This is a genomic window from Labrenzia sp. 5N, assembly GCF_012395805.1.
In the GTDB taxonomy this organism is placed as follows: domain Bacteria; phylum Pseudomonadota; class Alphaproteobacteria; order Rhizobiales; family Stappiaceae; genus Roseibium; species Roseibium algicola.
This window is the reverse complement of the sequence record NZ_JAAZTM010000004.1, coordinates 341,138-397,908: the sequence shown is the minus strand read 5'-3', so window position 1 is coordinate 397,908 and position 56,771 is coordinate 341,138. Positions and strand designations below refer to the sequence as shown.

Below are 56,771 nucleotides of genomic sequence, written 5' to 3'. Positions count from 1 at the left end.
TCCTTGATGCCGTGCAGCAGGGGGCGGTTGGTGAGGACGTTCCAGACAGTCTGGTAGATACCGCCCGACACCAGCCAGGCATCAGGAAGGGCAAGGTTGCGGACGGTGGTCAGGATTTCCATCACATGAGGCACGGTCCTGAGGATCTGCTCAAGACCTGCCAGCCGCGTCTCCTCACTGGCGGCATAGGGATCGCCCAGCCTTGCGTCGCGTACATCCATCTGCAAATCGGCGGTCATTTCCGGATCCTCTTTTCGCGAAGGGGCAACCTATCCGATTCTCAACGTATCGCGCGCCGTGCATGATGAGGACCATGCACGCGAATGTGTCCTTCGCAGATAAGTGCCGCCAGCGGATGAGAGGGGCACCGTCTTGACATGAAGCGGGTAGGCGCCATCTCCTTCGGAGACGTTTGGTCTTTTCAGGAATTGCCGATGTACCTCTTGCCACGCACACAAATGATCGCCGCACTGGCCGCTTGCGGGGCGGTGCTTGTCACCGCTCTGCCATCCGCGGCCCAATCCGGACGGCCGAATTCTACCGCCATGTCCTGCGGACAGGTTCAGTCCATGATCAATCAGCGTGGGGCTGTCGTGCTCAGCACCGGGCGCTATACGTTCGACCGGTATGTGGCCAACCGGAGCTACTGCCAGCATGGCGAGGTCACGCGCCGGGACTACATTCCAACGAAGGACAATGCGAAATGCTACGTGCTTCGCTGTATCAATCCCCAACCCTGGCGGTATGACTGAGCCGTATCCGGGCCGGTTGCCCTCCCGGACTTCAACAGGAGACGTCATGTGAACCGACTTTCCAGAAGCGCATGTTTCGGCTTCCTGGCGTTTACCTGGCTCGGGGGCACTGCCGCCGTAGAACCGGCCATGGCCCAGGCCGGGCGTCCGGACACGCGTTCAATGACATGTGCCCAGGCTCAGGAACTGGTCAGGAAAAGTGGCAGCATCGTCCTGACGACCGGCCAGTCGACCTTTGACCGCTTCGTTGCAAACGGTAGCTATTGCCGGCCGCAAACGGGGCAGGTCCGTGCGAAATTTGCTCCCACGCGCGACAATCCGCAGTGCTCCGTCGGCTACAGGTGTTTCCAGAACCGGACGCAGCGGTAAACGGGATCCTTCTGCAAAAACAGGATAAAGAGGCACAAGTCTTAACCGCCTTGCAGGCTTTTCTTGCTATTTCATGCGCGGACGGGGCAACGCTGTGTTGCATTTGGAAACCGTTTCACAAATATGAAATACGGATTGCCTACTGCTGGAAATCATAGCCATTTAATACATGACTTCGCCTGAATACTCAGGAAAGGCCTTGCGATGAACGAGAATAATACAAGAAAACAACTGTTAATTGCGAAGTCCGCACTTCAGGCAGGCCTGTTTATGTGTGCGGCTCTTGTCCCTGTGCTGCAGGCGGAAGCGCAAACCCGGCGTCAGCCCGATACCACGCAACTGACCTGTGACCAGACGCAGGACCTGATCAAGAGATTCGGGGGCATCAATCTGAAATCAGGCCCTTACAAGTTCGACCGGTTTGTCGTCGGTCGGAACCAGTGTTTCTCGGGCCAGACGGTGCGGCCGACATTCGTGCCGACCAAGGACAACCCGAAATGTTCCGTCCTTGTCTGTGCAGAGATGGGGCAGGCCCGCCAGTAAAAAAGGCCGCGCGATGGTGTTCGCGCAGCCCCTTTTCCAGTCTTGTGAAACGCCGGTTCAGCCTCTCAGCGTGCCGCCGGTTGCCTTCTCGACATTGGCAATGATCTTCTTTGCCACAGCGTCGATTTCCTCGTCCGTAAGGGTCTTCTGACGCGGCTGCAGTGTCACGTCGATCGCGACTGACTTCTGGCCTTCCGGCACACCCTGACCTTCGTAAATGTCGAATAGCGTGACATCGCTGATCAGCGTCTTTTCCGCGCCACGAGCCGCTTTGAGCAAGGCCTCGGCCGAAATGTCCTTGCCGACAAGGAACGCGAAGTCGCGTTGAACCGGCATAAGGCCACTGACATTGAGGGCACCCTTGGAACGGCCACCCTTGCCCTTGGGTTCAGGCAGCGCATCAAGGAAGATCTCGAATGCGACCAGCGGTCCTTCGATGTCGAGCAGCTGCAGCGTGCGCGGATGAACTTCACCAAACACCGCCAGAACGTTTTTCGGGCCAAGCTTGAGACAGCCGGACCGGCCCGGGTGGAACGTTGCCGGGGCATCTGCAGACGCCATCAGTTTGTCTACCGGTGCGCCGATGGCCGCCAGCGCTGCTTCGGCGTCCGCCTTGGCGTCGAACACGTCAACGGCCTGGGAAACACCCGACCAGTGCCGGCCTGAACCCTGAAGCTTCGCGGACCCGCGGCGCACGCCGGTTGCGACCATCTTCTGGCCTTCCGGAGTATCGTTCTCGAACACCTGACCGACTTCGAACAGGGCGACGTTGCCATAGCCCCGGTCGGCATTGCGCTGTGCCGCCAGCAAAAGGCCCGGAAGCAGGCTCGGGCGCATGTCGGACATCTCGCTGGAAATCGGATTGGCCAGTGCAAGCGCAGCGCTGCCGCCACCGAAGAGTTCAGCGTGATCCTTGGCAATGAACGACCAGGTAACCGCTTCATTGAAGCCACGGGCGGCCAGTGCCCGGCGCGCCTTGTTGCGGCGGATCTGTCCGGTGGTCAGCACCTTCTGGCCGACGGTACCGGTGCGCGGCAGTGGTGTGAACGGAACACGCTCCAGACCGATGATGCGCACAACCTCTTCCACGAGGTCGGCCTTGCCTTCGATGTCCGGTCGCCAGCTTGGCGCGGCCACCTTGACCGTGTCACCGGCGCCTGAGATCCAGAATCCGAGCGACTTCAGGGTGACGTTTGCTTCAGCAGGCAGAACATCGACGCCGGACAGGCGCCTGATTTCCGAATAGGGGAAATCGATGATGTTGCTGGTATCCGGCACGGAGCCGGCCTGCACCGTTTCGGACGGCTCGCCGCCGCACAGGTCCATGACCATGCGCGTGGCATATTCCAGACCCGGCATCATGTAGTTGGGATCGACACCACGTTCGAAGCGATAGCGTGCATCCGTATTGACGCCGAGCTTGCGCCCTGTGGCGGCAATGTCGTCCTCGTCCCAAAGGGCGGATTCGATCAGCACGTTGACAGTCTCTTCCGTGCAGCCGGAAGGCTCGCCACCCAGGATGCCACCGAGACTTTCAACGCCGTTGTCGTCGGAAATAACGCAGATCGTGTCATCGAGCTCGTAGCTCTTGCCGTTGAGGCCGTCGATCTTCTCGCCCTGCTTGCCACGGCGGACAACAAGATTACCGTGAACCTTGTCGGCGTCGAACACGTGCAGCGGCCGGCCCTGATCAAAGGTGATGTAGTTGGTCATATCGACGAGGGCGTTGATCGGGCGCAAGCCGATGGCGGTCAGGCGGTCCTGCAGCCATTTCGGCGAGGGGCCGTTCTTCACGCCCTTGACCAGGCGCAGGCCGAAGGCCTTGCACATCGGCTTGGTGTCGCCGAAATCGAGCGTCACGTCGACCGGGCAGGGGAAGCTGCCGCGAACCTGTTCGTTGCTGCGTTCCTTCAGCCTGCCGAGGCCGGCTGCGGCAAGATCACGGGCAATGCCGTATACACCGGTACAGTCCGGGCGGTTCGGCGTCAGGCCGATTTCGATGACCGGCTCATCCAGGCCGGCCCATTCGGCATAGGCCATGCCAACCGGCGCATCCGCCGGCAGATCGATGATGCCGTCATGTTCGTTGGAAAGTTCCAGCTCGCGCTCCGAGCACATCATGCCGAAGCTTTCCACGTCGCGGATCTTGCCGACGGAAAGCGTGACATCAAGGCCGGGAACATAGTCGCCCGGCTTGCCGAGCACGCCGACAAGTCCGGCGCGGGCGTTCGGCGCACCGCACACAACCTGCACCGGGTCGCCTTCGCCGGTGTCAACTTTCAGGACGCGCAGCCGGTCGGCATTCGGGTGCTGTTCGGCTTCCAGAACCTTTGCGATTCTGAACGGCTTCAGGCGGTCAGCGCGGTTGGTGACTTCCTCGACTTCCAGGCCGATCAGGGTGAGACGTTCAACGATCTCTTCCAGGCTGGCGTCGGTTTCCAGATGCTCCTTGAGCCAGGAAAGGGTGAATTTCATCTTTCGATCTCTTCAAACTTGGTGCGGTCTCAGGACCGCGAAACGGGACGTGGAGGCCTCAGTTGCCGAGCCGGTCCACTTCGGGAATGATGGTCGCTGCGCCGTAGTTTTCGGCAAAGCGGCGGCCGATGTCGGAAAAGTCGCGGGTCCAGCCGCGCACGATCTCCGGCGTGATCTGCTGTTTGGTGGCAATCGCCTGGGCAGCTTCCGTCTCGATCCGGTCCCGCAGGATGCCGAGTTCGACCTGGGCCGCATATTCGGCCCGGTACTTGCCGAGCCAGCCCATGGCGACAATCAACACCATCACCAGAAGGGCCGCGGTGCTGGTCAAGCCGGCCCACTTGGCGGTACCGCCGATCCGCCGGTCGCTGGCGATCAGAACGATCGAAGCAATGGTCAGGAACGCCACGATATAGATTGCCTGCAGGAAGCTCTGGTACTTTTCGGCCGAGCTTGCCTCGTGGCCGGCACGCAGACGCGTGATCCGGTCACGGAGATAAAGCAACGCGTCGGCTTCGGTGCCCAGCTTCTCCCGGAAGTAGGTATCGCAGAACCGCAGCCGGCCCCGGTTCTCGATCTTGTCCGCGCAGGCCTCGAGGAACGAGGTCGGCGTCGCGACGCGTGTTTCCTGGTCGCTGGTCTGCGCGGCTGCCGGCAACAGGGCGGCAACGGTCAGCATGGCGGCAAGAACGATGCGGATCAGCAATGACATGATGGCGCCCCCAAATTCAGGCGGTTAACTGGACAGACCGCCGAACAGTGTCGGCAGGTCGAGTGGGCGGAAGCCGTAATGCTGGATCCAGCGGACGTCGGCGTCGAAGAAGGCGCGCAGGTCCGGCATGCCGTATTTCAGCATCGCGATGCGGTCGATCCCCATGCCCCAGGCAAAACCCTGGTAGACATCCGGGTCGAGGCCGCAGTTGCGGATGACGTTCGGATGAACCATGCCGCAGCCGAGAATTTCCAGCCAGTCTTCGCCCTGGCCGATCTTCACTTCGCCGCCGGACCGGTCACACTGGATGTCGACTTCCATGGACGGTTCGGTGAACGGGAAGAAGCTCGGGCGGAAGCGCATCTTGATGTCGTCGACTTCGAAGAAGGCCTTGCAGAATTCCCGCAGCACCCATTTCAGATGACCGAAATGGCTGTCCTTGTCGATCACGAGGCCTTCCACCTGGTGGAACATCGGCGTGTGGGTCTGGTCACTGTCGCAGCGATAAGTCCGGCCCGGAATGATGACGCGGATCGGTGGTTCCTGATTGCGCATGGTGCGGATCTGCACCGGCGAGGTGTGCGTGCGCAGCAGCAGCCGTTCGCCGTCTTCTTTCGGATTGAAGAAGAACGTGTCGTGCATCTCGCGCGCCGGGTGGCCTTCTGGAAAGTTCAGCGCGGTGAAGTTCAGCTCGTCGGTCTCGATGTCCGGGCCTTCCGCAATGGAAAAGCCCATGTCGGCGAAGATCGCCGTCAGTTCGTCGATGACCTGGCTGACCGGGTGAATACGGCCGGTCTCCGCCGGTGTTGCGCGCAGCGGAAGGGTGATATCCACCTTCTCGCTGGCCAGCCGTGCTTCCAGGGCCGCTTCCGCCAGCACATCCTTGCGGGCGGCGATGGCGTCGGTGACCTTCGCCTTGAGGCCGTTGAGGGCAGGGCCCATCACCTGGCGCTCTTCAGGCGTCATCTTGCCGAGCGTTTTCATCTGCTCGGAAATTGAGCCCTTCTTGCCAAGGGCGGCAACGCGGATGTCTTCCAGGGCGGCTTCGGTCCCGGCGCCTTCGATGGCGGCCAGAAGATCGGATTCAAGTGTGTCGAGGTTGGACATGCGTACTCGGTCGTCGGTTCGCGCGGTGCGCGCGGAGGTGTCGAAACAGAAAGTCGGGGTCTTTTAGCGAATAATGGCGGTGATTGCCACGGCCTCATGCGCATTATTGCGTGAGTTCCCGAAGAGAAGAAAAGCGCCGGAATTAAAGCGCGTTAGCGCGTAAATCGACCGCAGGCGGGGCCCTGCAGCTCGATGAGGCGCACGTCGATCCCGGAAAGAGGCTGAGAGCCACTGCAAAGGCCGGAACGGCGGATATGTGCGGTAAGGTCGCTCATGGGGCGTCAATGTAGCGAAAGGCGAGGCGTTGGCAAGCGGAAAAGGAGAGGCAGCCACGCGCCTCAATCCGGCCAACGCGTAGTGGCGAGCCCCAGGCACCGGAACTCAATCCCCACCCGGGCGTTTACCTTTGAACTCCCTGCTGTTTGCCAACGTCCGTGGACAGAAGGGCGTGGGCAGGCAACTGAGGGGGTAACATGGCACGTGGAAGAGATGCGGGCAGTCCGGAAAAGATCCCGCCAATGGGCTGGCTGGATATCAGCTACCGGGTGTGGAACGCGGTCCAGCGCGACCACATCGACCTGATCGCCGCCGGCGTTGCCTTCTACGGTCTTCTTGCGATCTTCCCGACCATAACTGCGTTCACGGCGCTGTCAGGGCTTGTGGTTGAACCTGTCGAGGTCAGCCGTCAGCTTGAAATGATCGAGAACTTTCTGCCGAAGGAGGCGTCGCAAATCATTCTGGCGCAGGCCGCAGATGTAGCGGGCAGCGAGAATGCGGGGCTCGGCTTCGCCTTCGTTATCGGTCTGGGCATCGCGCTCTATTCCACCTCCAAGGGCATGGCCAGCCTCATGGAAGGACTTAATATCGCCTATGACGAGGTTGAGAAGCGGGGGTTCATTGCGCTGAAAGCCCGAACCTTCGTGATGACGATCCTGCTTGTTTTCGCTTTGGTCTTGGGGTTGGTGTCCGCCCTTCTGCTGCCGGTTGTCTTCAGTTATCTCGCCTTGCCGGACTGGTTGGAGAAGGTCCTGTCATCGGCCCGCTGGATCATCCTGGGATTTCTGACCGTCACCGGTCTTTCCTTCGTTTACAGGTTCGGGCCGTCTCGAACCGATGCCAAATGGAAATGGATCACGCCCGGGGCAGTCATCGCCTGCCTCTTGTGGCTTGCCGCATCCTACGGATTTTCGGTCTATGTGGCGAACTTTGCCAGCTACAACAAAACGTTCGGCAGCCTTGCCGGCGTCATCATCCTGCTGATGTGGCTCTGGATTTCGGCGTATATCATCTTGCTCGGGGCCGAGTTGAATGGCGAGATGGAAGCGCAGACCCGCCGCGACAGCACCGTCGGTCCGGACCGGCCAATGGGCACACGCGGTGCCGTGAAGGCCGACATACTGGGCAAATCCATTGCAAGTGCTGAGTAGAGGTGCGCGATGAGCGAAAAACGCTCACGCCTCCACCATATCGGCTCCTTTCGGTCTGCCGATGGAGCCTTGCAACTCCTCCCGCAGCCAGTCGCCGAAAGCCTTCTTGGCCTTTGTCTGAGGGGCGTTTTTACCGCTGACCAGCCAGTAGGCGCTGCCCGTGGCGGGGCGCTCGGGGAAGGGGGCAATCACCTGGCCGGACTTCACTGCATAAACCGCAAGCGTTTCCCAGGCCAGAAACACCCCGTGGCCGGCAATTGCCGCATCCAGGCACAGCGAACCGTCTGAAAAGGTCGGTCCGTCCTGCAGGATGCTCTCATCGAGGCCGAAGAGATCAAGCCAGGTTTTCCAGGTAAACATTTGTCCGGGGTCACGGATGATCGGCAGCTTGCCGATGTCCTTCGGCTCCTTGATCTGTCTGGCCAACGCCGGGCTGCAGACGGGAAACACCCGCTGGTGCAGCAACTGCTCTGCCTTGACGCCCGGATAGGGTCCCTTGCCGACACGGATACACAAATCGACATCGCTCATGTCCGGATCGACCAGGTCCACCGTCGCTTCCACCCGAACCCGGATCCCCGGATGCATCTTGTTGAAGTTCTTGAGATGCCAAACCAGCCATTTTCCGGCGAAGACCGGGGCAACCGAAATCGTCAGCGCATCTTCCCGTCCGCGCTGGGTGGTGGCGATCGCGGTCGAAAGCGAGGACATGGCGCTGGTCAGATGTGGCTGCATTGCAAGCACATGTGCGGTTGGCAACAGCAAACGGTTCTGCCGCTCGAACAGTTGCACGCCAAGCTGGGCCTCGGTCTTGTGAACCTGCTGGCTGACGGCGCCGACGGTTACGCCGAGTTCGTCCGCGGCCGCCTTGACAGAGCCCAACCGGGCGACGGCTTCCACGGCGCGAAGACCGGAGAGGTGAATGCGATTGAGGTTTTTCATTTTAGAAAAGCTAAACTGAAAATCAGAATAAGTCGATTTTTTTAGCGAGTAGTGGCGTCTATATAAGGAGCATAGCTAAATTCAAAGAAGGAATTTGGCCATGCAAACAACAATAATAAGGAGAATGAAACTCATGATGAAACTGTTTATGCGCCGACACCTGACGGCTCGTCCGGCTTCCGCATATGACCGCACCGACCCGATGTCCCATCCGGCAATCGTGCGCATGTCCCAGCGTGAACTGGCCGACCTTCCGCTCAACCGGCGCTAAGGCTGAAGACCGGCTGAAAGGCCGGTCCCCAAACCTTCCGATCGACCCTCTGCAAGGACAGGCCGGTTGGACAAGACTTCCAAACCAGAAAACGGCGCCTGGGCGGCAAGCCCGGCGCCGTTTCTGTCTTTGGGAGGCAATCCCGCATTTTAGTGCGTTCGCTATTTTGCCTGGTGATCAGGTCGACCGGCTTCCTGTCCGGTTCGGATCAAACGGCGACCGGTTGCCTGTCGGCATATTGCGCGACGCCATGGCCGAACGACCAGTTCTCAAGCCTTGTCTCGACCAGGTTGATGAAGATGTCTTCGGAACGGATGCCGACTTCGCGGGCCAGGCCCTTTGCGATCCGGGCAAACAGCGCTTTCTTCTGGTCGACGCTGCGCGTATCGCTGACGGTCAGCTGGATGATGATCAGGTCGTCCGACCGGTCGATATTCATGAAGTGGCGGCCGAACAGGAAATCTTCGCGTGGATGTTCGGTGATCATCATGAACTTGTCGTCCTGCGGCACGCCGAAGGTCTCGCGCATTGCCTGATAGATCTCGTCCAGGATTGCTGATTTCTGCGCAGCTGTCCTGGAGCCTTTCAGCAGGGAAACATTGGTAAGCGGCATCTTGTCCTCCGTCATTCGGTGATGCTGCCAACCTTATTGCGGCACCAAAGATAACAGAAACAAATCTTTGATATTTCAAAAATCATAAATTAGAATGATTGCATGACCGATCTCGACATGGATCTCTTGCGCGCTTTTGTTCGAGTTGCCGAAACAGGCAGCTTTACCCGGGCAGGACAGATGACGGGGGCAAGCCAGTCTGCTGTCAGCGTCAAGATCAAGAAACTGGAAGACCGTCTCGGCAACACCTTGCTCAGCCGATCGCCCCGGTCCGTCCGGTTGACGAGCTTCGGTGCTCGTTTTTTAAGTGACGCCCTCAGTCTGATCGACCTGCATGACAGGGTGACGGCCCGCGTTTCAGGTCCTTCCGTTCAAAAGCGGCTTCGGTGCGGTATCAGCGATCACGCCGCGGGAGGCCGCCTCCCGGAGATTATCGCCTCCCTCAGCAAGGCCTTGCCGGAACATCGTCTCCATGTTGCGGTCGGTTATTCCGATACGCTGTACAATGACTTCAAGGCAGGTCTGTTCAGCGCGATCATGGTGCGCTCCGAGGACGTCGAGGGCACGGGTCATGTGGCGTTCGAGGAAAATCTCGTCTGGACTGCCGCCAGGGATTTCACCTGGGAAACCGGTACCCCGTTCCCCTTGGTGGCGCTTTCGGAAACCTGCGCCCTCCGCCGCTTGGCAACTGGCACGCTCAAGGATGCAGGGATCGCTTTTGAAGACGCCTTCACCGGCACCGGTGTCGGTGCCATACAGGGGGCCGTCAGCGCAGGGCTCGGCATTGCCTGTCTCGACCGGCGAAATATTCCGGAGGGATGCCGCGAAGTCGGGGAACTCTATCGGCTGCCCGAATTGCCGAAAACAAGGATGACGCTCTTCTGCCGGGAAGACCCGACAATTGTTTCGGCTATCCTTCAGGTCTTCCGGGATGCGGCGTAAGCGCTCTCCCGGGGCGTGTTGATCAGCTCAGAAACGAGCTGATCAGGCCTTCTTCACGAACTCTGTCAGGATGACGATCCGCTGATCGTTCACGCGGCCTTCGATCTGGGTGGCATTGTCCGCAACAAGGGAGATGTTGCGCACTGCAGTGCCGCGCTTGGCGGTGAAGTTGGCGCCCTTGACCTTGAGATCCTTGATCAAGGTCACCGTGTCGCCAGCGGCAAGAATGGCGCCGTGCGTATCCTTGTGGATCACGCCGTCGTCACCTTCGCCCGCGCTGCCGCCAAGGCCGGCCTTGGCCCAGGCAAGCGTTTCGTCGTCCAGATACAGCATGTCCAGAAGATCGCGAGCCCAGCTTTCGTCCCGCATTCTTGAAAGCATGCGGTAGGCGACAACCTGAACCGGGGGAACCTGGCTCCAGGCGGCTTCGTTGAGACAGAGCCAATGCTTCGGGTCGATATCGGCGGCACCTGAAATCTGGTCGGCACATGTGGCGCAGGCCAGAACCGCCATTTCGGCCGTGCCATCCGTATCGGGGCCGACATCCAGCGGCCGCAGAGCTTCGGTAGCGCCGCAGAACTCGCAAGCGTTGCCGGCGCGGTCGGAAAGGGTCTGTTCAATACTCATGGCAAGGCCTTGCTGGGATTGGCGCGGTGCGCCAATCGGTTTCTCACTCGTCCATCTTCAGGGCCTGGATAAAGGCTTCCTGCGGGATCTCGACCTTGCCGAACTGACGCATCTTCTTCTTGCCGGCCTTCTGCTTCTCAAGCAGCTTGCGCTTACGGGTGGCGTCGCCGCCGTAACACTTGGCAGTCACGTCCTTGCGCAGGGCGGAGATGGTCTCGCGGGCGATCACGCGGCCGCCGATGGCTGCCTGGATCGGGATCTTGAACATGTGCCGCGGGATCAGCTCTTTCAGCTTTTCGCACATGGCGCGGCCACGGCGTTCCGCCTGGCTGCGGTGCACGAGCACGGAAAGCGCATCCACCGGCTCTTCGTTGACCAGGATCGACATCCTGACCAGATCGCCGGCCCGGTAGTCCGAAATCTGATAGTCGAACGACGCGTAGCCCTTGGAGATCGACTTCAGGCGATCGTAGAAGTCGAACACGACTTCGTTGAGCGGCAGGTCGTAGGTTACCATCGCGCGGGAGCCGACATAGGACAGGTCGATCTGAAGACCGCGCCGTTCCTGGCACAGTTTCAGGATACCGCCCAGATATTCGTCCGGCGTCATGATGGTTGCGCGGATCCAGGGCTCGCGGATTTCGGAAATCTTCACCACATCCGGCATGTCAGCCGGGTTGTGAAGTTCGACTTCCGCACCGTCCGTCAGGGACATCTGGTAGACCACCGACGGCGCCGTCGCGATCAGGTCGAGGTCGAATTCGCGGTAGAGACGTTCCTGGATGATTTCCAGGTGCAGCAGACCGAGGAAGCCGCAGCGGAAGCCGAAGCCAAGAGCTGCGGATGTTTCCATTTCAAACGAGAACGAGGCATCGTTGAGGCGCAGCTTGCCCATCGCAGCGCGCAGATCCTCGAAGTCGTTCGCGTCGACCGGGAAGAGACCGCAGAACACGACCGGCTGAGCCGGCTTGAAGCCCGGAAGGGCTTCCGTGCAGGGTTTCTTTTCCAGGGTGATGGTATCACCGACACGGGTGTCGGCCACTTCCTTGATGGACCCGGTGATGACGCCGATCTCGCCGGCCTTCAGCTCGTCCACTTGCAGGAATTTCGGGGTCATGACGCCGACGCGGTCGACATCATAGGCAGCGCCCGTACCCATCATCTTGATCTTCTGGCCCCGCTTCAGGGAGCCGTCGATGACACGGACGAGCACCATCACGCCGAGATAGGTGTCGTACCAGCTGTCGACCAGCATCGCCTTCAGTGTCGCTTCGGGGTCACCTTCCGGAGGCGGCAGCTTGGAAACGATCGCTTCCAGCACGTCGTCGACACCAAGACCGGTCTTGGCGGAGATCATGCAGGCTTCGGATGCATCGATGCCGATCACGTCCTCGATCTGTTCCTTGATGCGGTCCGGTTCGGCCGCAGGCAGGTCGATCTTGTTGAGGACGGTCACGATCTCATGATCGTTGTCGATGGCCTGATAGACGTTGGCGAGCGTCTGGGCTTCCACACCCTGAGAGGCGTCGACCACCAGCAGCGAGCCTTCACAGGCCGCCAGCGAGCGGGACACTTCATAGGCAAAGTCCACGTGGCCCGGCGTGTCGATCAGGTTCAGCGTATATTGTTCGCCGTCCTTGGCATTGTAGATTAGTCGCACTGTTTGCGCCTTGATCGTGATGCCGCGCTCGCGTTCGATGTCCATCGAATCGAGCACCTGCTCGGTCATTTCGCGGTCGGTCAGCGTGCCGGTCATCTGGATCAGGCGGTCGGCCAGCGTCGACTTGCCGTGATCGATATGAGCCACGATGGAAAAGTTGCGGATGTTGGAAAGCTTCTTCGTCGTCATGGCCGCCCCTTTACCATTGCAATTCGATTTCGCCTAGTAGATTGAAGCCTTCGGGCGTTGAATTCCGGTGCTTTTTTGCACCCTCGGGCGAATGCCGGGTTTCGCCGCTCCGGCAGGGATATGGCGCCTCCGGCAAATGACGTAGCCCGCAGGTGACATTTGTCGTGGCAAATCAACCTCAAAGTGTGATCTAGATTGCAGCGGCACTGATGTGTCGAGCAGCCTGACAAGAGAGCATGATGTTGATCCGTAATGCAGAACCGAAGGATGTCCCGTCGATCCTGGCGCTTTATAACCAGGCTGTGCGCGAGACGACGGCTGCCTGGACAAATCGTGAGGAAACGCTGGACGACAGGCTGACCTGGTACGAAGGCCGGGTAAAGCAGGGGCTGCCGGTTCTGGTGGCCGTGGACGATGCAGATACTGTTCTCGGGTTCGCCAGCTTCGGGCCGTTCCGGCCTCGCGAAGGGTACCGTCTGACGGCGGAACATTCCGTCTATGTCGACCCGGCGGCACAGCGGCGCGGCATTGGGAAGGCGCTTCTGGAGCGGTTGGTCGACATTGCCACCGACATGAAATTACATGTGCTGGTCGGCGTCATCGACGGGGACAATTCTGCCTCCATCGCCCTTCACGAGAAACTTGGTTTTCATGTTGCCGGCCGTCTGCCGGAAGCCGGCACCAAGTTCGGCCGCTGGCTGGATCTGGTCTTCGTTGCCAGGGTTCTGGGGCCGATGCAATCGCCGAACGCCTAGGCGTCACCCAGCCGGTCTCAATTGGCCGTCAGCACCGACCGGCAGTCATTCGGCAGGGCTGCCAGAGCCATGGGCCGTTTCTTGACCACCTTCGGAGGTTCTCCAGGCTTGGGGGGATTTTTGGGAACCCAGGGTTCGTCGGACAGCCAATAGGCAAGGTCCGCGCCACAGCCATCGCCCGGGGGCGGCGGGTTCTGGTTCTTGCAGCCGGCACTGCCTGCAGGGCAGGAAAGGCGTACGTGGAAGTGATAGTGGTGCCCCCACCACGGCCGTACCTTGCGCAACCAGGCGCGGTTGCCGCCCTTCTCGAAATCGCACAGAGCTTTCTTGATCGTCGGGCTGACGAAGATGCGTGCAACACGCTGGTCCGATGCGGCGCGCCGGATCAGCCGAGCATGGTCATCCGACCATTTCCTGGGGTCGACACGCCGGTCTGCACCCTTGACGTCCATCGGACCGATCAGCATCGAAATAGCGGAGATGTCTTCGCGTTCCTGGGCGGTCAGGCGCCGGTTCGGCATTTCCGTCAGCCAGATATCGGCATCGAGGCCAATCTGGTGGCTGGCATGGCCGGATGTCATCGGCCCGCCGCGCGGCTGCGCGATATCGCCGACAAGCAAACCGTTCCAGCCGACCTTGGGGGCATCGCTCGCCAGATCCTTGAGATAATCGATCAGGACAGGGTGGCCCCAATTGCGATTGCGCGACAGGCGCATTGCCTGCCAGGTCGGGCCGTCCGTCGGCAGTTCCGCTCCGCCTGCGAGGCAACCCTTGGCGTAGGATCCGATCGAGCGGGCTTTCAGTTGAGCGGGGCCGGTGGCGGCGCCGAAATAGTCTCGTGCCGGCTGGTCCCCATAAAGCACCAGCTTGGGCTTGTTCGCGACATAGCCTTCCGGCACATCACGCTTCTTTACCGGGACAGGCACACCTGCAACCAGTTCGACGGTCGGCGAATAGTCCTCGGAGACAGGATCGGCCGGTTTGGCTGTCGGCACCGGCGCGGCTGACGCAACGAGACAGGATACCTGGAACGCGGCTGCAAATGCCATGAAGCCGGACACCGAGGGTGCCCAGCGATTTCGCTTGCCTGTTTTCCCCGTTCTCACGTCGAAACCTCGTGCGCCAGTCTGGGTGTTCCGCCGTCGTTGCTCCCGCCGCGACGATCACCTCACTCGTCAGGCAGCATGCACTAAATCGGGTGCTTCCGCATCCGATTCGCTATTATCCACATGCGCCGCGATCATGTCGGCGAACGCGTCGAGGAAAACAGTGTTGTCGCGGATCACCCTGTCTGCAGCACCATTCAGCGTGATGATGTTGCCGGGACGGGCATTGTCGATGTCTTCGGCTTCCGGTGGAAGATCGGCGTCGAGCCTGTGATAGGTCACGTTCGGCAGTTCTGCAAAGAGCTGCCGTGCCTGATCGGAGGTCGTCTGGCTTTGCGCGTCGGCCAGGATCGACATCAGCGGCGCGCCCTTGGAGGGCTGCAGCCAGCCGAGGGCACCCCAGCCAACGGCGTCCTTGTAAAGGAACGACCGTGCCGGTGCCCTGCCGGTGCCAAGCGACAGGATGACGATCTCGTCGTCGCCCCAGCCAAGATTGCGGGCTTCCAGATACGCTGCCACTGTCGGGTCTTTCATGAAGACCGTTCCATCGATCAGGGCTTCCTCGCGCCGGCGACTGAGATTTTCAACGCGTGCCGGTTCGAAATACGAGGGGGTGGCGGTGGTCGCACGCACAGCCTGCCAGAAGTAGTAGTCATCCGGCCGGCCGCTGCTTGCTTCAAGGCCGTTTGTCAGGAACACAGGCTTGCGCTGTTCCAGATCGTAGGCGGTCAGGACAAGATGGGTCAGGCCACTGGCCATGGAGGTCCAGCCGAAGCGTTCCTTCAGCAGCTTTTCAAGCGGCCGCGGATCGTAGGTTTCATCGAACAGGCCAAGCGAACTGGTGACGGTTCTGGCCAGTCGTGCCGAGATTGATGATTTGAAGATTTCCCGCGCGTCGCGTTCGAAGAAGCTGCGCAGCTCATCAATGGTCGCGGCAGGTGCGCCAGCGGTGCCGCCTGGGCGCGGGGCGGATAGGCCTGCAGCAATGAGGCCGCCGGTAGAAGAACCGGCCATCAGATCGAAAACCTGGTGCAGCGGCTCGCTAACGCCGCGCTGGCTCAATCGGCTTTCAAGTGTCTCAAGCAGCCGAAGCGGAATGAGGCCACGAATGCCGCCGCCGTCAATGGAAAGAATAAAACGTTTTTTCTGGGTCATGGGATTCCCCGGGATCGTCGCAATGGAAGGCGCTACATCTCTCCGAGAAGACGGGAGACGCTTTTTGCTTACCTTTAGAATGTTGTCATCAATTGCGACACTGCAATGGCAAAGCGAAAAACAGGTGGACGATTTTTCGAAATTGGCGAGCAAGAAGTTAAACCGACTTCGCTAATCTGCGAAGACCGACCGCAGTTTTCCTTTTCTTGCGACGGCAAGCAGCCTGCCCGGGTGCCGGATCACGAAATATTCACCAGGAAACTGGAAATGGTTTCAACCAGCAGGTCCGGGCATTCCCTGTGAGGCGTGTGCCCTCTTCCTTCCAGGATGACCTTTTGTCCGCCGGTGCTATTGGCGATGTGTTCCGGGTGGCGGATTGATCCGTATTCGTCCATTGCGCCGTGGATCGCAAGGGTGCTGCAGCGGACACCGGCAAGCGCATCGTCAAGGGACCAATGGGCGAAGGCGGGCGAAAGCCATGATTCCGTCCAGGCATCCAGCACCCAGCGCGCCTTGTCGCCGTGATAGAGCGCAAGTCTGTCGAACGCGCCTGGATCGGCAAATGCGGTGCGGGCTTCGCGGACACCTTCCAGGGTGCGGTCCTCGATAAGCGCTTGAGCGGCAATCGTGACCAGGGCCGTGACCTTCTCGGGATGCTGTGCGGCCGTATGCACCGCCATGCCACCACCGACGCTATGCCCACAGACAACAAATCGCGTGAGGTCCAGCTGCTCGCACAGCGCGGGCACAACCGTTCTGCCTTCATCCGCAATGAAGCTTGCGGGCAGGATGTCTTCGCGCACCGACGACTGGCCGAAGCCGGGCCTGTCATAGGCAATCACGACCCGTCCGCTGGCCACGGCAAGGCGCTCGGGAAAATCGCGCCAGAGGGCGATACAGCCAAGAGAATCGTGAAACAGAAGCACCGGCACCTTGCCGGGCAAACGAACTTCAGGTGTCCAGCAGCGAACGTGAACGGTGTAGTTGCCGACCGTGACGGCGCGCGTTTCGACATGGACGGTGCCGGACAAGAGAGTGGTCAAAGAAGAAAACCTTTCCATTCGCATTGAAGGGCTGTGCCGGAAAACGGCGGAACGGTCTGTCAGGATTCGCATGGGGGATGCGGTTTCCTGCCGAGGCTTATCGCAGGCCATGCACCTGCAACAAGCCTCTCTTTTCGAACTAATCTGTCTTGGCTCTTTATCCCGCGCGGTCTTTCGGACTAGGATCGTGCCGATTTTCCAACCTTCACAGGAAGTTCCATGAATATCGATCTGCTTCGCCGACTTTGCGAAACGCCGGGTGTACCGGGTCACGAACACCGGGTCCGCGACCTGATTCAGGCGGAAATCAAGGGCTTGTTCGACGAGGTTACCGTCGATCCGATGGGTTCGCTGCTTTGCCGCCGCGACAGCCGCAAGGCTTCCAAGAAGGGAACCCCGAAGAAGGTCATGCTTCTGTGCCACATGGATGAGATCGGCTTCCTGGTGTCACATGTCACGGACAAGGGCTTCGTTCACGTGCAGCCGGTTGGTGGCTTCGATGCCCGTAACCTGTTCTCCCGCCGCGTGCTGGTGTCTACCGATGAAGGCGACTTCAAGGGGGTGATGAACCCGGGCGGCAAGCCGATCCACATCTCTTCTCCGGAAGAGCGCAAGAAGGTGCCGGAGCCCAAGGAATTCGTCATCGACATGGGCCTTGGCGAAAAGACCAAGGAGATCGTCAAGGTCGGCGACATGGTGACCATGGACGAGCCGCTGATCGAGGTCGGCGACAAGGTCGTCTCCAAGGCGCTCGACAACCGCATCGCCTGCTGGCTCGGCATCGAGGCGATCAGGGGTCTGGGCAAGGCCAAGCATGATTGCGAAATTCACGTCGCCTTCACCTGCCAGGAAGAAGTCGGCCTGCGCGGCGCGCGCACCGCGTCCTTCGCCATTGCGCCGGATATCGGGCTTGGCATCGATACCACGCTTGCCTGCGACACGCCGGGCGTTCCCGAGCAGGACCGCACCACGGTGCAGGGCGAAGGCTTCGGTCTGCACGTCAAGGATTCCAGCTTCATCGCGGACCGCGATCTGGTGAAGGAAATCGAAGCCATTGCGGTCAAGGAAAAGATCCCGTTCCAGCGCACCATGCTGGCGGCTGGTGGCCAGGACGGCGCGGCTGCCCAGCAGGCGGCTGCCGGTGCCAAGGCAATCGGCATCGTCGTCGGCACCCGCTACATCCACACGGTCACTGAAATGATCGACAAGGGTGACCTTCAGGCGGCTCTGGACATCATCGTCGCCTACCTGAAAAAGGCGTAAGGCATGGAAAAGGGGAGCTCGGCTCCCCTTTTTAAGTCAGGTGTCAGATCTGGCTTTTTCCAACGTGCGTCATTGCCGGACTTGATCCGGCAGTCCGGTCCAGCCCACGTCCCAACCGGAGCGTACGCGGAAGGGCTGCCTGCTCAGGCTACCAGGCCGAGGAGGTTCGAAACCTGGTCGCCGGTGCCTGCATAAAGCTCGCTGACGGCAGCGCTCTGGTAGCTGAAGGAGCCGTTGTCGAAGTTGCCTTCGATGGAAGAGGCGTTTGCGGAGCGGACGGACAGCCCGGTTTCGCTGTCGTAGGACACCCGCTCGAAGGATACGAACTGCGCTGAAACGGTTTCACCACCGATTTCAGCTTCAATAGTGGTCGTTGAAATCGTCGCGCTTTCATAGGCGACATTCGCCGAAGCGCCGCTTTCCTCTTCACCAAGAGCCACCTTCAGTTTGCCGGCGGTCTTCTGATAGTCCTCGACGGTCGCCAGCGCGCCGTCCTTTTCCTTGTCGTCGTCCTTGCCTTTGCCTTTTTCGACCGCATCCTGAAGGGCGGCGATCACGACCGCGTCTTCCTCGGCCTGTTTGCTGGCTGCTTCCAGAGCATTGACGGCGGGGGACTTGTCGTGGCCATTCCGCTGGCCGATCTCGTGGCCGTAGGCGTTGCCCTTGGGATCGTTCTTCGGGCCTTCAGCGCCGCCATTCGAAAAGGAAGCCGTAAAAAGGCTCGCGCTTTGCGTAGTGGTTTCGATGGAAATCTGCATGGCTTCGGATCCCGGCTTGTCCGGCCCTTTCTGGTCCGGCACAGTTGCAGAAAGCATCCTGCAAAACCGTTAACAGGCTATTAACCAATGCAAGACCGTCTTCAGACCGGCATTGCCGGGCCAAATGCCTTTTCCAGAAACCGCCCGCCCAGCACCATGCCGCGCTCGTCGATCGAATGGCCGAGGCCGGCCAAAAGGTGCAGGCTTGAGGAAACCCCGGCATCGTCAAGCGCCTTTTGTGCTGCCTGGGCATGATAGCTGGCAACGACATCGTCTTCCTCGCCATGAACAATCAGCACCGGGCTTTGCGTGTTGACCGGACCCAGCTGGCCGGCTCCCGGCAACAGTCCGGAAAAACCGATCAGGGCCGCTGGCGGAGACGGGCGGCGCAGGCCGCATTGAAAGGTCATCATGGCTCCCTGGCTGAAGCCGACCAATGCCAACGCGCTGCCGTCCAGCGAATGGCAGGCCAGTTCGTCGTCCAGAAACCGGTCGAGCACCGGTTGGGCGGCCTGCGCGCCGAGGCGGTATTCATTGGGATCGCGCTCTTCGAGCGCAAACCATTGCCGTCCGCCGAGCGCTTCGAAGGGAAGGTGTTCAGGAGCGTTCGGCGCAACGAAAGCCGCATCGGGAAGCTGTCCCTGCCAGGCGCGCCCGAGGTCGATCAGGTCAAGGCCATCCGCGCCGTAGCCATGCAGGATCACAACCAGCTGACGAGCGGGTTTGCCGGAGGCCGGTGCAAGACGTGGACCGTCGAGAAGGGGAGGAAAGGTGCCTGTCACTTTTGGGGAAACCTGATTATTCGGCTGGTGTCTTCCGGTCTGCCGCCTCGGAAGGTGACGGCAGTCTTTCCTGAAGACGCATGAAGGGAAGGGCGATCAGCATGGCGGCGAGGATCAGCACGCCTGCCAGGGCAAACGGCGCGCCGGGAAAAGAAATCGCCGCATCAGGACCTGAAAACGTGGCAAAGACCTGGGTCATCACCAGCGGGCTCACCACCATGGAAAGGCCGGCGGCACTGGCAATCAGGCCCTGCAATTCGCCTTGCGCATTGTCCGGGACACGGACCGACATCAGACCGGTGAAGGCAGGCGTTGCCATCGCACCAAGCGCCGCGAACGAGATCAGCAGATAGGCCATCCAGCCGGTATCGGCGACGGCGAGACCGGCAAAGGCCACGAGATTGGCGGCCAGCCCGATGAAGAGTGTCCGGCCGGGCCCGAGCTTTGGTTCCAGGACACGGATCAGGTATCCCTGAACGAAGGCAAACCCGACACCGACGGCCGCAAGTGACAGACCGATGTCTCCGGGGCTCCAGGCGAAGACCTCCTCCGCATAGTAGCTCCAGACGGACGGGTAGACGTAATGGGCGATGTCGAACAGGAAGATGGCCAGAAGCAGCGTGCGCACCGCCGGATAGGCGGCGATCTGCTTGAAGGCCCCGAATGGATTGGCCCGTTTCCAGTCAAAATCTCTTCTGTTTTCGTCCTTCAGCGTTTCCGGCAGCATGAAATAGCCGAAGAGGAAATTGACGAAGGAAAGGCCTGCGGCGGCATAAAAGGGCGCACGCGGTCCGTATTCGCCGAGGTAACCGCCGATCATCGGCCCGAGTACGAAGCCGACACCAAATCCGGCCCCGACAAGGCCGAAGTTCTTGGCCCTGTCTTCCTTGGACGACACGTCGGCAATGAAGGCTGATGCGGCCGAGAAGGTTGCTCCGGCAACACCTGACAGGGTTCTGCCGATGAACAGCACGGCCAGATGCCAGGAGAAGGCCATGATCAGGTAGTCGACAGCCATGGCGAACATGGACACCAGCAGCACCGGACGGCGGCCAAAGCGGTCGGACAGATTGCCGAGCGTCGGACCGAAGGCGAACTGCATCAAGGCGTAGACGACGCTCAGTGCACCGCCCCAGCGGGCGGCTTCGCTCACAGGCAGCGAGGTGAGTTCGGTCAGGAGCGAGGGCATGACCGGCATCATCAGGCCGATGCCCATGGAATTGAGAACCAGCGTGACCAGGATGAACCCCAGCGCGCTGCGTTTGGAGATACCGGACCGCAACTCTTTTCCCGCCAATCCCGTCAGCTGAAGGAGGGTGACCTTATCCGATTACTCGGCGGCCACCAGCGCCGGCTGTTCCCAGTTGCCCTTTTCGATATCGGCAATCTGCTTGTCGATCTGGGCAACCACGAACCGGGAGAACGGCCCCAGATGCACATAGAGCGCAAGCATCATCATGACCGGCTTGATCGCCCTGAAATTGGTGAAGGCGGTCTTGATCAGGGTTTTCCAGAAGGGCCCGCGATAGGTGGTTTCCTTGAAGGTCATTGCCAGGATAAGACGGCCGAACAGCTTGATATCGTGGAAGAACCCGGCGCCAAAGATCGAGCCGTTAGCGCCGCTCATGTCGAGCATGGAAGCCACCTTCTGAACGCGGCCGAAGTAGGCTTCCGGACCATAGACCCGGTCGATGACCTGCTTGAAGTCTTCCAGGATCTGCGCGCGCGGGCGCACTGTGGTGAAGTTGAGCCCGGCGGTGCACTGATCGCCATGTTCCGTATCCGGATCATCGGTGGCGAAATCCGCATGCAGACGGCCTTCCTTGGCGAGCCGGCGCGTCAGCTGGGTGTTCGGCAGGGCATAGAGCAGACCGGTCATCGCGACAGGGATTGCGGCCTCCTCGATCAGTGCCGAGATCTCGTCCGCCACCTTGTCGCTTTCCTCGTCGAAGCCGACAATGAAGCCGGCCAGCACGAAGATGCCGGCATCGTAAATCTTGTGCACGCTCTTGGCGATGTCGCGGCGTGTGTTCTGTTTCTTGCGTGTCGCGACCAGAACGTCCGGGTCCGGGCTTTCGATGCCGATGAAGACCGAGAAATATCCGGCCTGCTGCATCATCTTCAACAAGGCTTCGTCATCCGCCAGGTTGAGGGAAGCCTCGGTCGACATTTCGAACGGGTAGCTGCGTTCCTTCTGCCATTTCGCCAGTTCGGGCAGGAAGCCCTTCACGGCCTTCTTGTTGCCGATGAGGTTGTCATCGACGAAGTCGACGTGACCCCGGTAGCCAAGTTCGTACAGCCGGTCGAGTTCGGCCAGCATCTGGTCGTTGGTCTTGGTGCGCGGCACCCGGCCATACAGCTCGATGATGTCGCAGAATTCGCAGGTAAACGGGCAGCCGCGCGAATATTGCACGCCGATCTGGACATAATCGTCGAATCTCAGAAGGTCAAAGCGCGGTACGGGGCTGGAGGAAACGTCTGCCTTGAATTTCTCGGCCGAGAAACGGCCGTTGCGGACACCTTCCTTCCAGGCGTCGACAAAGGTGGTGAGAATGCCTTCGGCTTCCCCAAGGACCAGGAAGTCGGCCGCTTCATAAACTTCCGGAGAAGAGGTTGCGTCCGGACCGCCGACCACGACGGGAACATTCTTTTCCTGCGAACGGCGGATGACGGCGAGGCAATCGGCCTGCTGGGGCAGCATGCCGCCGGTCATCACCATGTCGGCCCAGGCGAGATCGTCGTTCGTCAGGGCGCCGGTGTTGCGGTCGATCAGCCGGACATTCCAGTTTTCCGGCAGCATTGCCGCAACTGTGATCAGGCCGAGAGGAGGAGCGGGATATTTGGCGCCGACCATTTCGCAGGTCGCACCATAGTTCCAGAATGACCCGGCATTGAAGCGCGGATACACCAGCAGAACATTGCATTCCGACATTAACGGTCCCTCCAAACGGACACTCGTTCCCAACGGCGACACCGTAACAACTTTACGCCCCGGCACAACCGCTTTGAATGTCCTTGCACGAATTCACTTGCCGTCCGCGCGGACAGACTGTCACGTTTGGCTGGCGCCTGGCTTGCGGATGTGAAAAACGAGCCCTTGCACATCCTTGCCGAGTTCTTTGCGCAGAATATCCCGTTTCTCCAGCGCATAGAGAAGGCCCGCGGCCTCCGCGCAGCGCTTTAGATATTCGGGCCGGTGGGCGTAGCGCCCCGTAGCATCCACGCGGTAGTCCGGCCCGTCTGACGTGTCGAGATGCTCGACGCTCGCGACGAGCATGCCACCCGGGGCAAGGGCTCCTGCAAGCGCCCGCATGAAAGGCTCCAGCTCGCCGAGATAACACAGCGTGTCGACACAGACTGCCAGATCGAATTGGGCCGGCAGGTCGGAGGACAGAAATCCAACGAGCTCCCCCTCGACCAGGAAGTCGTAGACCTTCAGTGCCGCGGCCTTGCGCAGCATGCCCGGTGACAGGTCGATGCCGGTGAGCCGGGCACAGTGGTCGCGGATCAGTGGTCCACAAAGGCCGGTCCCGCAGCCAAGGTCGACCACATGGGCAAACGGCAAGTCGCGCTCCCTGGCCAGCTCCGCGACTTCCTCGGCAACAAGCTTCGGCGCCTGGTAGCCGAGCCCGTTCAGGACGTCGTCAAAGCTTTCCGAAAAGCTGTCGAAATGATCCCGGACATAGTCCGCGGGGGCAAGCGACAGGTCTTCTCCGCGGATCGCAGCAAACTGATAGCGGATGACCGGGTCGTCGGGGTAGGTTGCGACAAGCATCTCCATATGCCGTGTGGCGACTTCGGCCCGTCCAAGCGCGCACAGTACGCGCGGATGCCAGCCCTTGTCGCTCCAGACGTCTGGCGGGAACTGCAGACACCGTTCGAAAGCGTCTGCCGCTTCCTCTCTTTTGCCGGCAAGCATCAGCGATATGCCGAAGTTGTGCCAGCCGCTGTGATTGTTCGGGTCGAGGCGCACGACTTCTCGCAGCATGGGCAGAAGCTCGTCGTTGTTGCTGGCTTCCTGCAGCATCATCGAGATGTTCTTCCAGGCTTCCTCGTGGCGGACTTCAATTTCAACTGCGCGCAAATAGGCCTTCAAGGCTTCGTCCTTGTCGCCTGAAAGCTTCAGGATGTTGCCGAGGTTGTTCCAGGCGGAGAAATTGCGCGGGTTCCTTTCCAGGGAAGCATGGATAAGCGCAACCGCATTGTCCGCCTTGCCGGCATCGAAATGGAGCAGCCCCAGGAAATGCAGGCCGTCCGCATGGTCGGGATCTTCCGATAGCACATCCTTGTAGGCGCTGAGGGCGGCTTCCAGATTGCCGCTGCGGTGGGCGGAGATGCCCTGTTGTAATCTCTCGTCAATTTGCATCTGAAAAAAATCCAATAAAAAAGGGCGGTCGAACCGCCCTTGTACCCGGTAATGACCTGTAAGTGACCTTACAGGACTTTCAGGTCTTCAGCCACCATTTGACCGCGGCGCCACTCCAGGTCGAATGCCACAAGCTGGCCTTCCTTCAGAGTGTCAATACCGGACCGGCGCAGGGCCGAGATGTCGACAAGGATGTCCTCGCCGTCCTGCGGTTCGATCGTGCCGATACCTCGGCGCTGATCAAACCATTTCACGTTTCCATGTAGCATGGAGTCTTCTTTCCAATTCTTGGCATCTTGGCATACGACGGCTTCCATAGCTGCCTTTTTCAACGCCTTGATGACAGTGTTGATGATAATACTAAAGTACTTTTCAGACCCTGCTCGGAACTGGACATCGACGTGCGCAGTCTTTTCGCGACTGCCTCACTTCAAGAAGCCGTTCCATTTGGCGGAGGTCTGGTTGCCCGGTAAAAACACCCGGGCTTTTCCATAGTGTCTATTAGTATGGTAATGAAATTGTTAATTTCAAGACCTGCTCACCGATCGAGCTTCCCAAGTATAACATATTTGAGGATATCGACGACTTGTTCGGAGGTCTCGGCGACCGCAAGAGCAGCTGCGTCAACTTCCTTGAGCGGGTGGGTCAGCGACGGGTCGTGAACGACAATCAGTGACTTTCCGAGCGCAGCGGCATAGCCGGCATCGAAGGCTGCGTTCCATTGCTTGTATTTATCGCCGAAGCGGACCACGACGATGTCGGCTTTTTCCAGCAGCGTCCGCGTGCGGATCGCGTTCACCTTCGCGCCCTTGTGGTCGTACCAGAACTTGTTGTCCTCACCACCCAGGATGGTCGCGCCGCAATCGTCGCTGGCATCGTGATCCGTCACGGGAGAGGAAAATTCCACCGGAAGCTTGAGTGCGGATGTGCCTTCCATGATCCTGTCACGCCAGTCGGTATGGATTTCGCCGGATAAGTAGACGCGCCAGGTGGTCATAAGGTTCTCCCATGCAAGCTTTTGAATTATGTGGCGAAAATCCCCGCCTTGTTGTGATCCGAAACTGGGGGCTGAACCAGGCAACGTCAACCCCTGCGTTCATTTGCCCCTTGGTGGAAAGAGCCGGGAGACTCGACAAGTCTGCGCAAAAACTGAAGGGTAAACCGCCGCAAAACTGAGATTGCGGTCCGTAATTTTAAGGAGCTCATTCATGTCTGCACTTTTGCTCGGAGACGAGGCACCGGATTTCGAAGCCGACAGCACGGATGGTCCGATCCGTTTTCATGAGGCGATCGAAGGGTCCTGGGCGGTTCTGTTTTCCCACCCCAAGGATTTCACGCCGGTCTGCACCACGGAATTGGGAATGACCGCCAAGCTCAAGGACAAGTTCGCAGCCCGTGGCGTCAAGGTTTTCGGCGTTTCGGTCGATCCCATCGAGGATCACCATGCCTGGGTTGGTGACATCGCGGATACGCAAGGCGTTGCCCTGAACTTCCCGCTGATTGCCGATCCGGATCGTAAGGTGGCCACCGCATACGGCATGATCCATCCCAATGCCAACGATACGCTGACCGTGCGGTCGCTGTTCGTTATCGGCCCGGACAAGAAGATCAAGCTCAAGATCGAATACCCGGCCTCCACGGGCAGAAACTTCGATGAAGTCATCCGCGTGATTGACAGTCTGCAGCTCACCTCCGCCCACAAGGTCGCCACCCCGGCCAACTGGGTGTCCGGTGAGGATGTCATCATCGTCCCGGCGGTGAGCGATGAAGAGGCGAAGGAGAAATTCCCTGAAGGCTGGAAGACCCTGAAGCCTTATCTGCGTGTCGTGCCGCAGCCCAAATAACGGCTGAACAGAACGGATGAAACGGCTGGCGGCGCATGAAAAAAGGCGCCGCCGTCTCTAGGTCTGGTCAGGGCAGGGACCTGCGACGGGATCACACCGTCGCCAGCAAGGCCTTGAGGGCAACACGGTAGTCCGGATAGCGGAATGTAAACCCAAGCTCGTCCTTGAGGCGCTGGTTGGAAACCCGCTTGTTTTCGCCGTAGAAGGACCTGGCCATCGGTGTGAGATCCGCGGTTTCGAACGGGATCTCGGGCGGGGCTTCGACGCCGAGCAGCTCCGCGGCAAAGGCCACCACATCCTGCGGCGGGGCCGGTTCATCGTCCGTGACGTTGAAAACCCGCGTCGACGGCTTAGCCATGGCAGCCTTCAATGCGCCCGCAATATCGGCAACGTGAATGCGGTTGAAGACCTGACCCGGCTTCACTAGCCGCCGCGCCGTGCCCTTCCTGAAATTCTCGAATGCATTCCGGCCCGGGCCATAAATGCCCGAAAGGCGGAAAATCTGCACCGGCAGGTCATTCTGTTCGGCAAATGCCAACCAGGCCTCTTCCGCCGCAACACGCTGGACGGAGCGTTTGGAAACGGGGTTGAGCGGAGTTTCCTCATCGACCCAGGCACCGTCGTGATTGCCGTAGACACCGACTGTGGAGAGGTATCCTATCCAGCGCGGTTTCGCGCCGGCAATCTCATTGGCATATTGGTTCAGCACCGGGTCGCCGGCTTCGTTCGGAGCAATCGAGACCAGTATATGGGTTGCTTGCTTCAGTGCTTCGGCAACGCCGTCGCCTTGGGAATTGCCGTCGAAGAGAAACGGTTCGACACCCAGTGTCCGGAGCGCCTCCATTTTGTCCGAAGAACGCGTTGTGCCGCCGATCCAGTCGAACTGGTCACGCACTTCTTTCACGAACGCCTTGGAGGAAAACCCGGTGCCAAAGATAAACAGACGCATACGTTCTAAAGCTCCAGATGCTTGCGGCGGATTTCATAAAGCGCAACGCCCGTGGCAACGGCAAGGTTCAGGCTGTCGGCCTGTCCGACTTGCGGAATGCGGATCAAGGTACGGCAGGCGGCTGCCATGTCATCTTCCAGGCCCTTCTGCTCGTTGCCCATGACCAGCAGAACCGGCTCGGCATAGTCGGGCGTGCGATAGTCGACCGATCCCTTCAGGTGGGTGGCCGCGACGGTGCCGGGCCACTTTTCGGCCAGTGACTTGAATTCGTCCTTGCCGAGTTTGGCCAGCGGCACATGAAACAGCGAGCCCATGGTGGCGCGCACCGCTTCAACCGCGAAGGGATCCGTGCAATCGCCGACCAGCATGACACCTGCGCCGCCGACCGCATCGACCGTGCGGATGATCGTGCCAAGGTTGCCCGGATCGCGCACCCGGTCGAGCGCGACCCAGAGTGTGGTACCGGCGGGATCAATGTCGCGGGCTCCCAGAAGCTTCTGCTCGTAAACACCGACAACCATCTGCGGATTGTCCTTGCGCGTCATCGCGGACATGACGGCGGTCGATGCTTCCAGGATCAAGGCGCCGCGCGCCTTCGCGGCAGCAGCAGCCTTCTGCGCGACAGGATTGTCCCGCGCTTCCGGGCCGAGCGCGAGATAACGCACGCCCCAGCCGGCTTCCAGCGCATCGGTGGCCAGCTTCAGGCCTTCGGCCACGAACAGGCCCGACTGGCTGCGGTGCTTGCGTTGCGCGACGAGCCCCTTGATTTCCTTGACGATCGGGTTGGAATGGCTGGTGATCTGTTTCACCGCCCCCTGGCGTTTTTCGATCATCTGCTGCTCCAGCGCGAAAAGAGCGACGTGGACAGCGCGCGCTTGCCGTCCTCCTCGCGGATGACCAGTTCGCCGGATTCCAGCAGGCCGCCTTCGGTGTCCAGGGTTTCGGCCATGAGTTCGTGAATGGACACGAAACTGGAGCGGATCGCATAGGCGGTCAGGATCATGAACAATGCGTCCTTGTCCAGAAGCTGCTTCAGGTCCGCGAGCATGCCGGGCAGGCTGGTATAGATGTCCCAGACCTCGCCCTTCGGGCCGCGGCCGTATTTCGGTGGGTCGAGAATGATGCCGTCATAGGTGTTGCCGCGCCGCACTTCGCGGGCAACAAATTTCGAAGCGTCCTCGCAGATCCATCGGATCGGCAGATCTTCGAGACCTGACATCTCCTGGTTCTCGCGGGCATAACCGATCGCCTTCTTGGAGGCGTCCACATGGGTCACCTGCGCCCCTTCCGTCGCCGGCAGTAATGAGGCAAGGCCGGTGTAGCCGAAAAGGTTCAGGATCTTCAGCGGCTTTTCCGGTGCGCGCTCGCGTTCAGCGCGGATCTTGCCGTTGACCCAGTCCCAATGGGCGGCCTGTTCGGGGAAGACGCCGACGTGGCGGAACGACATGAAGCGACCGTTGTAGCGAACAGGACCGTATGACATAGGCCAGGTTTCCGGCACGCTTCCGGAAAACTTCCAGCGGCCCGGGCCTTCTTCTTCCGTGTCGCCGGAAAAGACGGCATCGGCACGGTTCCAGACACTTTCCTTCTGCCGCCGGGCCCCCATGGCCTGCGGTTCCGGACGCACGATGGTGAAACGGCCATAACGCTCCAGCTTCTCGCCCTGGCCCATGTCCAGAAGCCGATAGTCCTTCCAGCCCTTGGTCTCCAGGATCACCGGCCAGCTCTGGTGTGCAGGCTTGCCGGACGGGGCATAGGTGGAGGCACTGGTCTGATCCGCCACGGGTCTCACTCGTTTTCTGTCAGGTTTGAAGTTGTTCCGCCATAGAACATCCTGCCTTCTTTTGAAAGTAGATTAGACGTTCCTTTGTGGTCGAAAAGGTTTCCTGGCCGGCTTTTGAACCCCTCCGGTCCAAACGTTTCGTGACCGGCCACAACAGCACCGCAAAGGCAATTTCCCGCTGTCGTCGGCGATCCTGTCGAGCGCAAAAGAAAAGGGCGGGGAGCCGAAGCTCACCCGCCCTCTTTGGACAGATGTGCGCGATCAGGCTGCGGCAACCTCGGAGAGGAACTGCTCGACTTCACGCTTCAGTTCGTGGGTCTTCTGGGTCAGTTCTCCGGAAGCCGACAGCACCATGTCCGCAGACGAGGAGGTCTGGTCAACGGCCTGAGATAGCTGCGACATGGAAGAGGACACGGCACCGGTTCCTTCCGCTGCGCGCTGCACGTTCTGCGAAATTTCCGCGGTGGCAGCGCCCTGCTGTTCGACAGCCGATGCGATGGCCGTGGTGTAGGTGTTCACCTCGGTCATGGTTTCCGCGATCTCGCCAATGGCAACGACGGATTCCTTGGTCGCGTTCTGGATCTCGGTGATCTGGCTGGAGATCTCCTCCGTTGCCTTGGAGGTCTGGGTGGCCAGCTCCTTCACCTCGGCAGCAACAACCGCGAAACCTCTTCCGGCTTCACCGGCGCGTGCCGCTTCGATGGTGGCGTTGAGGGCCAGAAGGTTGGTCTGTTCGGCAATCGCCTGGATGAGGGTCACCACTTCGCCGATCTTTGTGGCGGCTTCCGCCAGCCCTTCGACCTTCTGGTTGGTGATCCGTGTTCCGGTGGTGGCCCGGTCGACGATTTCTGTCGTCTGGGCAACCTGGCGGGAGATCTCGCCGATCGAAGCCGCCAGTTCTTCGGCGGCGCTTGCCACGGTCTGAACGTTGTTGGTGGTCTCGTTGGACGATGCCTGGGTTTCGCTGGCGTAGCCGGCGCTGTCCCGGGCGATTTCCGTCAGGGCCTGTGCGGTGTTGTCGAGGCCGCCCGCGGTGGTTTCCACGGAGCCGAGCGCTTCTTCCGCCTTGGTGCGGAAAGAATGGATCAGACTGTCGATACGGGCCTGGCGTTCCTGGCGGGAGGCTTCCTCGCGGGCATTCTGCTCCTGCAGCTGAGCGCGTTCCACAGCGTTGTCGCGGAACACCTGCACCGTGCGGCTCATGTCGCCGATCTCGTCGCCACGATCGATGCCCGGGATCACAACTTCATTGTTGCCGTTTGCCAGGCGGTCCATGACGCCGGTGATCGTGCGGATCGGACGCGTGATGGCCAGGTTGAGAATGAAGGCAAGACCGATGCCGCCCAGGATGGCGAGCAGGATCGTGACGGCAATCTGGACCTTTGCAGCCGTGGCGGCGGAATTGGCGGCCTGCGACTGGGCAGCGGAGATGGACGTGATGTCGGCGCTGACCTTTCGGGTCAGGTCGTCAAGGTCCACTCGTTTGGCGGCCAGATCAGCCTTGGTGACAAGCATCTCGCGGAAAGACTTGTCGAGCGTTGCAACGGATTCAGGGATGGCGTTGATTGCGTCTGCGGCGGAGGGAAGGATCATGGCGTATTTGACCATGTCCTTTTCCAGGCCCTGCAGATTGGCGATCTGTTCTTCTACGGCGGACTGGTCGCTGACACCAAAGGCGCCGAAGAGGTAGAGTGTTTCCGCACGGGCGGCCAGCGCCATCTCATTCAGGCTGGTGGCTTTCTCGGCAATGGAGCGCACCGTTGCAAGGCGGGTGGAGGCGGTCAGCGCGTCGGTCTTTGCCTTGGAAACGACCGGGTGGACTTGCCCGAGAATTTCCTCGGTAAAGCCGTTCATCCCGTCGATGGCATTGCCGACGGCCTGGCGTGCTTCATAGGCTTCGGAAAAGCCGAGATCCTTGGTGAGGTTCTCCAGAGCCGCGTTGAGCTTGTTCGCCTGCGAGGCCAGCTTGCTCACGGTCTTGCGGTCGATACCTTCGATCTGCTTGTACTTCATCTGCTTCGTGGAAGAGACGAGGTTTCGTGCGGTGTCGATGGCTGAGGTAAGATCTTCACCGTCAATGTTGCCGCTGCCCTTCAGGTAAAGCATGTGAACCTTGACGACTTCGTCTTTCAGTTCGAACACGGTTCTCTGAAGCTGGTTGGCATCGTCCAGCTGGCTGTTCGCCGCGAAAGCTTCGGCGCTGATGCGTTTTTCTTCCGTCAGAACGGCGTCACTGATGTTGGTCGCCAGTGCTTCCAGATCATTGGTGCTTTTCTGAAGTGTCGCGATACGCTCGGCCTGCTGCACCGTCTGCTCGGCGACCTGATCGAAAGTGGTCGAGAAACTGGAAACCGCGTCCTTGGCCCCCGCAACCTGAGCTTCAGAGGCGGTGTCGCCCGCAATCTCGTTGGTCAGGAGGTCCAGTTCGCCTTGCAGCGTCGCCACACCTTCAAGCACGGAATTGCGGAGCTCTGCCGAAGGATTGTTGAGATAGTCTTCACGAAGCAGGGACGTTGCCTGGACCTGTCCGGCAACCTTGGCCGCCTGATCGGCAACGACGAACCGCGCGGACAGACCATGGATGGCCAGAAATCCCACGCCTCCCACGACTGCCGTCAGCAGCAAGACTGCCAGAAAACCACCGCCGACCTTGAAGCCAAATTTCAAGTCGGTCAGAACTTTCAATATTCGTTTCATTTTATCCCCGCACAGCCGGAACAACTGCATTGTCGTTCTGTCAGTATTGCGGAGCGCAATGAATATTAGGTAAATCACGCATTTTTAGCTTCAGGTAATATTTAGCTGAAGAATAAATGCGTCATTCTGAAAGTCTGGTTTAGGTACCGCAAATATATCGGCAAGCTAGACGAAGGGCAGGTTGTATAAATGATTTATACATGCTGACCGCCGTTGATGTGAATTTCTGCTCCACTGACATAGGAAGACTTCTCGGAGCACAAGTAATAGATCGTGTCGGCAACTTCATTCGGCAGTCCAAGGCGGCGGAGCGGAATGTCTTCGATCATCTTTTCGGTGCCAGGTGACAGGATGGATGTATCGATTTCGCCCGGTGCGATTGCATTGACGCGAATGCCGTGCGGACCGAAGTCGGCCGCCATCTCCCGCGTAAGCGATGCGAGGGCCGCCTTCGAGGTGGAATAGGCGGTACCGGCGAAGGGATGCACCTTCATGCCGGCAATCGATGTCACGTTGACGACGGAGCCCTTGGCATTCTTCAGTTCCTTGAAAAGGCCCCGGCCGAGCAGGATGGGGGCAAAGAAGTTGACCTGAAAAACGGTGCGCCATTCGTGCATGGCCGTTGTCAGCGAATCCAGACGTTCCCCGTCGGGGCCCTTGGGGCTGATCCCCGCATTGTTGACCAGCGCATGAAGGCGCGAACCGTTGGGCTCCAGACGCTTGCGGATTTCCTGGGTGGCAAACCCGAGGTTTTCCGGATCGGAAAGATCCACCTGGATATGATCCTCAGGCCCCATCGGCCATGGACACTTGTCCGAAAACGCCTGCCGGGAGCAGGTGATCACCCGCCAACCTTCCGCGGAAAATCGCTTGACGGTGGCATGTCCGATGCCGCGGCTCGCGCCTGTCAGCACGAGTGTCGGACGCTCGTCGGGGATACCCTGGCCGGTCATGTTATTTCCCTGCTGGCGTGCAAAAGTCGTGGAAAAAGTTGACTCTTGCAGTCGAGTTTCGTTATTGCGCTGGAATTCGTCAATGCCAATATGTTCGCATATGAGGACGCGCGCCGGATCCTACAATGATCATTTGCTCCTGTAACGTACTGTCTGACAAGCAACTTCGCGAAGCCGCGGAAGAAATGCGTGCAGACCCGAATGGCAAGGTGCCAACGCCCGGAGCGGTGTTCCGTCATCTGGGGTGCAGGCCGCGTTGCGGAAGCTGTTTTCCGTCGGTCATTGACATCATTCACGAAAAAAGTTCTGAAGAGCAACCAAAGTCGGAAGAGTCGCCTGCAGAATTGAAGCAGGCTTCAAACCGCTAGGACTTACCGGCCCCTGCCAGAGAAATGGCTTGGTCCGGAACATGGATTTCGATCAACATCCGGGTACATGTCGAAGTGACAGAGCACCTCGGGGAGATCTCGCAGGGAGAGGGTCATGAAGGGCGAAGCGCGCGTAATCGAGTATCTCAACAAGGCCCTGCGGCACGAGTTGACGGCAGTGAACCAGTATTGGGTCCATGCCCGACTGCTGGCCGACTGGGGCTTCGGCAAGCTGGCCGACAAGGAACTGGCGGAAGCTGAAGAAGAGCGTCAGCATGCACAGGATCTGATGGACCGGATCATCTTCCTGGAAGGTCTGCCCAATCTTCAGACCCTGGACCCGCTGCGGATCGGCCAGTCGGTCAAGGAATGCCTTGAAGGCGACCTTGCAGCGGAATACGTCGCACGGGCCCTTTACCACGAAGCCCGCGAAGTCTGCCGCGAGCTCGGCGACTATGTTTCCATGGCTCTGTTTGAACAGCTTCTGAGCGACGAGGAAAGCCACATCGATTTCCTCGAAACGCAGCTTGAACTGATCGAACGGATCGGCATCGACAACTACTCCCTGCTGCAGGCCAAGTCTGCGGACACCGCCGAATAAGCACCAGGGTTCACAAACCTGATTTCCGTCTGCCGTCGTCGGAGCGATCCTGGCAACGGCAGACATCTTCTGTCTGCCATCAGAAGACTATTTAGGCGGCTCAGTTCTTCCGCGCGTTTTGGCCGTACGTCCTGTTCGCCGACAATTGCACCTATGTGACCTCCTTCTCAGGCGCAGCCGTTGCCTGATCCGCTTTCATCAAGAAAATGTACCTTGCCACCGGCTGCGTCAGCGTCTTCCTCGTCGTGTGTGACAAGCAGGACGGGCAAGCCCTTTTGTCTGGCTGCGTCGAAGACCAATGCCCGGATGTCGGCTCGCCGGGCCTTGTCGAGACTTGAGAAGGGTTCGTCCAGTAGCAGCGCATGCGGCTCGGCAAGAAGCGTTCGCATCAAGGCGACGCGGGTCTGCTGACCACCGGACAGCGTCGCAGGGTCCCGGCTGCCGAAGCCGGAAAGCCCGACATCGGCGAGGGCCTGTTGAGCCATGTCCCGCCGGAGGGATCTTTTGCGGATTGCAGCGGGAATGGCGAACATTAGGTTCTGCAGCACGGACATATGCGGGAACAACAGCGGCGTCTGGAACATCAGGCCGATATGCCGCTCCTGTGCAGGCAGAGGTGTCAGATCCTTGCCATCAAGCATCACCTTGCCACTCGCCTTGAAATCCGGCCGGAGGAAACCGGCAATGAAGTCGAGCAGGCTGGATTTGCCGCTGCCGCTTTCACCCATCACGGTGAGTACTGTTCCCGGTTCTATCCGGCAGTCGATCCCAAGCAGGGGCGCTCCGTCCAGGTGGAGGGTGACGTCCTGAAGAACCAGGCCCATTGGCTCGTTTGGGGTCTGCATTGCTTGCCTCACCTTTCCAGCCGCATGGCGGCCCGGTTGCGATGAAGCAACGCCGGTAACAGTGCGGCCAGCGTAAATCCGGCCAGTGGTATGCCAAGTTGCAACAGGGCCAGCAGCGCAGTTGCCTGTCGGCTGCCACCGCTGGCAAGGGCGACGCTCTCGGTCGTGACCGTGGCGACCCGTCCGGCACCGATCATCAAGGTCGGCAGATACTGGCCGACGGAAACCGCGGCTGCCACGGCAAGCGTTACCAGAACAGGCCGCAGCAGCAATGGCAAACGGATCTGCCAGAAGATGCGGGCACGCGACGCGCCGATGGAGGCTGCGGCCTTGGCAAAGCGCGGATCGAGCCGGGCCCAGGGATCGCTCAAGGCCAGGAAGGCGTAGGGCAGGACGAAAACCAGGTGGGCCAGCAAAACAGCGGAGAATGTGCCGCTGAAATCCACTGACAGGAAAAGCAGCTGCAGACCGAACAGAAAGCTGATCTGCGGCAGCAGCAGCGGCAGGAAGACGAGTGTCTTGAGACGGCGCGAAGAGGTCGACTTGCGGTGATCGCGCGCTTCCAGAACCCAAAGTGTCAGGGCTGTTGCAACAAGCGCTGAGGCACAGGCCAGAGCGACTGTCGTACCGAGAAGCCCGAGGCTCATGCCGAGGGTGTCGGTCATTTGCATGACATTCCAGGCCTGCGGCAGAACGGAGGGAAACCACCACGAGCGGGCGGCAGACCAGATCCCGAGCAGAAGCAGCGAGAGGATCATGGCGACGATGATGATTACCATCACCAGAAGTCCGCCATATCTTGCCGCACGCTCGCGCAAGTGACGATGCCCGGTGACGAGACGGCGCCTGGAGGCCGAGGCGACCAGCCGTTCGCCTGCCAGATAGGTGGCCAGAGCAGTCGTGCTGACGGCAAGTTGCAGCAACGCCCCGGCAGATGCCATCAGACGTTTGGTCAGATCCGGGTCGTTCATCCAGCTGACGAGACGCGGGGCGAGCGGAGCCGGTGTCGTCGGCCCAAGGATGGCGGCAACATCAACGACGGATGTGGCATAGGCGACCACTGCCAGCACCGGCAGGCGGATGAGCGGGTAGATCTGCGGCAGAACGATCTTGAAGAAGGTTGCGACACGGCCATAGCCAAGGCTGGCACCTGCCTTGAAATACTCCTGAACGTGAGGGCGGTTTAGCGCGGCGAGCGTCATCAGGAACAGAAAAGGCACTTCCTTGGCGACAAGACCAACCGTCATGGCGATGCCGAACGGATCGTTGAGGATCAGAACGTCGGGTGGCCTGGACCAGCCAGTTGCCCAAGGCGAAACGAGGCGAACCAGAAATCCCGATGGCGCAATCAGAAAAGCAAGACCGATGGCCGCCGCCGCGTGTGGTACCGAAAGCAATGGCGACAGAAACCGGGTCAGGCGCCGGAACGCCGCCGTTCCGGACCAGCCTGCCACGAACAGGAGCACGATCGCCAGCGACGCGACGGAGGCCGTCAGGCCGGTGGCAGTACTGAGCCAAACGGAAGTCAGCAGACCGGGTTGTTGGAACAGGTGCCGGACAGGTTCAAGGGTGAAGCTGTTGTGGCCCAGCGCGGGCAGATAACCGAAGGCAGGCAGGATCGTACCCGCCAGGCCGGCAAGAACCGGCCCGGCCAGAAGAACCGACACAAGGATGATCGGAATGGCCGGGACGGCTTTCGGCTGGGTTGCCACGTACTCCGGCTCACTCGGCGCCGTAGCGGGTGGTCCAGGCCTCTTCTAGCGCACTGACCCAGCTCGGATGCGGTTCTGGCAGGACCGGGCCGAGCTGTTCGGGCGTCAAGGTCGCAGGCCCAAGGTCGAGTGTATCGAAGAGAACCTTTTCGGTTTCAGGCAGTCCGGCAACGTTCAGAACTGTCGGGTCGCCCCAGATACCGGGATCCTGCTTGCGGGCCTGTGCAGCGGGTGACAACAGGAAGTTGGCGAAGACCTTGGCGCCTGCCTGGCTGGAACTGTTGAACGGAATTGCAACGAAGTGGGTGTTGCCGATGGTGCCGCCATCCAGAACGAAGGTGCGCACGCTGGGCGGCAGTTCGCCGTTGGCAATTGCGCTCGAGGCATCGGACGGATTGAAGGAAAATGCAATATCCAGTTCTCCGTCGGCAAGCAGCTGGCGCGTATGCGCTGCGTCCTTCGGGAAAGCGCGGCCCTGGCGCCAGAGCGAGCCGTTCAATGCGTCCAGATAGGCAAACAACGGTGCGGTCATTTCTTCGAAGCGGGCTTCATCCACCGGTTTCGTCAGAGCGGCCTTGTCCGGAACCGTGCTGACGAGAACCTGTTTCAGAAAGGTCGTGCCATAGAAATTGGGCGGTTGCGGATAGGCAAATCGGCCCGGGTTCGCCTTGGCGTAGCTCAGCAGCGCATCGAGTGTCGCGGGTGGGGTGTCCAGGCGGGCACTGTCATACATGAACACGAGCTTGGCCATCCCCCACGGGCTTTCCTGGCCATCCGTAGGCACGGTGAAATCCTGGACGACAGTCGGCTTGTTTTCCACGTCGACGTAATCCCAGTTCGGCAACGTCTGCGCCCATCCAGGTGCTGCCAGCAGGCCCTGTTCCTTCATGGCCGCGAAATTTTCGCCGTTGATCCAGACCAGATCGACCGCGCCGCCAGAGACCTTGCCAACCGATTTTTCGGCAAGCACCTGTGAGACCACCGATGCCGTATCGCTCACCTTCACCTGAAGCACGCGAACGTCAAATTCATTTGCCACTTCCCGGGCAGCCCAGGCGATATAGGCGTTGATGCGCGGCTCGCCGCCCCAGGCGTGGAAATAAACGGTCTCGCCTCTGGCCTCATCCAGCACTGCCTGCCACGCCGGATCATTGGCCGCTTCCTGTGCAGAAGCAGCCACCGGTGCCATCAGTGATCCGAGAAGACCAAGCGTTGCGGCAAGCATGCGTTTCATCAGAATTTCCCCTGTTGCGGATCGTGTCCGGTCCTCGTTCCCTCGCGCAAGGCGCATGGCACGGTCAAGACAAGGCTTTGTGAACGATGAGTGTTCGTGCCCGTTTGATTTCAGCGCAAATCAGACCGGCAGGATATGGGTGTCCTTGATCTCTTCCATGACGGCGTAAGTATGTGTTTCACGCACGCCCGGCAGCGCCAAAACCACATCAGACAGGAAGGCCCGATAGGCTTCCATGTCCTTGACGCGGCTTTTCATGAGGTAGTCGAAGCCGCCTGCCACCATGTGACATTCCATGATGTCGGTCGAGCGTTCGACGGCAATCTTGAAGGCGTCGAAAATTTCCGGTGAGGTGCGGTCAAGCCGGATTTCGACGAAGACCAGCAAGCCCCGGTCCACCATCTTCGGATTGAGGCTGGCGGAGAAGTGCTCGATGTACCCTTCGCGCACCAGCCGCTTCATGCGTTCGGCGGTCGCGGTTGCCGAAAGATGCACCCGTTCGGCAAGGTCCGTATTGGTAATGCGGCCGTCCTGTTGGAGAACCTTCAGAATCCTCCGGTCTGTTGCATCAAGCATGGCGAATTTCCCTAGAAAAAAGAAATTTACAGAGAAATACACGGAGATTGGCTTCAAAAACAGCGAAAAGCGGACTTCGATTCAAGATATTTTGGAGGCATCTAGTGACCTGGCCCCGCGGGGCCCCTTTGGGAGGCTCTCATGACCGCAACTGTTGCAGCCATGAAGACAATCAATTCGACCGAACTCGAGCCGTTTCGCCCGGCGTACGCCCCCGATGACAAGACGCTTGTCGAAGCGCTTCTGAAGGAAGCCAACACCGACCCCGTGGTGGAGAAACTGATCGACCAGCGCGCCCGCGGTTATATTCAGGACATGCGCTCGGTCCAGGTTGGTCTCGGCGGCGTGGAAGACTTCATGCGCGAATTCGGTCTGACCACCCGTGAAGGCCTGGCCATGATGGTGCTGGCGGAAGCTCTGCTGCGCGTTCCGGACGCAAAGACCGCGGACAAGCTGATCGAAGACAAGCTGGCGGCAGCCCGCTTCGATGATCCCTCAGGCCCGAAATCCGACACCTGGCTTGTCTCCGCCTCTTCCTGGGCGCTGGGCGTCACCTCTCGTCTGCTGCATCCGGGCGACACGCCCCAGTCGATCCTGTCGAGCCTCGTCAAGCGCATGGGCATGCCGACCGTGCGCATGGCAACCCGCAAGGCAATGCGCCTGCTCGGTCATCAGTTCGTGCTTGGTGAAACCATCCAGAAGGCTCTGGAACGCGCCAGGACCCAGGAAGCGAAGGGCTATCGCTATTCCTATGACATGCTGGGCGAGGGAGCGCGCACCCAGAAGGATGCAGAGCGTTACTTCCAGTCCTATGCCAAGGCGATTGCCGCCATTGGCAAGGCTGCCGGTGACAAGCAACTGCCGGACCGTCCGGGTATTTCGGTAAAGCTTTCCGCGCTGCATCCGCGCTATCAGGCCGTCAACGGCGAGCGCGTGCGCGACGAACTCCTGCCGAAGCTGCGCGAACTGGCGCAGATGGCCAAGGACCACAACCTCAACTTCACCGTCGACGCTGAAGAAGCCGACCGGTTGGAGATCTCGCTGGATATCATCGCAGCCATGTTGACCGATCCGGTCACCGAGGGCTGGGATGGCTTTGGACTGGCGGTTCAGGCCTATCAGAAGCGCGGCATTCACGTGATCGACTGGCTGGTCAACGCAGCCCGCAAGACCAACCGCAAACTGATGGTGCGCCTCGTAAAGGGCGCCTATTGGGATGCGGAAATCAAGCACGCCCAGGAAGGCGGTGCGGAAGGCTATCCGGTGTTCTCGCGCAAGGCGGCGACGGATCTGTCCTATCTGTGCTGCGCCAAGCGGATGCTGGCGGCACGGGATGTGCTCTATCCGCAGTTCGCCACCCACAACGCACTGACAGTTGCCCAGATCATCGAACTCTCCGGTGGCAAGGCGGAAGGGTACGAGTTCCAGCGCCTGCACGGCATGGGCGAAAGCCTTTACAAATCCGTTGTCGAACGCGACGGCTTCCCGTGCCGGATCTATGCCCCGGTCGGTGGTCACAAGGACCTTTTGGCCTATCTCGTCCGCCGCCTTCTGGAAAACGGCGCCAACTCCTCCTTCGTCACCATCGTGGGCGATGCCTCCGTGCCGGTTGAAAAGATGCTCAAGCGGCCGAAAGAACTGCTGGATAGCGGCCACCATTCCATCAACCGGTCGATCCCGCTGCCGAAGGACCTTTACGGTGATAGCCGGCAAAATTCCGACGGCGTGGAATTCGGCTGTGCGGCGGAGCGCAACCTGCTGACGTCCGGCATGGCGAAAACCACAGCACCGTTCACCGAGGCCGCCCCGCTTGGAGCGGGGCTAAAACCGTCGGGCGACGCCAATCCGGTGTTTGCCCCGATGGACGGCTCGACCAAGGTCGGCACGGTGCGCTTCGCGGACAGCGAAACGGCCCGCCTTGCTGTCGAAAATGCCCAGAAGGGGTTCGAGAAATGGTCGCGCAGACCGGTTGAAGAGCGGGCGGCTGCCATCGACAAGGTTGGCGACCTGCTGGAGGCCAACCGGGACCGTCTGATGACGATCCTCTCCATGGAAGCCGGCAAGTGCCTGACCGATGGCATTGCCGAAATCCGCGAGGCAGTCGACTTCTGCCGATACTACGCGGCCGAAGCCAGAAACCTTTTCGGTGAAGGCAAGCTGATGCCCGGACCGACAGGCGAGGAAAACCGCTACCGCTATCGTGGCCGCGGCGTCTTCGTCTGCATTTCTCCCTGGAACTTCCCGCTGGCGATCTTCCTCGGTCAGATCAGCGCAGCTTTGATGGCGGGCAACGCCGTCGTCGCCAAGCCCGCGGAACAGACACCGCTGATCGCTTATGAAACAGCCAAGCTGATGTATCAGGCCGGTGTCCCGGAAGATGTCTTCTACCTGCTCCCGGGAGAAGGCGATGTCGGTGCGGCGCTGACGTCCCATCCGGCCGTTGCAGGGGTAGCCTTTACCGGGTCGACCGAAACCGCATGGCTGATCAACGGCACGCTGGCCGCAAAACGTGGCCCGATCGTTCCGCTCGTTGCCGAAACGGGCGGGATCAACGCGATGATCGTCGACGCGACGGCTCTGCCGGAACAGGTCTGCGATGACGTCATGATGTCCGCCTTCCGCTCCGCCGGTCAGCGCTGCTCGGCACTGCGTCTGCTTTATGTGCAGGAGGACGTCGCCGATCATCTGCTGGACATGCTGGAAGGCGCAGCGAAAGAACTCAGTTTGGGCGACCCGCGGCTGCCGTCGACAGACATCGGTCCGGTGATTGATGAGGAAGCACGCGACAACATTCTCTCCCATGTCGACGACATGAAGGAGAGCCAGAAACTGCGCTATGCCGGCAAGACGCCGCACGGCAAGCTGGCCAATGGCTCCTGGGTTGCTCCGCACATCATCGAACTGGACAAGGCCGAGGCCCTGACGCGGGAAGTCTTCGGCCCGGTCCTGCATGTGGTTCGATACAAGGCGGGCGACCTGGACAAGGTGCTGAACCAGATTGCCGGTACCGGCTACGGTCTGACACTCGGTGTTCACAGCCGTATTGATGCAACGGTGAAGAAGGTGGTTGACCGGCTCTCTGTCGGCAATGTCTATGTCAACCGCAACACCATCGGCGCGGTTGTCGGCACCCAGCCCTTCGGCGGCTCCGGCCTGTCCGGCACCGGCCCCAAGGCCGGCGGCCCGGCTTATCTGTACCGGTTTGCACTGGAACAGGTGGTCTCCATCAACACGGCCGCCGCTGGCGGTAACGCCAGCCTGGTGGCAGCCTCGGACGATTGAGGGCCAAGGCCTTCTCGGAGCTAAGCATAGTCCGATTTGCAACCTGGATTTCGCCCATATACGGACCGGTTCCCTTCCCCCTTGTGGGGAAGGGGTAGGGATGGGGGTGAACCGCAAAGCGGTAACTAGGGCCGGGGCTTCATACCCCCACCCCTAACCCCTCCCCACAAGGGGGAGGAGGACTCGGCTGCGGCAGGTCGTGGGACAGGGGACTTCTGAAGCGTCAGTCCCTCCTGTGTCTTCCCATAGTTCGACCACGGGATTCATGCCGTTTTCTCTCCTGAAGGGAAGGCCGTGTGAGGCTGAAATGCGGAGCTAGGTTCCCCGCGGCTTCGCCCTGCGCGTTGCCTCGGCTGCGGTCGGGTCGTCCGGCCAGGGGTGCCTGGGGTAGCGGCCTTTCATGTCGGCTTTCACATCCGCCCAGGAGCCTTGCCAGAAGCGGGGGAGGTCCTTTGTGATCTGAATCGGCTGTTGGGCAGGGGAAAGAAGTTCCAGGATTAGCGGCAATCTGCCGTCGCAGACGCTTGGGTGGTCCTTGAGGCCGAAGAGTTCCTGCACGCGGATGGACAGCGTCGGACCTGCAGCAGCGCCATAGTCGATCGGCACCTTGCTGCCTGTCGGCGCGGTGAAGTGCGAGGGGGCAAGGTTGTCCAGCCGTGCAGATGCATCATAGGGCAGGAGCGCCGCAAGCGCGTTGCCCAGCACGGCGGTATCGATTGCGGCGAGGCTCGTGCAGCTGGCGAGATAGGGCTGCAGCCAGGATTCCAGTGTCTCCGTCAATGTGCCGTCGGAAAGATCCGGCAGATCCTGCGCGCCGTTCTCCCGAGCATAGGCGACACGTTTCTTCAGCCGTTCCTGATCCTTGCTCCAGGGCAGGCGGGAGACGCCGCGCCGGCGGATTTCGGCAATCAGGGCGCGTTCAACGGCTTCCGGATCGGCGGACTGGATCTGGACGGACTTCAGTTCGACCGCCTTGTAGCGGGTGACCCGCCGCGCCTTCAGCGCACCATCGCCTGTCAACTGGACTTCATCCTGTTCGACAATCTCGGCAGCAAACAGATCCTCGATATCGGCCTTGGAGATCGGCGCGCAAAGCTGAATGCGCCCGCTTGCCGCCTTGCCCTGAATATCGGCGACGGTCAGGAAGGCTTCCCGGGAAAGGGCATGTTCCGCCTCCAGCTCGGCGCCACGACCATTCGCAAGGCGGAAGCGGCCGGTCTGCCCGCGTTGCTGGGCAACCCGGTCGGGGTAGGCAAGGGCGAGCAGAAGTCCGGCGCTTTCCGGGTCTATCTCCCTGCCTGTTCCGCCCGCCTGCTTCAGCCAGCGTTCGGCCAACTGGCGGCCGTCTTTCACACGCTGGCTCTTGTCGTGACGCAAGGATTGCAAACGTGCACGCAGGTCCGGATCCCGGCCGCCAAGGCCCGGTTCGGACAGCACGAGCGCGATCATCGCGGCGGTAAAGCCGAGATCGCGGGCAACACCTTCGATCACCATATGGGCCAGGCGTGGGTGCAGCGGAAGCTTCGCCAGTGCCTTGCCGTCATTGGTCAGACGTCCGTGGTCATCCAGAGCGTGCAGATCCTGAAGCAGAGCCTTTGCTTCGCGCCAGGCCGCAAGTGGGGGCTGGTCGGCAAAAGCGAGGGCTGCCGGATCGAGCGTCCCCCAGGCCGCCAGGTCCAGCACCAGGCCGGTGAGATCCGCTTCCAGGATTTCCGGAGCCTCTGCCTGTGGCAGGGCCACGGTCTGGGCTTCGTCCCAGAGCCTGTAGCAGACACCGGGCTCGGTACGTCCGGCGCGGCCTCGCCGTTGATCAGCGGAAGCGCGGGAGACGCGCACGGTTTCCAGCCGGGTCAGTCCGGTCTGCGGTTCATATTTCGGCACCCGTGCCAGACCGCTGTCGATAACGACACGCACACCTTCGATGGTCAGCGAGGTCTGGGCGATGGCACTGGCCAGCACGATCTTGCGGCTGCCGGCATCGGCCGGCCGGATGGCTGCGTCCTGGGCTTTGGTGTCCAGTCCGCCGTAAAGTGGTGCCACCTGGCAGCCGGCCGGGAGCTTTCCCTCCAGCATCTCAGCGGTGCGGCGGATTTCGCCCTGGCCTGGCAGAAACACCAGAATGGAACCTCTTTCTTCCACGAGGGCTTGCCGGATCGCCCTCACCATCTGCGGCTCCACGCGCTCGTTGGGTGTTCGCCCCAGGTAACGCGTTTCAACCGGGTAGCTGCGCCCCGTGCTTTCGATGACGGGCGCGTCGCCAAGCAGGCGTGAAATGCCGGCGGCATCGAGCGTTGCGGACATCGGCAGCAGACGCAGGTCGTCGCGCAGTGCAGCCTGCACATCCAGCGCCAGCGCCAGCCCGAGGTCGCCGTCAAGCGAGCGTTCGTGAAATTCGTCAAAGAGAATGGCGGCAACGCCCGTCAGTTCCGGATCGTCCAGGATCAGCCGGGTGAATACACCTTCCGTGATGACCTCTATTCGAGTGCGTGAACTGACTTTCGTTTCCATGCGCACACGGTAGCCCACGGTCTCGCCGGGCTTTTCGCCCAGTTCGGCTGCCATGTGGCGCGCAGCGGCACGGGCAGCAAGACGCCTCGGTTCCAGCACCAGGATCTTGCCGTCGCCGCGCCAGGTCGCGTTCAGAAGAGCCAGCGGCACGCGGGTCGTCTTGCCCGCGCCCGGTTCGGCAACAAGAACCGCGTTCAGCCCTGTATCAAGCGTTGCCAGAAGCTCCGGCAGGACACCGTCGATCGGCAGGGGTGCCGCGAAGGCTGGGGCAGAGGACATGACGGGCCCGGGTCAGCTCGCGCCCGATGCGGCGCCTGCAGTCCATTGCCGTCCTTGCATGTCGACGGCAAAGGCTTCCGGCGCGCGTGCGAAGGAGGCAAGGCCTTCCAGGGCCGGATCGGGATGCCGGACGATGAAGGTCGGTATCTTGGCCATCAGGGCCTCATGGGGCGCCTTGGCCTCAAAGGAGGCGCGGAAGCCGCCGTCCGTGAGGAAGCGTGTGATCCGCGAAGTGACACCGCCAGTCAGATAGACGCCGCCCCGTGCCAGAACCGCGAGGGCAAAATCACCGGCCACACGGCCAAGGGCCCTGGCAAAGACCTCCAGCGTCTTCACCGCTACCGGATCGTTTGCCTCTGCGGCCGTTGTGATGCTTGCCGCCGTTGTGAAGTCGCGGTCTGCGCCCATATAGGCGGCAACACCGCGGGCAAGGCGGGGAAGGCCGGTGCCGCTAAGGATCTGTTCGGCGCCAAGCCGTCCACCGACGAGTTCGATATGTGGCCAGATGGCAACGTCTTCCGGGGTTACCGGCCCGAGTTCCACATGGCCACCTTCACCCGGAACGGGAACCCAGGTCTGGGCGGCATAGATCATCGCGGCAGCGCCGAGGCCCGTGCCCGGACCGAGGACGAACTTGGCGCTCTCTTCGCGGATCGTGCCGGAGCCGACCTGTTCGATATCGCTGCCGCTATATCCTGGCAAGGCCAGGGCCTGCGCTTCGAAATCGTTGAGCACGATGACTTCGTCCAGACCGAGGTCAGCGATCATTTTCAGCGGCTCGATCACCCAGGCCGCGTTGGTGAGGGGGATCCTGTCACCGGTGACGGGACCGGCAACCGCGATGATTGCCGTGCGCGGTTTCGGATCGGTTTCCGGCAGCACCACTTCGCGGATCGCGGAAGAAATGTCGGGATGATCCGCGGTCGCCGTCTTGCCGCACATGCGGGTGGGCGCCTCAGCGTCGTCAACGAGAGCGAAACGGGCGTTGGTGCCGCCGATATCGGCAACCAGAACCGGATAGGCAAAGGATTTGGTGTTCTTGGAAAAACTCATGAGGACAGGGAGCCAACTTCAGGTGTCGCGGATGTAGTCTTGAGGCCCTGCAGGCGGGCGGAGCGCAGCAGGATATCCGCAGTCGACGGATTGAGCGCCATCGGCATGTCATAGACCACTGCAAGGCGCATCAGGGCTTTCACATCAACATCATGCGGCATGGGCGACAGCGGATCGACGAAGAAGAACAGGCCCTGGAGCTTGCCTTCGGCAATCATCGCGCCGATCTGCTGGTCGCCGCCCAGCGGGCCGCTTTTCAGCCTTGTGACCTTGAGATCCGGACAGGCTTCCAGAATGCGGCCGCCCGTGGTGCCTGTGCTGACAAGTTCGAAAACCGCGAGTTTGTCCTGGTGCCGTCTGGCGAACTCGACCATGGCGTCTTTTTTGGCGTCATGCGCGACAAGCGCAAGAGTGGGCGTGGCAGGCATCAGCGGTCCTCTGGGGTCTATGCAATCCAGATCGATTGAATAGCCGAAAGCTGGTCGAAACCAAAGTCCCGGGAGACCAGTTCGTACCCGGAGGGAACCGGACGAAAAGGCACCCTGGCAGGAAGCGACAGCGGCGGGGAAGTGTTTAGCCGTTCAAAGCGCTTTAGGCAAAGGAAGATGAACGGGCGGGCGCAGAACCTGTTCCCGGTGGGCAGATCATTGGCAGGGAGCAAAAGAAAATGCCGCGTCCCGGCCCGGAACGCGGCAGGCAATAAGGAGAATGGAGACGTGGCGATCAGTCGAACAGATTACAGCGGATCGGTTCGCGGCCGGCAACGCGCTGGAAGTAGGGATCGGGTTCCGGCAGATGCAGCCCGGCGATCTCCATCACCAGCTTCATCCGGATCGCGTCTGCAAAGCCTTCCTGACTGCGAACGGGGATGGCGAAGGAGCCCGGGCCGCCGATCACACAATCCTCGTAATAGTGGTCGAGGTTGAGCATCGCCTGCCAGGTGTTCTTGTTCGACTTCATCATCAGAGGCAAGCCGTTGATGGTCACGCCAGAGGCAACCATGCGATCACGCATGGCAGTTACGGAGCCACCCTGGTTGTTCGGGCCGTCACCGGAAATGTCGATTACGCGGCGCAAGCCTTCATACTGGTTGTTCTGAACCAGAAAGACGGACTTTTCGAGCGCCGAGGCGATGGAGGTGCGCTGGACCTGCCGAAGCGGGGCTTCGGCAATCTTGGAAGCGAAGTGTGCTGCCGAGCTTGCATCTTGGATCACCGTCCAGTCGGCGACGATGAAATGCTCATCAACCCCGCCCCATTCCATGTAGGTCACGGCAACGCGGCCGATCGGACCGACCTGAATGGCGTCAAGAAATTCCCTGGAGGTGAGAGCGGCAACATACCCGGCGCGCTGCACTTCCTGTTCTTCTGTATCCATGGATTGGGAGATGTCGACGGCCAGGACAAGTTCGACGTCCACTTCGTTGGCCGGATCATAGCTGTATTGTGAAGAAGCCATCAGAGCCGGACGGTAGTCTCGGGCTGCGGCTGGGGCGGCGAAAAGAAGTGCCGCACAAATAAGTGACAGTAAACTTGTAACCGTCAGTGCACAGTCTGTTTTGGTTATGTCGAGACGCATGGTTTTTCTCCTTACTTCAGCCTTGCGGCTGGGTGGCCACGTCTCCCCTGTTTATTTTGTCGTTGAATTCCTTATCTTTCCGTTTCTCGTGATTCCTAACAAGGCATTGGCTGAATTCCTTGGATGAGCTTGGAAATTTACTTAGCAAGCTACATGCCAAACGTAGCGTAATATTCCTTGGCTGGCAAAAGTAATGTGCACGGAGTGCATGTTCTATCCACAGGCGCGGGATATCTTCCGGATTTGCTAGGCAAATTTTTCATCCGTGGATCCGCGTCGAGCTTTACGTTTAGGTAAGGTGGTGATTTCTTGAGTTTTTTCAATCCGCCTTGTCGGTCACATTTTTGCGCGAAACTGTGAGAAACTCGGGCGAGAGAACCTGTTTGAGGCCCAAAACAGCCGACGTTTCAGCAACTTCTCAAGCGCCTGACATGCGCGTTCCGATTAGCTGTTTTTCGGCCGGAAAGACGAAGGTTTTCAAAGTGGGGGACAAATCCATCGGCAATTATTGCCGTGCAACTGGGCAAATTTTGCCGGGTTGTTTCTAAAAATCGGCAGCTTTGGGCAGAATTTGCCGCCGTTCAGAAGTGGTACTCGGCGCTGATTGCTGCCCAGAAATGCAGCAATCAGCCAGAAAATTGGCAGTTTTTTTAGTTGACGGCAAAGGCAAGGCTGGTCATGATCTGAAGAAATTCTCACTTGGTGAAGAATTTTTCGGCCGGCCTTCGCGGCCCCGGAAAATAAAAGCTCCGAAGAGAGCAGGGCATAGCCGGACCGTTGCGGTCAACCGCTTCGCATGGCTGGACAGGCGGGTGTTTCATCTTGCGGGATGCAATTCCATCAAGCCGGGCGTTTTGAGAGTGGTTGAGTATCCTGTCCGCCGGAAGGCGTGCGCAAGGGCTCTGGAGGGGAAGGTTTCGACGCGGAATGCAGACACGCGACGACGACTGGACATCATATATGGCCATCCGGGCGGCCTGGCTGTCCTTTGTTGGCGGCCGTACGCAGGGCGAAATCGCCTCGCAGCTCGGCGTTTCGCCTGCCAAGGTGCATCGCCTGATCGCTCACGCGCAGAAAGCCGGTTTCGTCAAATTCCAGGTCGATGGTCGCCCGATGGAATGCCTCCAGCTTGAAAAGGAGCTGACGGAGCATTTCGGCCTGACGAACTGCATCATTGCTCCCGATCTTGGTGGCGGCGACGACGACAGCGCCCTCAGGGCCGTCGCCGTGTCCGCGGCACAGTTCCTGTCTGGAATGCTTGGTGGGTCCAACGTCACGCGTCTGGGCGTTGGCATGGGCCGCACGCTGACCGCGGCTGTCGAAGCGTTGCCGAAAGTCGCGAGAACCGATCTCGAAATCATGTCGATCTGCGGATCCCTGACGCGCACGCTTGCTGCCAACCCCTATGACATCGTCCAGAAGATGCAGGAGCGCACAGGCGGCATCGGCTATTATCTGCCGGTTCCCTATTTTGCCGAAAACCAGGACGAAAAGGCGATGTTCCTGACCCAGCGCAGCGTGCAGGACCTGATGGATCGCGCGCGCCAGTCGGATGCCTTTCTCATCGGCATCGGTTCGGTCGAGAACGAGGGCCATCTTGTCCAGCGCGGCATGATTTCCAAAAAAGAACAGGAAGATTTGCTGTCGGGCGGCGCCGTCTGTGATTTGATGGGGCGCTTTCTGACGATCGAGGGAAAATTGGCCCCGGATCCGCTCGGCGATTGTGCCGTGGGTCTGCATTTCGACGAAGTGCGCGGGCGCCGCGTGATTGCGCTGGTAGGTGGGGAGAGCAAGGTGGATGCCACGCTCGCGGCCCTGCGTACCGGTGTCATTACCGACCTTGTGGCAGACGAGACCCTTGCGAGGGCTCTGACGGCACGGGCCGGATTGCAGCTGGCACAGTCCGCATGATGCGGCTGGGTCACGAGGGGAAACGGGCCGGCCAAAAGGCAGGCCCCCGCATGTCGGAGGACATATAAGTGAAAAAGCTTCTTACCATCGGCACCGCGCTTGCCGGCCTGGCCTTTACTGCCGTGGGCGCATTGGCAGCCGATATCAAGCCGGCAGTGCTTTACGATCTGGGCGGCCGTTTCGACAAGTCGTTCAACGAAGGCGCATACAACGGTGCTGAAAAGTTCAAGGAAGACACCGGCGTCGAATACCGCGATTTTGAAATCCAGAACGACAGCCAGCGCGAGCAGGCTCTGCGCAACTTTGCCAAGCGCGGCATGAACCCGATCGTTGCCATCGGCTTCTCCCAGGCCAACGCCGTGGAAAAGGTTGCCAAGGAATTCCCGGATACGCAGTTCGCGATCGTTGACATGGTCGTCGACCTGCCGAACGTGCGCTCCATCCTGTTCAAGGAGCAGGAAGGCTCCTACATCGTCGGCATGCTGGCTGCGATGGCGTCCGAAACCGGCAAGGTCGGCTTTGTCGGCGGCATGGACATTCCGCTTATCCGCAAGTTCTCCTGTGGTTACAAGCAGGGCGTGATGGCTGCAAACCCGAAGGCGGAAGTCTTCGAGAACATGACCGGCACCACCGGCGCGGCCTGGAACGATCCGGTCAAGGGTGGCGAACTCGCCAAGTCCCAGTTCGACCGTGGCGCTGACGTTGTCTATCACGCTGCCGGCGGCACCGGCATCGGTGTTCTGCAGGCCGCTGCTGACGCCGGCAAGCTCGGCATCGGCGTCGACAGCAACCAGAACAACCTGCATCCGGGTTCCGTCCTGACCTCCATGCTGAAGCGCGTCGACATTGCCGTCTACCAGGCGTTCGAAGATGCGGCCAACGACAGCTGGTCTTCCGGCTTCGAAGTCCTCGGCCTCAAGGAAGGTGGCGTCGACTGGGCGCTGGACGACAACAACGCCGAACTCGTCAACGACGAGATGAAAGCAAAGGTCGAAGAAGCGACCCAGAAGATCATCTCCGGCGAGATCGAAGTTCACGACTACATGGCCGATCAGTCCTGCCCGATGTAAGGCAGTCGTTTTGGACCTCCGCGCGATACCGTGCGGAGGTCTACCTGTATTTCTAGCGTGCCCAACCCGTTTTTTCGGAGGACAGGATGCTCCGTCTCACATCAGGCGTCATTGCTGCGGCCTGCGCTGTCTTCATGACAACAACCGCAACTCTGGCCGAACCGGCCATCGTTTATTCCGTCGGCGGCAAGTTCGACGGGTCTTTCAACGAAAGCGCCTTTACCGGCGTGAAACGGTTTCAGGACCAGGGCGGCGACGTCAGGGAATTCGAGTTGGAGCGTGATGCGCAAAGCCTGCAGGCACTGCGGAACTTTGCCAGCCGGGGCGCGTCCCCCGTTGTCGCAATCGGTTTCAACCAGGCCAACGCGCTTGGCCAGGTGGCTCCCAATTTTCCCAAGACGGATTTTGCCATCGTCGACATGGTGGTCGATCAGCCGAACGTGCGCTCCTATGTCTTCAAGGAACATGAGGGTGCCTATATCGGCGGTCTGCTGGCCGGCATGGCCACCAAGAGCGGCACCATCGGTTTTGTCGGCGGCATGGATATCCCGATCATCCAGCGGTTTCTGTGCGGCTACAAGCAGGGCGGCCAGGCCGCAAGGGCGGATATCAGGGTTCTGTCCAACATGACGGGCGATACGCCGGCCGCTTTCGCGGATCCTGTTCGCGGCGGCGAACTTGCCATCGGCCAGATCAATCAGGGTGCCGATGTGATCATTCAGGCAGCGGGCGGAACCGGCATTGGTGTGCTGCAGGCAGCTGCCGACAAGGGCGTCCTCGGCATGGGCACCGACAGCAACCAGAACGGCCTGCATCCGGGCAAGGTCCTGACGTCCATCCGCAAGCGCGTGGACAATGCTGTCTTCGACAGCTTCCAGGCCGCCAGGGACGGCACCTTCGAACCCGGCATCAAGGTGCTGGGCGTCGCGGATGGCGGCATGGACTGGGTGCTGGACGAAAACAACAAGGACCTGATCACGCCGGACATGAAAGCGGCGGCGGATGCCGCCGTTGCGGCCATCTCCGACGGCACCGTCAAGGTTCATGACGTCGTCACCGACGGAGCATGTCCTTTCTGATCGGGACACCGCGAGGCAGCGGCGAGGGGCAATAACAATGACAAAGAAAAACAGTCAGGCCTGGGGGAACGCATGAGCGATACGCCGGCAATCGAACTGCGCAAGATCAACAAGCGCTTTGGCCCGGTTCACGCCAACAAGGACATTGACCTTGTGGTGAAGAAGGGCTCCATCCACGGTATCATCGGAGAGAACGGGGCGGGCAAGTCGACGCTCATGTCCATTCTCTACGGTTTCTATCAGGCCGATGACGGCGACATCCTGGTGGACGGCAAGAAGGTCACGATTTCGGACTCGAAAGCCGCCATCGGCATGGGCATCGGCATGGTGCATCAGCATTTCATGCTGGTCGACAATTTCTCTGTCCTGGAAAACGTGGTTCTGGGGGCCGAGGACAGCGCGCTCCTGTCCGGCGGCATCAATCGCGCCAAGACAGAACTCAAGCGGCTAGAAGAAGAATACGAACTGCGGGTCGATCCGGACGCCCTGATCCAGGATCTGCCGGTTGGTCTGCAGCAGCGGGTGGAGATCCTGAAGGCGCTCTACCGCAGCGCGGAGGTTCTGATCCTTGACGAGCCGACAGGTGTCCTGACGCCGGCCGAAGCCGATCACCTGTTCAAGATCCTCGAAGTTCTGAAGAACGAAGGCAAGACGGTTCTCCTGATCACGCACAAGCTGCGCGAGATCATGGCGGCGACCGATACTGTTTCGGTGATGCGCCGCGGCGAGATGGTGGCGACGCGCGAAACCGCGAACACCTCGATGGAAGAACTCGCCGAGCTTATGGTCGGCCGCAGTGTGCTGCTGCGTGTCGACAAGAAACCGGCGCAACCCAAGGCTCCGGTGATGGAGGTCGAGAACCTCACGGTGACCGACAGCCGCGGCGTGCAGGTGGTCAAGGACGTTTCCTTCAATGTGCGTGCGGGAGAGATTGTCGGCATCGCCGGTGTCTCCGGCAACGGCCAGTCGGAACTGCTGGAAACGCTTGCAGGCATTCGCCGCGCCACCAGAGGTACGCTGAAGATCAACGGCGAGACAATCGATCTGGGAACGAGCACGCTCGACGCTGCCGACATGCGTGCCAAGAACATGGGCCACGTGCCGGAAGACCGGCACCGGATGGGCCTGATCAATTCCTTCTCCGAATACGAGAATTCGATCCTTGGCTACCACCGTGACCCGGCCTACTCCCGGGGCCTTCTGATGGATCTTGCCGCCATCAAGAAGAACGCCGTGGCCGAAATCGAGAAATACGACATCCGCCCGCCCAACCCGATGCTGAAGACCGCCAATTTCTCGGGCGGCAACCAGCAGAAGATCGTGCTGGCGCGCGAGATCGAGCGCGATCCGGAAGTGCTTCTGGTCGGTCAGCCGACGCGCGGCGTCGATATCGGCGCCATCGAGTTCATCCACCGCCGGATCGTGGAAATGCGCGATGCCGGCAAGGGCATTTTGCTGGTGTCGGTGGAACTCGACGAAATCCGGGCGCTGTCCGACCGGGTGCTGGTGATGTTCGACGGCAAGATCGTTGGTGAACGCGGCGGCGATGCGGAAGAAGGCGAACTTGGCCTGCTGATGGCCGGTGTGGAAGATAACAACAAGATGGCTGTTGAAGGAGGCGCCCGATGAGTGCCGGTCAGCTCCCGCGCTGGGTCGATTACGGCCTGATCCCGTTCCTGAACCTGGCCGCCGCCTTCCTGGTGTCCGGCCTCGTCGTTGTCCTGATCGGGGAAAACCCGCTGGACGCGGTGCAGCTCCTGGTCTGGGGCTCCATTGGCTATGGCGAAGGCATCGGCTTCACGCTGTTTTATGCCACCAACTTCATCTTCACCGGCCTGGCCGTGGCCGTTGCCTTTCATGCCGGGTTGTTCAACATCGGCGGTGAGGGCCAGGCCTATATCGGTGGTCTCGGGGTCGCCATAGCCTGTCTGGCGCTGGACCACATCGTGCCGTGGTACATCACCTTGCCGTTTGCCATCATCGGCTCGGCGCTGATGGGGGCCGCCTGGGCGTTCATTCCGGCCTGGCTGCAGGCCACCCGCGGCAGCCACGTGGTGATCACCACCATCATGTTCAACTTCATCGCCTCGTCGCTGATGGTCTATCTGCTCAACAACGCGTTGAAGAAGCCAGGCTCGATGCAGCCGGAAACACGAACCTTCGAGGACGGCGGCCGTCTGCCGTTCCTGAACGACATATTCCCGTCCTTCGGCTTCGGCTATGCGCCGGTCAACCTGTCGCTCTTCGTGGCGCTGGCGGCTTGTGTTCTGGTCTGGTTCCTGATCTGGCGCACAAAGCTCGGTTTCGAGATCCGGTCCTTCGGTGCCAACGCCACAGCCGCGGTCTATGCCGGCATCTCGCCGGTGCGCACCATCGTCATCACCATGCTCATATCCGGTGGTCTTGCAGGCATGATGGCGATCAACGAGATCATGGGGTCACAGCACCGTCTGCTGATCGATTTCGTGACCGGCTACGGCTTCGTCGGCATCGCGGTTGCCCTCATGGGGCGGGCGCATCCGGTCGGCATCGTTCTGGCATCGATCCTGTTCGGCATGCTCTATCAGGGCGGCGCGGAACTTTCGTTCGAAATGCCCAACATCACGCGAGACATGATCATCGTCATCCAGGGCCTTGTGATCCTGTTTGCCGGTGCGCTTGAGCACATGTTCCGCCCGGCCATCATCAAGCTGTTCACGCCCTCCCGGGCTCTTGCCGAGAAGGAGGCGTGATCATGTTCGAGATCGTGATCCTGACACTTGATTCCACAGTCCGCCTGTCGACACCGCTTCTGCTGGCCTGTCTGGCAGGGCTTTACTCTGAACGCTCCGGCGTGGTCGATATCGGCCTGGAAGGAAAGATGCTCGGCGCAGCCTTTGGGGCGGGTGCGGTCGCCTACATGACCGGAAACGCCTGGATCGGCCTTCTGGCGGGCATGGCGGTTTCGATCGGCCTGGCGCTGATCCACGGCTTTGCCTCCATTACCAACCGCGGCAACCAGATCGTTTCCGGCGTCGCCATCAACTTCCTGGCAGCGGGCCTGACCGCGCTGCTCGGGCAGACATGGTTCCGCCAGGGCGGTCGTACACCCTCACTGCCGGAAGGCGGACGGTTTAGGGACATCGTCTGGCCCTACGCGGAAGAACTGCGCGATGTTCCAATCATTGGCGGCATCTACAGCGAACTGCTGTCAGGCCACAACATCCTGGTCTATGCGGCTTTCGTGGCCGTGCCGCTGACCTGGTGGGTGCTGTTCCGCACCCGTTTCGGGCTGCGCCTGCGTGCGGTCGGGGAAAACCCGGCGGCCGTTGACACGGCCGGCATCTCTGTCACCTGGCTGCGCTACCGGGCGGTTATCGCCTGCGGTGCCCTGTGCGGTGTTGCCGGAGCATATCTTTCCATCGCCCAGTCCTCCGGCTTCATCAAGGACATGACGGCGGGCAAGGGCTTCATCGCGCTGGCGGCCCTGATTTTCGCCAAGTGGAAACCGGCCAACGCCATGTTGGCCTGCCTGTTGTTCGGCTTCCTCGATGCTGTCGCCATCCGGATGCAGGGTCAGAAATTACCCGGTATCGGCGAAATTCCGGTGCAGTTCTTCCAGGCACTGCCCTATATTCTGACCGTGATCCTGCTTGCAGGTTTCATCGGCAAGGCAATCCCGCCGAAGGCGGCTGGCATTCCGTATCTCAAGGAGCGTTCATGAGCGATCTGGACGCGTTGTTCGAGGCCGCAAAAGCGGTTCGTGAAAACGCATATGCACCCTATTCAAACTTCCTGGTCGGCGCGGCCTTGCGTGCACCGGACGGCACTGTTTTCATCGGCTGCAATGTGGAGAACGCTTCCTACCCGGTGAGCGTTTGTGCAGAAGGTGGGGCGGTCAGCGCCATGATTGCCGCCGGTTACCGCGAAATTGCGGAAGCCGTCGTCATTGGCGATGCGGCCCTGTGCACGCCGTGCGGCATGTGCCGCCAGCGTCTGAAGGAATTCGGCACGGACGATCTGGTTGTCCATGTCGCGGATCTCGACGGTATCCGGCGCAGCTTCACGATGGATGAGCTGCTGCCTGCCGCCTTCGAACTGGAATACACGTCAAAATAAGAAGGACTGACCCACAATGAGTGGTTTCGGCCGTGAATGCGCGGAGATCGTCCGCGCAGCCCGGGAGGGCTCGTACAAGATTGGCATGATCCTCGGCTCCGGCCTCGGCGCGCTCGCCGAGGAAGTCGAGGACGCTGTTCGCATTCCCTATTCGCATCTGACCGAATTTCCGGTCTCCACCGTCACGTCCCATTCCAGCGAGCTGGTTGCCGGCACGCTGTCCGGTGTACCGGTGGTGATCCTGTCGGGCCGGGCCCATTATTACGAGGGCGGTGATCCGACGGTCATGCGCACGCCGGTGGAAACGCTGAAGGAGCTCGGCTGCGAGATCCTGCTGGCAACCAATGCGGCTGGTTCCCTGCGCCAGGAAGTTGCTCCCGGCTCGCCCATGCTGATTTCCGACCACATCAACTGGTCGGGCATGAACCCGCTGATCGGTGAAGAGGACGAAAAGCGCTTCCTCGACATGAGCACCGCCTACGATGCGGACTTGCGTGCGGCGATGAAGAAAGTCGCCGAGGAAACCGGCGATCCGGTCGCCGAGGGCGTTTACATGTGGTTCTCCGGCCCATCTTTCGAGACGCCTGCCGAAATCCGCATGGCCAAGACACTGGGTGCGGATGCGGTTGGCATGTCAACCGTGCCGGAAGTCATCATGGCCAGGTTTCTGGGTATGCGCGTCGCGGCCATGTCGATTATCACCAATTACGGCGCAGGCATGCAGACGCACGCGCTGTCTCACGACGAAACCAAGTCCGTCGCCTTGCAGGGTATGGAACGCATGAAACAGCTGGTGCGGGCATTCGTGAAGGAGATCGGCCAATGACTGACATGATCGAACACGCCAAACGGGCCCTCGGGCTCGTCGACCTGACCAACCTCAACGACGACTGCACGGCGGCGGACATTTCCAAGCTGACCGGACGGACCGTGACGGATCACGGATCGGTTGCGGCTGTCTGTGTCTGGCCGCGGTTCGTGGCACAGGCCGCGCAGGAACTGACCGGCACGGGCGTGAAGGTGGCGACCGTGGTCAACTTCCCTGAAGGTGGCGAAGATACGGAAGCTGTCCTGGCCGAGACAAAGCAGGCACTTGCCGATGGAGCCGACGAGATCGACCTGGTCATGCCCTACAAGGCTTTCTGCGCTGGCCGCAAGGGCTTTGCGGAAGAGCAGATCATCCGCGTGAAGGCTGCCATTCCGGAACCGGCACTGCTCAAGGTCATCCTGGAAACGGGTGAAATCAAGGATCCGTTGCTGATCCACGCAGCCTCCAACATTGCCATTGGGGCGGGTGCGGATTTCATCAAGACTTCGACCGGCAAGGTTGCCGTCAATGCAACGCTGGAAGCAGCCGAAATCATGCTGACCGCGATCGAGGAGGCCCGGCGCGACAACGCCGAGCGTGTGATCGGCTTCAAGCCGGCCGGTGGTATCCGCACCGCCGAGGACGCGGCTGCCTACCTGGCGCTTGCCGACAAGATCATGGGCCAGAACTGGGTATCGGCACACACGTTCCGCTTTGGTGCCAGTGGTCTTCTGGATGCCCTGATCTCGACGATCGAGGGCCAGGAAATCGTGGACCACTCCCACCACGGCTATTGAGACGGCTTCAAGAAGGACAACAAATGCTGCCGCAAGAACTCATCAGAAAGAAGCGCGATGGTGGAACGCTGGACGCGGCGGAGATCCAGTTCTTCGTCAAGGGCCTGGCAGACGGCTCGGTCACGGAAGGCCAGGTGGCTGCGCTCGCCATGGCTGTCTTCTTCAAGGGGCTGACCGTCGACGAACGTGTGGCTCTGACGCTCGCCATGCGCGACAGTGGCGATGTCATGGACTGGTCGGGCATCGACGCGCCGATCCTGGACAAGCATTCCACCGGCGGCGTTGGCGACAACGTCTCGCTGATGCTGGCGCCGGCGCTTGCCGCCTGTGGCGCTGCAGTACCGATGATCTCCGGTCGTGGCCTGGGTCATACGGGCGGCACGCTGGACAAGTTCGACAGCATCCCGGGCTATCAGACGCAACCGGACAATCTGCTTTTCAAGAAGGTGGTCAAGGAAATCGGGTGTGCCGTCATCGGCCAGACCGGCAACCTTGCTCCGGCCGACAAGCGTTTTTACGCCATCCGCGATGTGACCGGCACGGTGGAGAGCATCGACCTGATCACCGCGTCGATCCTGTCCAAGAAGCTGGCAGCCGGTCTGCAGGGACTGGTGCTGGACGTGAAGTGGGGCACGGGCGCTTTCATGGCAACACTTGAAGATGCTCGTGCGCTTGCCGAAAGCCTGGTGCTGGTCGCGAACGGGGCGGGTTTGAAAACGACGGCTCTCCTGACCGACATGAACGAGCCGCTGGCGTCTGCCGCCGGCAACGCGGTTGAAATGCAGAACGCCGTCGACTTCCTGAAAGGCACGGCCATCGACAACCGCCTTTGGGATGTCACCGTGGCGCAAGGCGGCGAACTGCTTGCCTCGGGTGGCATTGCCGCTGA

53 protein-coding genes (2 of these 53 running past the window's edge) are annotated in these 56,771 nt (G+C 60.4%); 22 read left to right on the top strand and 31 right to left on the bottom strand.

Translation table 11 applies throughout. The features are described 5' to 3' along the window. A protein-coding gene (locus tag HEP89_RS04905; RefSeq protein ID WP_077290902.1) for a nucleotidyltransferase family protein crosses the window boundary here: on the bottom strand, positions 1–239 show its 5' portion. The gene continues 406 nt to the left of window position 1, outside the view; only the first 239 of its 645 coding nucleotides appear in the window; it begins with the start codon at positions 237–239; the stop codon falls past the left edge of the window. Positions 240–434: 195 nt separating this feature from the next. Here HEP89_RS04905 and HEP89_RS04900 point away from each other — a divergent pair, with 195 nt between their 5' ends. From HEP89_RS04900 to HEP89_RS04890, 3 genes are all read left to right on the top strand, one after another. Further along, positions 435–752, top strand: coding sequence for a hypothetical protein (locus HEP89_RS04900; protein WP_077293189.1), 318 nt, complete (start codon positions 435–437; stop codon positions 750–752). Positions 753–800: 48 nt separating this feature from the next. Further along, positions 801–1,121, top strand: coding sequence for a hypothetical protein (locus tag HEP89_RS04895; protein WP_228148069.1), 321 nt, complete (start codon positions 801–803; stop codon positions 1,119–1,121). 204 nt (positions 1,122–1,325) lie between these two features. Next, positions 1,326–1,664, top strand: a complete 339-nt coding sequence (locus HEP89_RS04890; RefSeq protein ID WP_145915833.1) for a hypothetical protein — start codon at positions 1,326–1,328, stop codon at positions 1,662–1,664. A gap of 57 nt (positions 1,665–1,721) precedes the next feature. On the opposite strand, the gene pheT is transcribed toward HEP89_RS04890, so the two are convergent. From pheT to pheS, 3 genes are read right to left on the bottom strand one after another with little or no spacing between them, the layout of a single operon-like run. Further along, positions 1,722–4,139 carry a phenylalanine--tRNA ligase subunit beta gene (pheT, locus tag HEP89_RS04885; protein WP_168691453.1) on the bottom strand — a complete coding sequence of 806 codons (2,418 nt, stop codon included), beginning with the start codon at positions 4,137–4,139 and terminating at the stop codon, positions 1,722–1,724. Positions 4,140–4,197: 58 nt separating this feature from the next. After that, positions 4,198–4,851 (bottom strand): hypothetical protein, encoded by a 654-nt coding sequence (locus HEP89_RS04880; protein ID WP_022999681.1) that lies wholly within the window; start codon positions 4,849–4,851, stop codon positions 4,198–4,200. 24 nt (positions 4,852–4,875) lie between these two features. After that, entirely contained in the window at positions 4,876–5,958 is a 1,083-nt protein-coding gene (pheS, locus tag HEP89_RS04875) for a phenylalanine--tRNA ligase subunit alpha (protein ID WP_168686433.1), read from the bottom strand. A gap of 473 nt (positions 5,959–6,431) precedes the next feature. On the opposite strand from pheS, the gene HEP89_RS04870 reads away from it, so the two are divergent. Further along, positions 6,432–7,385 carry a YihY/virulence factor BrkB family protein gene (locus HEP89_RS04870; protein ID WP_055657403.1) on the top strand — a complete coding sequence of 318 codons (954 nt, stop codon included), beginning with the start codon at positions 6,432–6,434 and terminating at the stop codon, positions 7,383–7,385. A 24-nt stretch (positions 7,386–7,409) separates the two neighbouring features. Here HEP89_RS04870 and HEP89_RS04865 read toward each other — a convergent pair whose 3' ends face one another. Continuing rightward, complete coding sequence (locus tag HEP89_RS04865) at positions 7,410–8,327, bottom strand: LysR substrate-binding domain-containing protein (RefSeq protein WP_022999684.1); 918 nt, start codon at positions 8,325–8,327, stop codon at positions 7,410–7,412. A 133-nt stretch (positions 8,328–8,460) separates the two neighbouring features. Here HEP89_RS04865 and HEP89_RS04860 point away from each other — a divergent pair, with 133 nt between their 5' ends. Then, positions 8,461–8,598, top strand: a complete 138-nt coding sequence (locus tag HEP89_RS04860; protein ID WP_167579506.1) for a hypothetical protein — start codon at positions 8,461–8,463, stop codon at positions 8,596–8,598. A 208-nt stretch (positions 8,599–8,806) separates the two neighbouring features. On the opposite strand, the gene HEP89_RS04855 is transcribed toward HEP89_RS04860, so the two are convergent. Then, the gene (locus tag HEP89_RS04855; protein ID WP_031268883.1) at positions 8,807–9,211 is read right to left on the bottom strand and encodes a tautomerase family protein; all 405 of its coding nucleotides are present in this window, start codon (positions 9,209–9,211) and stop codon (positions 8,807–8,809) included. 102 nt (positions 9,212–9,313) lie between these two features. Between HEP89_RS04855 and HEP89_RS04850 the strand changes: the two genes are divergently transcribed. Further along, on the top strand, positions 9,314–10,153 hold the full coding sequence (locus tag HEP89_RS04850; protein ID WP_168691452.1) for a LysR family transcriptional regulator: 840 nt from the start codon (positions 9,314–9,316) through the stop codon (positions 10,151–10,153). Between the two features lie 42 nt (positions 10,154–10,195). Here the strand turns inward: HEP89_RS04850 and HEP89_RS29810 are convergent, their stop codons facing one another. Both HEP89_RS29810 and lepA read right to left on the bottom strand, forming a co-directional pair. Beyond that, positions 10,196–10,780, bottom strand: a complete 585-nt coding sequence (locus HEP89_RS29810) for an alkylphosphonate utilization protein (RefSeq protein WP_075284413.1) — start codon at positions 10,778–10,780, stop codon at positions 10,196–10,198. Between the two features lie 43 nt (positions 10,781–10,823). Continuing rightward, complete coding sequence (lepA, locus tag HEP89_RS04840; RefSeq protein ID WP_022999689.1) at positions 10,824–12,629, bottom strand: translation elongation factor 4; 1,806 nt, start codon at positions 12,627–12,629, stop codon at positions 10,824–10,826. Positions 12,630–12,865: 236 nt separating this feature from the next. Here lepA and HEP89_RS04835 point away from each other — a divergent pair, with 236 nt between their 5' ends. Further along, positions 12,866–13,384, top strand: coding sequence for a GNAT family N-acetyltransferase (locus HEP89_RS04835; protein WP_228148068.1), 519 nt, complete (start codon positions 12,866–12,868; stop codon positions 13,382–13,384). A gap of 17 nt (positions 13,385–13,401) precedes the next feature. On the opposite strand, the gene mepA is transcribed toward HEP89_RS04835, so the two are convergent. The 3 genes from mepA to HEP89_RS04820 all read right to left on the bottom strand — a co-directional run bounded on the left by mepA (position 13,402) and on the right by HEP89_RS04820 (position 16,688). Next, positions 13,402–14,433 (bottom strand): penicillin-insensitive murein endopeptidase, encoded by a 1,032-nt coding sequence (gene mepA / locus HEP89_RS04830; RefSeq protein ID WP_022999691.1) that lies wholly within the window; start codon positions 14,431–14,433, stop codon positions 13,402–13,404. 126 nt (positions 14,434–14,559) lie between these two features. Further along, positions 14,560–15,645, bottom strand: coding sequence for a patatin-like phospholipase family protein (locus tag HEP89_RS04825; protein WP_022999692.1), 1,086 nt, complete (start codon positions 15,643–15,645; stop codon positions 14,560–14,562). A 239-nt stretch (positions 15,646–15,884) separates the two neighbouring features. Next, positions 15,885–16,688: an alpha/beta hydrolase gene (locus HEP89_RS04820; protein ID WP_062491963.1), complete on the bottom strand. Its 804-nt coding sequence runs from the start codon at positions 16,686–16,688 to the stop codon at positions 15,885–15,887. Between the two features lie 219 nt (positions 16,689–16,907). Between HEP89_RS04820 and HEP89_RS04815 the strand changes: the two genes are divergently transcribed. After that, positions 16,908–17,951, top strand: coding sequence for a M20/M25/M40 family metallo-hydrolase (locus tag HEP89_RS04815; protein ID WP_062490583.1), 1,044 nt, complete (start codon positions 16,908–16,910; stop codon positions 17,949–17,951). A gap of 143 nt (positions 17,952–18,094) precedes the next feature. Here the strand turns inward: HEP89_RS04815 and HEP89_RS04810 are convergent, their stop codons facing one another. The 7 genes from HEP89_RS04810 to HEP89_RS04780 form a co-directional block, all read right to left on the bottom strand. Then, positions 18,095–18,766, bottom strand: a complete 672-nt coding sequence (locus HEP89_RS04810) for a hypothetical protein (RefSeq protein ID WP_077290898.1) — start codon at positions 18,764–18,766, stop codon at positions 18,095–18,097. Between the two features lie 44 nt (positions 18,767–18,810). Further along, a complete protein-coding gene (locus tag HEP89_RS04805) occupies positions 18,811–19,491 on the bottom strand; it encodes a dienelactone hydrolase family protein (protein WP_168691451.1) in 681 nt (226 codons plus the stop codon). 16 nt (positions 19,492–19,507) lie between these two features. Next, positions 19,508–20,773, bottom strand: a complete 1,266-nt coding sequence (locus tag HEP89_RS04800; protein WP_077290897.1) for a TCR/Tet family MFS transporter — start codon at positions 20,771–20,773, stop codon at positions 19,508–19,510. A 48-nt stretch (positions 20,774–20,821) separates the two neighbouring features. Further along, positions 20,822–22,423, bottom strand: coding sequence for a B12-binding domain-containing radical SAM protein (locus tag HEP89_RS04795; RefSeq protein WP_055657417.1), 1,602 nt, complete (start codon positions 22,421–22,423; stop codon positions 20,822–20,824). A gap of 120 nt (positions 22,424–22,543) precedes the next feature. Then, positions 22,544–23,857, bottom strand: a complete 1,314-nt coding sequence (locus tag HEP89_RS04790; RefSeq protein WP_156912359.1) for a tetratricopeptide repeat protein — start codon at positions 23,855–23,857, stop codon at positions 22,544–22,546. Positions 23,858–23,925: 68 nt separating this feature from the next. After that, positions 23,926–24,126 (bottom strand): cold shock domain-containing protein, encoded by a 201-nt coding sequence (locus HEP89_RS04785; RefSeq protein WP_031268890.1) that lies wholly within the window; start codon positions 24,124–24,126, stop codon positions 23,926–23,928. A 269-nt stretch (positions 24,127–24,395) separates the two neighbouring features. Further along, a complete protein-coding gene (locus tag HEP89_RS04780; RefSeq protein ID WP_022999702.1) occupies positions 24,396–24,854 on the bottom strand; it encodes a YtoQ family protein in 459 nt (152 codons plus the stop codon). Positions 24,855–25,065: 211 nt separating this feature from the next. Here HEP89_RS04780 and HEP89_RS04775 point away from each other — a divergent pair, with 211 nt between their 5' ends. After that, positions 25,066–25,701 (top strand): peroxiredoxin, encoded by a 636-nt coding sequence (locus HEP89_RS04775; protein ID WP_022999703.1) that lies wholly within the window; start codon positions 25,066–25,068, stop codon positions 25,699–25,701. Positions 25,702–25,792: 91 nt separating this feature from the next. Here HEP89_RS04775 and HEP89_RS04770 read toward each other — a convergent pair whose 3' ends face one another. From HEP89_RS04770 to HEP89_RS04750, 5 genes are all read right to left on the bottom strand, one after another. Further along, on the bottom strand, positions 25,793–26,650 hold the full coding sequence (locus HEP89_RS04770) for an SDR family NAD(P)-dependent oxidoreductase (RefSeq protein ID WP_168691450.1): 858 nt from the start codon (positions 26,648–26,650) through the stop codon (positions 25,793–25,795). Positions 26,651–26,655: 5 nt separating this feature from the next. Then, complete coding sequence (locus tag HEP89_RS04765) at positions 26,656–27,483, bottom strand: RNA methyltransferase (RefSeq protein WP_022999705.1); 828 nt, start codon at positions 27,481–27,483, stop codon at positions 26,656–26,658. After that, positions 27,480–28,433 (bottom strand): class I SAM-dependent methyltransferase, encoded by a 954-nt coding sequence (locus HEP89_RS04760; RefSeq protein WP_152508540.1) that lies wholly within the window; start codon positions 28,431–28,433, stop codon positions 27,480–27,482. Before HEP89_RS04760 ends, HEP89_RS04765 begins: the two co-directional genes overlap by 4 nt. A 261-nt stretch (positions 28,434–28,694) precedes the next feature. Next, positions 28,695–31,130, bottom strand: a complete 2,436-nt coding sequence (locus HEP89_RS04755) for a methyl-accepting chemotaxis protein (protein WP_209014452.1) — start codon at positions 31,128–31,130, stop codon at positions 28,695–28,697. Positions 31,131–31,324: 194 nt separating this feature from the next. After that, the gene (locus tag HEP89_RS04750) at positions 31,325–32,083 is read right to left on the bottom strand and encodes an SDR family oxidoreductase (protein WP_022999708.1); all 759 of its coding nucleotides are present in this window, start codon (positions 32,081–32,083) and stop codon (positions 31,325–31,327) included. A gap of 125 nt (positions 32,084–32,208) precedes the next feature. Between HEP89_RS04750 and HEP89_RS04745 the strand changes: the two genes are divergently transcribed. Together HEP89_RS04745 and bfr are read left to right on the top strand one after the other, a co-directional pair. Then, a complete protein-coding gene (locus HEP89_RS04745; RefSeq protein WP_062490562.1) occupies positions 32,209–32,451 on the top strand; it encodes a (2Fe-2S)-binding protein in 243 nt (80 codons plus the stop codon). Positions 32,452–32,566: 115 nt separating this feature from the next. Continuing rightward, positions 32,567–33,052, top strand: coding sequence for a bacterioferritin (gene bfr, locus HEP89_RS04740; protein ID WP_022999710.1), 486 nt, complete (start codon positions 32,567–32,569; stop codon positions 33,050–33,052). 167 nt (positions 33,053–33,219) lie between these two features. Here the strand turns inward: bfr and HEP89_RS04735 are convergent, their stop codons facing one another. The 4 genes from HEP89_RS04735 to HEP89_RS04720 all read right to left on the bottom strand — a co-directional run bounded on the left by HEP89_RS04735 (position 33,220) and on the right by HEP89_RS04720 (position 37,419). Further along, positions 33,220–33,897, bottom strand: coding sequence for an ATP-binding cassette domain-containing protein (locus HEP89_RS04735; RefSeq protein WP_168691448.1), 678 nt, complete (start codon positions 33,895–33,897; stop codon positions 33,220–33,222). Between the two features lie 8 nt (positions 33,898–33,905). Continuing rightward, complete coding sequence (locus HEP89_RS04730) at positions 33,906–35,609, bottom strand: ABC transporter permease subunit (RefSeq protein WP_168691447.1); 1,704 nt, start codon at positions 35,607–35,609, stop codon at positions 33,906–33,908. 10 nt (positions 35,610–35,619) lie between these two features. Next, positions 35,620–36,843, bottom strand: a complete 1,224-nt coding sequence (locus HEP89_RS04725) for an ABC transporter substrate-binding protein (RefSeq protein ID WP_168691446.1) — start codon at positions 36,841–36,843, stop codon at positions 35,620–35,622. A gap of 120 nt (positions 36,844–36,963) precedes the next feature. Further along, complete coding sequence (locus HEP89_RS04720; RefSeq protein WP_022999714.1) at positions 36,964–37,419, bottom strand: winged helix-turn-helix transcriptional regulator; 456 nt, start codon at positions 37,417–37,419, stop codon at positions 36,964–36,966. A gap of 141 nt (positions 37,420–37,560) precedes the next feature. Here HEP89_RS04720 and putA point away from each other — a divergent pair, with 141 nt between their 5' ends. Continuing rightward, a complete protein-coding gene (gene putA / locus HEP89_RS04715) occupies positions 37,561–40,701 on the top strand; it encodes a bifunctional proline dehydrogenase/L-glutamate gamma-semialdehyde dehydrogenase PutA (RefSeq protein ID WP_168691445.1) in 3,141 nt (1,046 codons plus the stop codon). A 315-nt stretch (positions 40,702–41,016) separates the two neighbouring features. On the opposite strand, the gene hrpB is transcribed toward putA, so the two are convergent. From hrpB to HEP89_RS04695, 4 genes are all read right to left on the bottom strand, one after another. Beyond that, the gene (gene hrpB / locus HEP89_RS04710; RefSeq protein WP_168691444.1) at positions 41,017–43,488 is read right to left on the bottom strand and encodes an ATP-dependent helicase HrpB; all 2,472 of its coding nucleotides are present in this window, start codon (positions 43,486–43,488) and stop codon (positions 41,017–41,019) included. Between the two features lie 12 nt (positions 43,489–43,500). After that, a complete protein-coding gene (locus HEP89_RS04705; protein ID WP_168691443.1) occupies positions 43,501–44,541 on the bottom strand; it encodes an ROK family protein in 1,041 nt (346 codons plus the stop codon). Further along, positions 44,538–44,969, bottom strand: coding sequence for a methylglyoxal synthase (locus HEP89_RS04700; RefSeq protein ID WP_022999719.1), 432 nt, complete (start codon positions 44,967–44,969; stop codon positions 44,538–44,540). Before HEP89_RS04700 ends, HEP89_RS04705 begins: the two co-directional genes overlap by 4 nt. Before the next feature lie 295 nt (positions 44,970–45,264). Beyond that, the gene (locus tag HEP89_RS04695; RefSeq protein ID WP_022999721.1) at positions 45,265–45,999 is read right to left on the bottom strand and encodes a DUF1194 domain-containing protein; all 735 of its coding nucleotides are present in this window, start codon (positions 45,997–45,999) and stop codon (positions 45,265–45,267) included. 1,047 nt (positions 46,000–47,046) lie between these two features. On the opposite strand from HEP89_RS04695, the gene HEP89_RS04690 reads away from it, so the two are divergent. The 10 genes from HEP89_RS04690 to deoA all read left to right on the top strand — a co-directional run. Beyond that, the gene (locus HEP89_RS04690; protein WP_022999723.1) at positions 47,047–48,030 is read left to right on the top strand and encodes a sugar-binding transcriptional regulator; all 984 of its coding nucleotides are present in this window, start codon (positions 47,047–47,049) and stop codon (positions 48,028–48,030) included. A 68-nt stretch (positions 48,031–48,098) separates the two neighbouring features. Beyond that, entirely contained in the window at positions 48,099–49,100 is a 1,002-nt protein-coding gene (locus HEP89_RS04685; protein ID WP_022999724.1) for a BMP family ABC transporter substrate-binding protein, read from the top strand. A gap of 86 nt (positions 49,101–49,186) precedes the next feature. After that, complete coding sequence (locus tag HEP89_RS04680; protein ID WP_168691442.1) at positions 49,187–50,179, top strand: BMP family ABC transporter substrate-binding protein; 993 nt, start codon at positions 49,187–49,189, stop codon at positions 50,177–50,179. A gap of 72 nt (positions 50,180–50,251) precedes the next feature. Continuing rightward, positions 50,252–51,808: an ABC transporter ATP-binding protein gene (locus HEP89_RS04675; RefSeq protein ID WP_077290885.1), complete on the top strand. Its 1,557-nt coding sequence runs from the start codon at positions 50,252–50,254 to the stop codon at positions 51,806–51,808. Next, positions 51,805–52,911 carry an ABC transporter permease gene (locus tag HEP89_RS04670; RefSeq protein WP_062490541.1) on the top strand — a complete coding sequence of 369 codons (1,107 nt, stop codon included), beginning with the start codon at positions 51,805–51,807 and terminating at the stop codon, positions 52,909–52,911. Before HEP89_RS04675 ends, HEP89_RS04670 begins: the two co-directional genes overlap by 4 nt. 2 nt (positions 52,912–52,913) lie before the next feature. Continuing rightward, a complete protein-coding gene (locus HEP89_RS04665; protein WP_031268896.1) occupies positions 52,914–53,882 on the top strand; it encodes an ABC transporter permease in 969 nt (322 codons plus the stop codon). Further along, entirely contained in the window at positions 53,879–54,277 is a 399-nt protein-coding gene (gene cdd / locus HEP89_RS04660; protein WP_022999729.1) for a cytidine deaminase, read from the top strand. The genes HEP89_RS04665 and cdd overlap by 4 nt, the downstream gene beginning before the upstream one ends. A 16-nt stretch (positions 54,278–54,293) precedes the next feature. Next, positions 54,294–55,103 carry a purine-nucleoside phosphorylase gene (locus HEP89_RS04655; protein ID WP_022999730.1) on the top strand — a complete coding sequence of 270 codons (810 nt, stop codon included), beginning with the start codon at positions 54,294–54,296 and terminating at the stop codon, positions 55,101–55,103. Continuing rightward, positions 55,100–55,882 (top strand): deoxyribose-phosphate aldolase, encoded by a 783-nt coding sequence (gene deoC / locus HEP89_RS04650; protein WP_088665174.1) that lies wholly within the window; start codon positions 55,100–55,102, stop codon positions 55,880–55,882. Before HEP89_RS04655 ends, deoC begins: the two co-directional genes overlap by 4 nt. A 23-nt stretch (positions 55,883–55,905) precedes the next feature. After that, positions 55,906–56,771: the 5' portion of a thymidine phosphorylase gene (deoA, locus tag HEP89_RS04645; RefSeq protein ID WP_062490540.1), read on the top strand. 451 nt of this gene lie beyond the right edge of the window; 866 of the gene's 1,317 nt are visible here — the first part of the coding sequence; the start codon lies at positions 55,906–55,908; the stop codon falls past the right edge of the window.

Coding starts and splice junctions, on each gene's coding strand:
- HEP89_RS04755 (WP_209014452.1), bottom strand. CDS start 31,130: ATGAAACGAATATTGAAAGTTCTGACCGACTTGAAATTTGGCTTCAAG.
- HEP89_RS29810 (WP_075284413.1), bottom strand. CDS start 10,780: ATGAGTATTGAACAGACCCTTTCCGACCGCGCCGGCAACGCTTGCGAG.
- mepA (WP_022999691.1), bottom strand. CDS start 14,433: ATGGCATTTGCAGCCGCGTTCCAGGTATCCTGTCTCGTTGCGTCAGCC.
- HEP89_RS04880 (WP_022999681.1), bottom strand. CDS start 4,851: ATGTCATTGCTGATCCGCATCGTTCTTGCCGCCATGCTGACCGTTGCC.
- HEP89_RS04815 (WP_062490583.1), top strand. CDS start 16,908: ATGAATATCGATCTGCTTCGCCGACTTTGCGAAACGCCGGGTGTACCG.
- bfr (WP_022999710.1), top strand. CDS start 32,567: ATGAAGGGCGAAGCGCGCGTAATCGAGTATCTCAACAAGGCCCTGCGG.
- HEP89_RS04775 (WP_022999703.1), top strand. CDS start 25,066: ATGTCTGCACTTTTGCTCGGAGACGAGGCACCGGATTTCGAAGCCGAC.
- cdd (WP_022999729.1), top strand. CDS start 53,879: ATGAGCGATCTGGACGCGTTGTTCGAGGCCGCAAAAGCGGTTCGTGAA.
- HEP89_RS04675 (WP_077290885.1), top strand. CDS start 50,252: ATGAGCGATACGCCGGCAATCGAACTGCGCAAGATCAACAAGCGCTTT.
- HEP89_RS04665 (WP_031268896.1), top strand. CDS start 52,914: ATGTTCGAGATCGTGATCCTGACACTTGATTCCACAGTCCGCCTGTCG.
- HEP89_RS04690 (WP_022999723.1), top strand. CDS start 47,047: ATGCAGACACGCGACGACGACTGGACATCATATATGGCCATCCGGGCG.
- HEP89_RS04745 (WP_062490562.1), top strand. CDS start 32,209: ATGATCATTTGCTCCTGTAACGTACTGTCTGACAAGCAACTTCGCGAA.
- HEP89_RS04795 (WP_055657417.1), bottom strand. CDS start 22,423: ATGTCGGAATGCAATGTTCTGCTGGTGTATCCGCGCTTCAATGCCGGG.
- deoC (WP_088665174.1), top strand. CDS start 55,100: ATGACTGACATGATCGAACACGCCAAACGGGCCCTCGGGCTCGTCGAC.
- HEP89_RS04865 (WP_022999684.1), bottom strand. CDS start 8,327: ATGAAAAACCTCAATCGCATTCACCTCTCCGGTCTTCGCGCCGTGGAA.
- HEP89_RS04860 (WP_167579506.1), top strand. CDS start 8,461: ATGATGAAACTGTTTATGCGCCGACACCTGACGGCTCGTCCGGCTTCC.
- HEP89_RS04720 (WP_022999714.1), bottom strand. CDS start 37,419: ATGCTTGATGCAACAGACCGGAGGATTCTGAAGGTTCTCCAACAGGAC.
- HEP89_RS04765 (WP_022999705.1), bottom strand. CDS start 27,483: ATGATCGAAAAACGCCAGGGGGCGGTGAAACAGATCACCAGCCATTCC.
- HEP89_RS04670 (WP_062490541.1), top strand. CDS start 51,805: ATGAGTGCCGGTCAGCTCCCGCGCTGGGTCGATTACGGCCTGATCCCG.
- HEP89_RS04890 (WP_145915833.1), top strand. CDS start 1,326: ATGAACGAGAATAATACAAGAAAACAACTGTTAATTGCGAAGTCCGCA.
- HEP89_RS04735 (WP_168691448.1), bottom strand. CDS start 33,897: ATGCAGACCCCAAACGAGCCAATGGGCCTGGTTCTTCAGGACGTCACC.
- HEP89_RS04695 (WP_022999721.1), bottom strand. CDS start 45,999: ATGGCTTCTTCACAATACAGCTATGATCCGGCCAACGAAGTGGACGTC.
- hrpB (WP_168691444.1), bottom strand. CDS start 43,488: ATGTCCTCTGCCCCAGCCTTCGCGGCACCCCTGCCGATCGACGGTGTC.
- HEP89_RS04700 (WP_022999719.1), bottom strand. CDS start 44,969: ATGCCTGCCACGCCCACTCTTGCGCTTGTCGCGCATGACGCCAAAAAA.
- lepA (WP_022999689.1), bottom strand. CDS start 12,629: ATGACGACGAAGAAGCTTTCCAACATCCGCAACTTTTCCATCGTGGCT.
- HEP89_RS04680 (WP_168691442.1), top strand. CDS start 49,187: ATGCTCCGTCTCACATCAGGCGTCATTGCTGCGGCCTGCGCTGTCTTC.
- HEP89_RS04770 (WP_168691450.1), bottom strand. CDS start 26,650: ATGCGTCTGTTTATCTTTGGCACCGGGTTTTCCTCCAAGGCGTTCGTG.
- pheS (WP_168686433.1), bottom strand. CDS start 5,958: ATGTCCAACCTCGACACACTTGAATCCGATCTTCTGGCCGCCATCGAA.
- HEP89_RS04900 (WP_077293189.1), top strand. CDS start 435: ATGTACCTCTTGCCACGCACACAAATGATCGCCGCACTGGCCGCTTGC.
- HEP89_RS04725 (WP_168691446.1), bottom strand. CDS start 36,843: ATGAAACGCATGCTTGCCGCAACGCTTGGTCTTCTCGGATCACTGATG.
- HEP89_RS04855 (WP_031268883.1), bottom strand. CDS start 9,211: ATGCCGCTTACCAATGTTTCCCTGCTGAAAGGCTCCAGGACAGCTGCG.
- HEP89_RS04705 (WP_168691443.1), bottom strand. CDS start 44,541: ATGAGTTTTTCCAAGAACACCAAATCCTTTGCCTATCCGGTTCTGGTT.
- HEP89_RS04790 (WP_156912359.1), bottom strand. CDS start 23,857: ATGCAAATTGACGAGAGATTACAACAGGGCATCTCCGCCCACCGCAGC.
- HEP89_RS04850 (WP_168691452.1), top strand. CDS start 9,314: ATGACCGATCTCGACATGGATCTCTTGCGCGCTTTTGTTCGAGTTGCC.
- HEP89_RS04655 (WP_022999730.1), top strand. CDS start 54,294: ATGAGTGGTTTCGGCCGTGAATGCGCGGAGATCGTCCGCGCAGCCCGG.
- pheT (WP_168691453.1), bottom strand. CDS start 4,139: ATGAAATTCACCCTTTCCTGGCTCAAGGAGCATCTGGAAACCGACGCC.
- HEP89_RS04780 (WP_022999702.1), bottom strand. CDS start 24,854: ATGACCACCTGGCGCGTCTACTTATCCGGCGAAATCCATACCGACTGG.
- HEP89_RS04835 (WP_228148068.1), top strand. CDS start 12,866: ATGATGTTGATCCGTAATGCAGAACCGAAGGATGTCCCGTCGATCCTG.
- HEP89_RS04785 (WP_031268890.1), bottom strand. CDS start 24,126: ATGCTACATGGAAACGTGAAATGGTTTGATCAGCGCCGAGGTATCGGC.
- HEP89_RS04810 (WP_077290898.1), bottom strand. CDS start 18,766: ATGCTTTCTGCAACTGTGCCGGACCAGAAAGGGCCGGACAAGCCGGGA.
- HEP89_RS04825 (WP_022999692.1), bottom strand. CDS start 15,645: ATGACCCAGAAAAAACGTTTTATTCTTTCCATTGACGGCGGCGGCATT.
- HEP89_RS04750 (WP_022999708.1), bottom strand. CDS start 32,083: ATGACCGGCCAGGGTATCCCCGACGAGCGTCCGACACTCGTGCTGACA.
- putA (WP_168691445.1), top strand. CDS start 37,561: ATGACCGCAACTGTTGCAGCCATGAAGACAATCAATTCGACCGAACTC.
- HEP89_RS04870 (WP_055657403.1), top strand. CDS start 6,432: ATGGCACGTGGAAGAGATGCGGGCAGTCCGGAAAAGATCCCGCCAATG.